44 protein-coding genes, 2 tRNA genes and 2 pseudogenes (2 of these 48 cut by a window edge) are annotated in these 57,671 nt (G+C 41.5%); 27 read left to right on the plus strand and 21 right to left on the minus strand.

The annotated features are described in order from the left end of the window. Positions 1 to 2,295 carry the 5' portion of a GAF domain-containing protein gene (locus tag H6G26_RS15025; protein ID WP_190730018.1) on the minus strand. It extends 627 nt beyond the left edge of the window, so 2,295 of the gene's 2,922 nt are visible here — the first part of the coding sequence; its start codon is at positions 2,293 to 2,295; the stop codon falls past the left edge of the window. A gap of 306 nt (positions 2,296 to 2,601) precedes the next feature. On the opposite strand from H6G26_RS15025, the gene H6G26_RS15030 reads away from it, so the two are divergent. Beyond that, positions 2,602 to 3,735 carry a quinone-dependent dihydroorotate dehydrogenase gene (locus H6G26_RS15030; RefSeq protein WP_190730019.1) on the plus strand — a complete coding sequence of 378 codons (1,134 nt, stop codon included), beginning with the start codon at positions 2,602 to 2,604 and terminating at the stop codon, positions 3,733 to 3,735. An 18-nt stretch (positions 3,736 to 3,753) separates the two neighbouring features. Here the strand turns inward: H6G26_RS15030 and H6G26_RS15035 are convergent, their stop codons facing one another. Then, on the minus strand, positions 3,754 to 4,488 hold the full coding sequence (locus tag H6G26_RS15035) for a hypothetical protein (protein WP_190730020.1): 735 nt from the start codon (positions 4,486 to 4,488) through the stop codon (positions 3,754 to 3,756). Between the two features lie 324 nt (positions 4,489 to 4,812). Between H6G26_RS15035 and H6G26_RS15040 the strand changes: the two genes are divergently transcribed. The 3 genes from H6G26_RS15040 (at position 4,813) to H6G26_RS15050 (ending at position 6,768) form a co-directional block, all read left to right on the plus strand. After that, positions 4,813 to 4,942 (plus strand) — tRNA-OTHER (locus H6G26_RS15040). A gap of 66 nt (positions 4,943 to 5,008) precedes the next feature. Further along, positions 5,009 to 5,130 (plus strand) — tRNA-OTHER (locus tag H6G26_RS15045). 36 nt (positions 5,131 to 5,166) lie between these two features. After that, the gene (locus H6G26_RS15050) at positions 5,167 to 6,768 is read left to right on the plus strand and encodes a TROVE domain-containing protein (RefSeq protein ID WP_190730021.1); all 1,602 of its coding nucleotides are present in this window, start codon (positions 5,167 to 5,169) and stop codon (positions 6,766 to 6,768) included. 202 nt (positions 6,769 to 6,970) lie between these two features. On the opposite strand, the gene H6G26_RS15055 is transcribed toward H6G26_RS15050, so the two are convergent. Then, a complete protein-coding gene (locus H6G26_RS15055; protein WP_190730022.1) occupies positions 6,971 to 7,291 on the minus strand; it encodes a hypothetical protein in 321 nt (106 codons plus the stop codon). 142 nt (positions 7,292 to 7,433) lie between these two features. After that, a complete protein-coding gene (locus H6G26_RS15060) occupies positions 7,434 to 8,624 on the minus strand; it encodes a helix-turn-helix domain-containing protein (protein ID WP_206757540.1) in 1,191 nt (396 codons plus the stop codon). 96 nt (positions 8,625 to 8,720) lie between these two features. Here H6G26_RS15060 and H6G26_RS15065 point away from each other — a divergent pair, with 96 nt between their 5' ends. Next, positions 8,721 to 8,987, plus strand: a complete 267-nt coding sequence (locus H6G26_RS15065) for a hypothetical protein (RefSeq protein WP_190730024.1) — start codon at positions 8,721 to 8,723, stop codon at positions 8,985 to 8,987. 38 nt (positions 8,988 to 9,025) lie between these two features. On the opposite strand, the gene H6G26_RS42570 is transcribed toward H6G26_RS15065, so the two are convergent. Next, a complete protein-coding gene (locus H6G26_RS42570; protein ID WP_242053724.1) occupies positions 9,026 to 9,289 on the minus strand; it encodes a hypothetical protein in 264 nt (87 codons plus the stop codon). A 415-nt stretch (positions 9,290 to 9,704) separates the two neighbouring features. Between H6G26_RS42570 and gorA the strand changes: the two genes are divergently transcribed. Then, on the plus strand, positions 9,705 to 11,051 hold the full coding sequence (gorA, locus tag H6G26_RS15075) for a glutathione-disulfide reductase (protein WP_190730025.1): 1,347 nt from the start codon (positions 9,705 to 9,707) through the stop codon (positions 11,049 to 11,051). A gap of 242 nt (positions 11,052 to 11,293) precedes the next feature. Here gorA and H6G26_RS15080 read toward each other — a convergent pair whose 3' ends face one another. Then, complete coding sequence (locus H6G26_RS15080; protein ID WP_190730026.1) at positions 11,294 to 13,654, minus strand: serine/threonine-protein kinase; 2,361 nt, start codon at positions 13,652 to 13,654, stop codon at positions 11,294 to 11,296. A gap of 740 nt (positions 13,655 to 14,394) precedes the next feature. Between H6G26_RS15080 and H6G26_RS15085 the strand changes: the two genes are divergently transcribed. The 6 genes from H6G26_RS15085 to H6G26_RS15110 all read left to right on the plus strand — a co-directional run bounded on the left by H6G26_RS15085 (position 14,395) and on the right by H6G26_RS15110 (position 20,636). Next, positions 14,395 to 14,916, plus strand: a complete 522-nt coding sequence (locus tag H6G26_RS15085; RefSeq protein WP_041565194.1) for an NYN domain-containing protein — start codon at positions 14,395 to 14,397, stop codon at positions 14,914 to 14,916. 96 nt (positions 14,917 to 15,012) lie between these two features. Continuing rightward, complete coding sequence (locus H6G26_RS15090) at positions 15,013 to 16,617, plus strand: 2-isopropylmalate synthase (RefSeq protein WP_190730027.1); 1,605 nt, start codon at positions 15,013 to 15,015, stop codon at positions 16,615 to 16,617. A 123-nt stretch (positions 16,618 to 16,740) separates the two neighbouring features. Continuing rightward, positions 16,741 to 17,220, plus strand: a complete 480-nt coding sequence (locus tag H6G26_RS15095; RefSeq protein WP_190730028.1) for a GNAT family N-acetyltransferase — start codon at positions 16,741 to 16,743, stop codon at positions 17,218 to 17,220. 47 nt (positions 17,221 to 17,267) lie between these two features. Continuing rightward, on the plus strand, positions 17,268 to 18,107 hold the full coding sequence (dapF, locus tag H6G26_RS15100; RefSeq protein ID WP_190730029.1) for a diaminopimelate epimerase: 840 nt from the start codon (positions 17,268 to 17,270) through the stop codon (positions 18,105 to 18,107). Between the two features lie 318 nt (positions 18,108 to 18,425). Then, on the plus strand, positions 18,426 to 19,067 hold the full coding sequence (locus tag H6G26_RS15105) for an FMN-binding negative transcriptional regulator (protein WP_190730030.1): 642 nt from the start codon (positions 18,426 to 18,428) through the stop codon (positions 19,065 to 19,067). 105 nt (positions 19,068 to 19,172) lie between these two features. Further along, positions 19,173 to 20,636, plus strand: coding sequence for a serine hydrolase (locus H6G26_RS15110; protein WP_190730031.1), 1,464 nt, complete (start codon positions 19,173 to 19,175; stop codon positions 20,634 to 20,636). A gap of 94 nt (positions 20,637 to 20,730) precedes the next feature. On the opposite strand, the gene H6G26_RS15115 is transcribed toward H6G26_RS15110, so the two are convergent. The 4 genes from H6G26_RS15115 to H6G26_RS15130 form a co-directional block, all read right to left on the minus strand. Beyond that, complete coding sequence (locus H6G26_RS15115; RefSeq protein ID WP_190730032.1) at positions 20,731 to 22,452, minus strand: hypothetical protein; 1,722 nt, start codon at positions 22,450 to 22,452, stop codon at positions 20,731 to 20,733. Between the two features lie 356 nt (positions 22,453 to 22,808). Further along, entirely contained in the window at positions 22,809 to 23,867 is a 1,059-nt protein-coding gene (locus H6G26_RS15120; RefSeq protein WP_190730033.1) for a hypothetical protein, read from the minus strand. A 534-nt stretch (positions 23,868 to 24,401) separates the two neighbouring features. Next, positions 24,402 to 26,378, minus strand: coding sequence for a pentapeptide repeat-containing protein (locus H6G26_RS15125; protein WP_242053727.1), 1,977 nt, complete (start codon positions 26,376 to 26,378; stop codon positions 24,402 to 24,404). Positions 26,379 to 26,657: 279 nt separating this feature from the next. Then, a complete protein-coding gene (locus H6G26_RS15130) occupies positions 26,658 to 27,665 on the minus strand; it encodes a zinc-binding dehydrogenase (RefSeq protein WP_190730035.1) in 1,008 nt (335 codons plus the stop codon). A 193-nt stretch (positions 27,666 to 27,858) separates the two neighbouring features. Between H6G26_RS15130 and H6G26_RS15135 the strand changes: the two genes are divergently transcribed. Both H6G26_RS15135 and H6G26_RS15140 read left to right on the plus strand, forming a co-directional pair. Continuing rightward, positions 27,859 to 28,122, plus strand: coding sequence for a type II toxin-antitoxin system Phd/YefM family antitoxin (locus tag H6G26_RS15135; protein ID WP_190730036.1), 264 nt, complete (start codon positions 27,859 to 27,861; stop codon positions 28,120 to 28,122). Beyond that, on the plus strand, positions 28,112 to 28,447 hold the full coding sequence (locus H6G26_RS15140) for a type II toxin-antitoxin system RelE/ParE family toxin (protein ID WP_199326897.1): 336 nt from the start codon (positions 28,112 to 28,114) through the stop codon (positions 28,445 to 28,447). The genes H6G26_RS15135 and H6G26_RS15140 overlap by 11 nt, the downstream gene beginning before the upstream one ends. Positions 28,448 to 29,109: 662 nt before the next feature. On the opposite strand, the gene H6G26_RS15145 is transcribed toward H6G26_RS15140, so the two are convergent. The 4 genes from H6G26_RS15145 to rplU all read right to left on the minus strand — a co-directional run bounded on the left by H6G26_RS15145 (position 29,110) and on the right by rplU (position 32,230). Beyond that, positions 29,110 to 30,303, minus strand: coding sequence for an NADH:flavin oxidoreductase/NADH oxidase (locus H6G26_RS15145; protein ID WP_190730037.1), 1,194 nt, complete (start codon positions 30,301 to 30,303; stop codon positions 29,110 to 29,112). Between the two features lie 246 nt (positions 30,304 to 30,549). Further along, a complete protein-coding gene (locus tag H6G26_RS15150; RefSeq protein ID WP_190730038.1) occupies positions 30,550 to 31,266 on the minus strand; it encodes a molybdopterin-dependent oxidoreductase in 717 nt (238 codons plus the stop codon). A 229-nt stretch (positions 31,267 to 31,495) separates the two neighbouring features. After that, positions 31,496 to 31,792, minus strand: a complete 297-nt coding sequence (rpmA, locus tag H6G26_RS15155) for a 50S ribosomal protein L27 (RefSeq protein WP_190730039.1) — start codon at positions 31,790 to 31,792, stop codon at positions 31,496 to 31,498. Positions 31,793 to 31,822: 30 nt separating this feature from the next. Beyond that, entirely contained in the window at positions 31,823 to 32,230 is a 408-nt protein-coding gene (gene rplU, locus H6G26_RS15160) for a 50S ribosomal protein L21 (RefSeq protein ID WP_190730040.1), read from the minus strand. Between the two features lie 451 nt (positions 32,231 to 32,681). Here rplU and H6G26_RS15165 point away from each other — a divergent pair, with 451 nt between their 5' ends. The 3 genes and pseudogenes from H6G26_RS15165 to H6G26_RS15175 all read left to right on the plus strand — a co-directional run. After that, entirely contained in the window at positions 32,682 to 32,915 is a 234-nt protein-coding gene (locus tag H6G26_RS15165) for a Nif11-like leader peptide family natural product precursor (protein ID WP_190730041.1), read from the plus strand. A gap of 227 nt (positions 32,916 to 33,142) precedes the next feature. Next, positions 33,143 to 33,721: pseudogene (locus H6G26_RS15170) on the plus strand (nucleotidyltransferase domain-containing protein); the annotation flags it as partial. A 133-nt stretch (positions 33,722 to 33,854) separates the two neighbouring features. After that, positions 33,855 to 34,373, plus strand: a pseudogene (locus H6G26_RS15175) (nucleotidyltransferase); the annotation flags it as partial. Positions 34,374 to 34,398: 25 nt separating this feature from the next. On the opposite strand, the gene H6G26_RS15180 reads toward H6G26_RS15175, so the two are convergent. Both H6G26_RS15180 and bchI read right to left on the minus strand, forming a co-directional pair. After that, a complete protein-coding gene (locus H6G26_RS15180) occupies positions 34,399 to 34,698 on the minus strand; it encodes a hypothetical protein (protein WP_190730042.1) in 300 nt (99 codons plus the stop codon). A gap of 149 nt (positions 34,699 to 34,847) precedes the next feature. Further along, the gene (bchI, locus tag H6G26_RS15185) at positions 34,848 to 35,972 is read right to left on the minus strand and encodes a magnesium chelatase ATPase subunit I (RefSeq protein WP_190730043.1); all 1,125 of its coding nucleotides are present in this window, start codon (positions 35,970 to 35,972) and stop codon (positions 34,848 to 34,850) included. Between the two features lie 349 nt (positions 35,973 to 36,321). On the opposite strand from bchI, the gene H6G26_RS15190 reads away from it, so the two are divergent. After that, positions 36,322 to 37,587 (plus strand): glycoside hydrolase family 10 protein, encoded by a 1,266-nt coding sequence (locus tag H6G26_RS15190; RefSeq protein WP_190730044.1) that lies wholly within the window; start codon positions 36,322 to 36,324, stop codon positions 37,585 to 37,587. Between the two features lie 323 nt (positions 37,588 to 37,910). Here H6G26_RS15190 and H6G26_RS43780 read toward each other — a convergent pair whose 3' ends face one another. After that, positions 37,911 to 38,036, minus strand: coding sequence for a hypothetical protein (locus H6G26_RS43780; protein WP_277883874.1), 126 nt, complete (start codon positions 38,034 to 38,036; stop codon positions 37,911 to 37,913). A gap of 217 nt (positions 38,037 to 38,253) precedes the next feature. Between H6G26_RS43780 and H6G26_RS15195 the strand changes: the two genes are divergently transcribed. Beyond that, positions 38,254 to 39,009 (plus strand): TIGR04283 family arsenosugar biosynthesis glycosyltransferase, encoded by a 756-nt coding sequence (locus H6G26_RS15195; protein ID WP_190730045.1) that lies wholly within the window; start codon positions 38,254 to 38,256, stop codon positions 39,007 to 39,009. Here the strand turns inward: H6G26_RS15195 and H6G26_RS15200 are convergent. After that, positions 38,994 to 39,695: a DUF547 domain-containing protein gene (locus H6G26_RS15200; protein WP_190730046.1), complete on the minus strand. Its 702-nt coding sequence runs from the start codon at positions 39,693 to 39,695 to the stop codon at positions 38,994 to 38,996. The genes H6G26_RS15195 and H6G26_RS15200 overlap by 16 nt on opposite strands. A 644-nt stretch (positions 39,696 to 40,339) precedes the next feature. On the opposite strand from H6G26_RS15200, the gene H6G26_RS15205 reads away from it, so the two are divergent. The 5 genes from H6G26_RS15205 (at position 40,340) to H6G26_RS15225 (ending at position 44,174) form a co-directional block, all read left to right on the plus strand. Next, the gene (locus tag H6G26_RS15205) at positions 40,340 to 40,819 is read left to right on the plus strand and encodes a DUF4383 domain-containing protein (RefSeq protein WP_190730047.1); all 480 of its coding nucleotides are present in this window, start codon (positions 40,340 to 40,342) and stop codon (positions 40,817 to 40,819) included. Between the two features lie 222 nt (positions 40,820 to 41,041). Next, positions 41,042 to 41,887 (plus strand): alpha/beta hydrolase-fold protein, encoded by an 846-nt coding sequence (locus H6G26_RS15210; protein ID WP_242053725.1) that lies wholly within the window; start codon positions 41,042 to 41,044, stop codon positions 41,885 to 41,887. A gap of 71 nt (positions 41,888 to 41,958) precedes the next feature. After that, the gene (locus H6G26_RS15215) at positions 41,959 to 42,198 is read left to right on the plus strand and encodes a hypothetical protein (protein WP_190730048.1); all 240 of its coding nucleotides are present in this window, start codon (positions 41,959 to 41,961) and stop codon (positions 42,196 to 42,198) included. Positions 42,199 to 42,334: 136 nt separating this feature from the next. After that, positions 42,335 to 43,198 (plus strand): SDR family oxidoreductase, encoded by an 864-nt coding sequence (locus H6G26_RS15220; protein ID WP_190730049.1) that lies wholly within the window; start codon positions 42,335 to 42,337, stop codon positions 43,196 to 43,198. Between the two features lie 289 nt (positions 43,199 to 43,487). Next, positions 43,488 to 44,174: an HAD family hydrolase gene (locus tag H6G26_RS15225; RefSeq protein ID WP_190730050.1), complete on the plus strand. Its 687-nt coding sequence runs from the start codon at positions 43,488 to 43,490 to the stop codon at positions 44,172 to 44,174. 4 nt (positions 44,175 to 44,178) lie between these two features. Here H6G26_RS15225 and H6G26_RS15230 read toward each other — a convergent pair whose 3' ends face one another. Together H6G26_RS15230 and glgX are read right to left on the minus strand one after the other, a co-directional pair. Then, the gene (locus H6G26_RS15230) at positions 44,179 to 45,138 is read right to left on the minus strand and encodes a M48 family peptidase (RefSeq protein WP_190730051.1); all 960 of its coding nucleotides are present in this window, start codon (positions 45,136 to 45,138) and stop codon (positions 44,179 to 44,181) included. Between the two features lie 575 nt (positions 45,139 to 45,713). Then, positions 45,714 to 47,840 carry a glycogen debranching protein GlgX gene (gene glgX, locus H6G26_RS15235; RefSeq protein WP_190730052.1) on the minus strand — a complete coding sequence of 709 codons (2,127 nt, stop codon included), beginning with the start codon at positions 47,838 to 47,840 and terminating at the stop codon, positions 45,714 to 45,716. A 553-nt stretch (positions 47,841 to 48,393) separates the two neighbouring features. Between glgX and H6G26_RS15240 the strand changes: the two genes are divergently transcribed. Further along, complete coding sequence (locus H6G26_RS15240) at positions 48,394 to 52,560, plus strand: non-ribosomal peptide synthetase (protein ID WP_190730053.1); 4,167 nt, start codon at positions 48,394 to 48,396, stop codon at positions 52,558 to 52,560. A gap of 8 nt (positions 52,561 to 52,568) precedes the next feature. Then, a complete protein-coding gene (locus H6G26_RS15245; RefSeq protein ID WP_190730054.1) occupies positions 52,569 to 55,829 on the plus strand; it encodes a non-ribosomal peptide synthetase in 3,261 nt (1,086 codons plus the stop codon). Between the two features lie 175 nt (positions 55,830 to 56,004). Here the strand turns inward: H6G26_RS15245 and H6G26_RS15250 are convergent, their stop codons facing one another. After that, positions 56,005 to 56,304: a hypothetical protein gene (locus tag H6G26_RS15250; protein WP_190730055.1), complete on the minus strand. Its 300-nt coding sequence runs from the start codon at positions 56,302 to 56,304 to the stop codon at positions 56,005 to 56,007. Between the two features lie 491 nt (positions 56,305 to 56,795). Between H6G26_RS15250 and H6G26_RS15255 the strand changes: the two genes are divergently transcribed. Further along, positions 56,796 to 57,671, plus strand: the 5' portion of a protein-coding gene (locus H6G26_RS15255) for a glycosyltransferase (RefSeq protein ID WP_190730056.1). The gene runs 657 nt beyond the window's last position; only the first 876 of its 1,533 coding nucleotides appear in the window; the start codon lies at positions 56,796 to 56,798; the stop codon falls past the right edge of the window.

A 57,671-nucleotide genomic window follows, 5' to 3' on the forward strand; every position in this document is an offset into this window, starting at 1 on the left:
CATTCCACTCATAGAGGCAGCTGTATGGTCTAGCTGCCGCAGCAATAGTTGGTAGCGCATCTGAGTGAGTTCATTAGCAGGAATATCCAAATCATGGATTTGTTTAAGGGATAGCGCTGTTATTCTTTGAATTTCCTCTAAACGACGATGTTTGTACCAATTGAGTTGTCGTAATTCTTCTGTTGTAGACTCTAAAAGTCGGGTAATTTGCTTTTCACGACGCCACCAAGCTAATTGAGAAATTAGAGTTGTTGTTGCACTGAGGCTTTGTTCTGACCAGCGACGCTCTTGATAGTCTGCTAACAACACTACACCCGTAGTCTCATAATCAGCATTGGTACGTAATGCCATTACCAAAATTCGACCTTTATCTGGAACACTCAACCATTTTCGAGTTTCGGGGGGTAAATTATCGACCTTCAAAGTTAGGTAACTCTCCGTAGCAAGTGCCCACTGAATTAAAGCTTCAGTCTTGATAGGAATAGATGCATCAGAAAAAATCCCAAATTGACTATTTTCGACCACTCCAGGGATAATTTCTGCCCAACTTTCACCAAGCGGCCAAGATAGCATTACTGCTAGGGGACAGCCTAAAATTGATGCTATTTGTTCGAGTGCTGTACGTTCTAAATGCTTTTTTTCAACTTCGATTTTGCTGTTCTGAGATTGTGTCAAAATGCGTAGGCATTGCTCAAATGCTTGGGAAGATTTTTGCTGCTGAGTAGTGCGGTTATGTAATTGCCACTGACGAACAATTACACCAATCTGTTGACTGACGGCCCAGAGCAGTTCCTTTTCCACAGTTGCCCAAGAACGATGGGTTTCGTGAGTGATGACTAAAAGCGCTCCTGGTATATGACCATGAGTGCATTTACAAACAAGTAGCGATCGCACCCCACTTTCTAACAACAAGGAACGCCAATTAAAAAAGCGTAAATCTTCATCTAAGTTCTCAATTTCTACCGCTTGAGCTGAACGTTGCAAAAGCTGTTCATCTAATTCTTTGAGACTATTAAGAGTAAATGCCAATGGTCGGCGATTATGGGGCTGACTTTGGTAAATAATTTGATAATTATTCTGCTCAGAATCATACTGCAAGAGCAGAAAGCGGGTGGCAGCTAGCCGAGCTAAAACTTTTTTAGCACAGCTGTGTAAAGTTTCCTGAAGGTCATGCTCGCTATAGATACCTTGAGCAACTTGGCCAGTCAGTTGGGCATCCTCTTGAATCTGTTTGATAGTGCTTTCCATGCTTTCATTGGGTGCAACTAGCGAGATTAAGCCAGCAGCACCTTGGACAAAATTTTTGTCTGCCTCCGTCCAGATTCGAGGTTCATTGCTTTCCACCGCCAGAAAACCAAGCAAGTTCTTTTGCCAGATTATCGGAGCCGCCAAGAGCGATCGCACCTTCAGCCGTTGCAGTAATTTTGCCGTAAAATGGCTTTTTAAAGAACTGCGTGCATCACCAATTGAGACAATTTGGTTAACTGTCAAAGCATAATAAAAATCGCTCAACTCCTGTACCGTCATTCCCGCCGCTTGCTGATTACTAGAATTACGATCTATTTTCACAAGCTGATTGCTCATCCGACACCAAAAGTAGCGCCCCTCCCGCTCAAACCAGTAAATATTTGTCCGGTTAGGGGAGACAAATTTATGAGTTGCTTGCACGGCCGCTTCTAGTCTTTGATTCAGGTTAGTGAGGGTACGTAAATTTTCTAGCAACTCTAATAATGGTTCGTCGGTTCGCTTGGTTTGCTTATGCTGCAAATCCATCTCATTTTGATAAAGCACTGCCCCCAATTCGCCTAAAACCATCATCAAACGTGCTTTTGCTTCGCCTGGAAGTAGGTAGCCCCAACGTTCTGAACCCAGTAACAACAAACCCAAGCAACGGTCTTTATAACGGATTGGTAAAATAATTGTTCCTTTAATATGGAATTTTTCTGCCATTTTTCGCCATTCGGCGGCGCGGATTTCAGTTTGCAAATCAGCTACGCCCAAGGGATGCTGTTCAATCACCACTTGCTCTAACAAATCCCCAGGACTGAGAACAACCCTTTGGCGTAAAAAGCTCGTGTCATGATCAGGTGTGGTGCCCCCTTTACCGAATAAGATGTGATTCAGGCGATCGTAAAGAGCAATCCAAATCAGTTTGTAGTCAAACTGTTCTTTAAGATAAGAAATAGTGGTTTCAATCAGAACGTCAACATCTTCTTCTTCTCTGAGGCTCTGGAGGACGCGCCCCAATGAGAGGATCTGCTGTTCGGCGGCTATAGGTTTTTGCGGCTGCCCCATCTGATTTATTGGTTTACATAACTTGTAATATATAAGATGCCCAGAAAAGCACCCTAAGTAATAAGCGATCGCGAATTTTGCCCAGACGAGAATATTAAATCAATGAATTGTAACCATTTATAACTTTATAAAAGCTTTGTTTTAAGTAAATACACTGTAATAAAAGCTGTATCCCTGTTATATAGCTTAAATATATTTAATTTCATAAAAAATAAATTATACGTGATGTTGATTTTTTAAAAAGCTCAATTAGTGATTGATACTTTATGCAACTATGCCTAAGTGGGTAATTTTCTTGAAAAGCTAATGGATATTTATAAATTTGCCATTCGTCCGCTTTTGTTCAATGTGGTAAAAGCCGATTCAGAGTGGTTACACCAGCAGACAATTCGCAGTTTTAGCTGGCTATCGCAAACCCCTGATAGTTGGGCAAACCAACGCTTACAAAAATCCTTGTGTTTGTACGATTCACGTCTAGAACAAAATTTGTTTGGGCTAAACTTCCCAAATCCGGTAGGGTTAGCAGCTGGTTTTGATAAGGATGGAGTAGCTGCTAACATTTGGTCTAACCTGGGTTTTGGCTTTGCGGAATTAGGAACTGTAACTTTTCACGCACAGCCAGGAAATCCGCCTCCCCGTTTGTTTCGCTTGCCGTTGGACAAAGCTGCTCTCAATCGGATGGGCTTTAATAATCTCGGTGCAGCAGCAATGGCAGCACGTTTGACACAAGAAAAGCAGAAGTTAACCCAGTCAATCCCCATAGGGATAAATTTGGGTAAATCGAAAGTAACTCCTCTAGAAGCAGCCGCACAAGATTATCTCGATAGTTTTTGCTTACTCAAGGATTTGGGAGACTATTTTGTTGTTAATGTATCCTCGCCAAATACACCGGGATTGCGATCGCTCCAAGATGCTTCTATGCTCAGTGCCATCTTGAATTTATTACAACAAGAAAATAATACACAAAAACCAATTTTTGTCAAGATAGCGCCAGATTTATCATGGGAAGCGATCGCTGACATCATAACTCTTGCTAAAACCTACCAACTGGCGGGAATTATTGCGACTAACACCACCATCAGCCGTGATGGACTGAAAACCCAGGTGGTTGACCAAACTGGCAAATCACCCCAGGAAGAAGCTGGCGGAATTAGTGGTGAACCATTGCGCGATCGCTCCACTGAGGTAATTCGTTTTATTTGGCAGCAAACCCAAGGACAAATCCCGATTATTGGCGTTGGTGGCATCTTTTCTGCTGAGGATGCTTGGGAAAAAATTACTGCTGGTGCTACCTTGATCCAGGTTTATACAGGCTGGATTTATGAAGGCCCACTGATGGTACGCCAGATTCTAGCAGGTTTACTTTCCAAGCTAGAACAAAGCGGATTAAATTCCATCAACGAAGCTGTAGGTTTACAAACAAAAATTCAAAAATTCTAATTTTGAATTTTGAATTGTTTAACCTTCTTCTTCCACTGGAAAAAACTCCTTAGTTTTTTCCGAGTATGACCAGGCAATACCATCAGGGTCTTTGCTGCGACTCCACTCAGGAAACTCTGGATCGTTTCGCCGTTTATAAACCGTGCTGGAATAGACATTTAGCCGTTTGGCAAGTTCAGATTGAATCAGAGAGCCAAAAATTAACTGTTTTTCCAGCGATCGTTTAGCTGACTCATGGGTTGGCTGTGGTGGTGATTCGGTTTCTGGTTCCTCCTGTGGGGTTGGTGCAGGTGGTGCGGGTGGTGCTAGCAGCGATCGCGCAGTTTTAGTAACTGGTTGAGTAGGAAGTTCTTTAACAGGCTCACTACTATCAAGAATATTACCGAGAATGCTGGCAGTTATAAAGTAATAAGACTGCCCCGCATCTTCGGAGTTCACTATACTAGCGCCAAATTCTGAGGCTTTACTATCCAAGTAGCGTTTTGCCGTCGTTCCAGGAAAATTGCCCCTCATTGCCAAGTCCATTGGCGTAAGTCTGCCTTGATTTTCCCGAACCAACTGATGAAAAATTGGGTTAACTCGATGAGTCCACTGTTGCCATTGATATTCCTGCCAAAGCTTGAAGCCAATTACCAGCACAATTAGCGCTAGTAAAAATCTCCAAGTGGTAACTAGGAAAATAATCAAGAACGAGATGGGCAAAAGTAGAACGAGAAAAGCCTTGCCGTTATCTTCTATGGGTTTCTCACTCATGCCGATTTTTGCCAAGTGAATTTTGGGAAATAATACTATCTATATTGGCAAAAATTAGGACACTTTTTTGTATCTTTTGGCAAAGTTGTGGCAAATTTGCTGGCAAAACTTTTACTCAGTAAGTGTTATAGCCTTGTGAATCTGCAAATAATCTAAGATTGGTCTGCGATGCCTACGGCGGTAAACTACGGGCAAAAGTTTTTACTCAGAGAAAATTAAAGGGTTTTTGGCTCAATTAAGAACTCTATAAATTAGCTTACCAGCCCCTTGACAACAAACAATACATATACTACATTTGTAATACAAGCTAAATTTACTTGATATGTGGTGGGTAGCTCAGTGGTTAGAGCACCTAAACATCCTTATTCAGCCCTTGCCTGAAAAGGCCGACGAATTGAGGGTTATCGCCTGCCAAGCGGGAGGTCGCGGGTTCAATTCCCGCTCCACTACACCAATTAATTTTAGATTTTAGATTTCGGATTTTGGATTGGATTTAAAATCTCAAATCCCAAATTTTATGTGGCGGGTAGCTCAGAGGTAGAGCGCTAAACATCCTTGTTCACCCCTTGCCTGAAAAGGCCGACGAATTAGGGTTATCGAATTGGGTTCGAGAGGTCGCGGGTTCAAATCCCGCTCCGCCACCTTTCATTTTGCCTGCAAGGGCTGGGAGATGAAGCCATGAATTACAATTTTTTTACTAAAAAGAAAACAACTACACCACAAAATCAGCCTATCCCCGGACGGGAAGCAGAGATGATTCAGGGACGTTCCGGTGGCTGGATGTTTGATGCTGGTATTTGGAAGATGCTACGTCGCTGTCTTTTGGTTGGCACAGCAAAAAGCACTTACTATGCTGGAAAGCAGGAATTAACTGAAGATTTTGTGGCAGTTGTAAGACTTGCTGTTGCCGAAAATCCCGGTCGTGTAGCAGAAGAAATTTTGTATGCTAGCGATGGACGCGCCATCAATAACAGTGCGCCTATCTTAGCTTTGGTGCTGCTATCTATGGGTGAAACACCAGAAGCAAAACAGGCGTTTGGTGAAATCTTTCCGCAAGTTGTTCGCACTGGTAGCCACTTCTACGAATGGTTGAACTACACCAAATCTCTGCGGGGATTTGGCAAAGTAGTGCGGGAAGCTGGTAAAACTTGGCTCTCAAGGGAAGATGTCAAGGGTTTAGCTTATCAACTGTTGAAATATCAACAGCGTCAAGGCTTTTCCCACCGAGATGCGTTGCGGTTGTTCCATGTCAAACCGCCTACAGAAAATCACCGTCAACTATTTGAGTGGGTAGTTAGAGGCTGGGAAGAATTGCCAGCAGACATTCCCTCAGAGGCATTGGCGCAGATTTGGTGGTATGAGTGGCTCAAGCGGAATCCCACCCAAACCCATGAAGCTATTTCCCAAGGACGCTTAACCCACGAAATGGCTGCACCAGTGGGCAAAATGGACAAGCTTGCTTGGCAGCTGCTATTTCAGGAAATGCCAATAGGTGCAATGTTACGTAACTTGGGTTCTTTAACTGAACTGGGTGTGTTACGAGCTGATGAAAGTGCCAACTTGCTGCAAGTGGAAGCAGTTCTTAATCGCAGAGAACATCTGCGTAAAGGTCGCATCCATCCGATTGATGTTTTGAAAGCACTCAAAACTTATGAATCTGGTGGAAAATTAGGACGCAGTAAGAAGACTTGGAACCCAGTTCCTCGAATTGTGGACATTTTAGAAAAGGCGGTTGAACTATCTTTTGATGTTGTGCAACCTACAGGTAAGGTGTTCATGCACGCCGTAGACGTTTCTGGTTCTATGGGTAACTTGGTTGCAGATATGGGGCTAACTTGTTGTGAAATTGCCACCACAATGGCACTGGTAACAGCAAAAGCAGAAAAAAACTACATGATTCGCGGCTTTGCTACGGAATTCCGTGAATTAGATATTACCGCTAAAGATAGTTTTAGTTCTGCGGTTCGCAAAGCTAGCAACCAAAACTTTGGTGGAACGGATGCATCTGTAGCTTACGACTGGATGATTAAAAATAAGTTTAAAGCAGATGTTGTCTGCTTTTGGACTGACTCGGAAAGCTGGGCTGGATATAAGCATCCAAGTCAAGCGCTGAAGGAGTACCGCAAAAAGGTAAATCCCAACGTCAAGGCGGTGTATGTCACCTTGACACCTTACCAAATTACTTTGGTAGATCCTGAAGATTCGCTGTCTTGGGATTTGGCAGGATTCGATCCGGCTACGCCTCGCATTATCCAGATGCTGGCTACGGATGAATTGTAGATATTGCTGAAGGGTAAAGGATGAAAAACTTTATCCTTCCTACTTCATGGCGGGTTATCCTTGTTCGCAACTTGCCTTTCGGGGCCGGAGAATTTAGGGTTATCGGTTACGTCTCCACCATTGTGGGGATTAGCGGGTTCAATCCCCGCACCCGCCTTTGTTTGATTCAGAAGTTAGGCAAAGACGCAAAGAAACAGGCGATTTAATTTTTGAATGGTCGTTTTTCTATTTCAGCGATGGGTAGAAGTAGGGTGTCTTCGATGTGCGATCGCACTTTTTCTGAAGCACTATTAAGGCAATCAACTAATAACCTATTAGCATCATAATATTGCCTAAGTTGTTGCTTCTCTTGCTCGCTGAATTGCCAATCAGCACTAATATTGATACGTGGAAGATTTGACATTACCTCTGCAATTTTGTCAAGCCATTTTTGGCCATTAATTATAAAACATTCCTCAAATTCTTCTATACTTCCACGCAACTGAGATCCACAAATATCCTTAACTTGTTCCAGGGACACCATTGGAATTTTTCGACTACTTGGGACTAACTCAGGTCTATGTACACGCAAGTAGCTACGGACAAAACCTATTTTTTCAAGATTCTCAGGTAGAAGAGATTGAATATATTGTAACCCTTCATACAACTCTGGATTTATTTCTAGTTTATGAGTTAGAACACGTTTGATTCCAGGTAAAATTTCTTGGAATATAAGGAATTTTTTGATAAGTATATATTCCTAAACGGCAAAGAAGATTATAAGCATCAATATTATTATCTTGTATACGATCAAATTGACTCGCAACCAAATCTTTTATATTGCCCTTTAATAAAAACTCTTTATTGTCTTGCCAATAAGCCTCTAAGTCCCCATTATATTTTGTTTGTATAGGTTCTCGCAGAACTCTCATACATAGTGCATTCCCACCATAAGATTTGTGGATTGCGGTCATAGCTGGACAATTAACATTAATATCAAATCTACTAAAAAATTTTCGCCATGCAATCTCATTTAATTCTGGTAATTGGTAGCCTTCAACAAAGCTTAACTTAGCTTCGTTGAGTCTCTCACGGCTGGTAATTAGTATTATAGATTTGATATTAGGTGCATTTAAAACTCTAATGAATAGTTCTAAATAGTCAATATGCTTTTTTTTAAACTTACCATTTTCATCTAATAAATTTTCAAGATTATCAATCAATATGCCCACTGGTTTGTTCTGAAGATTACGCTTTAGTTGCTCCAGTGTTCCTATAAAATCCTGTTGTTGTGGTTCTTCTTTAAACTGATGACGTAGCTGATCATTGACCCAACTTTTTACAGAAGTGATGTACTGAGCTTGCATTCCTACTTGAAGTTGCAAATACTCTAGCTTTTGAGTCTCGAAGTAATGATTAGCCAGTTTTGTTTTGCCTATACCACCTTTGCCATAAATAACAATGGCTTTTGCATTACAGTCAATCAGCATATTGAGGTGTGCGATCGCTTCCTCACGCCCCACAAAATCAGAATTGTTAGATATTGATGCCTTAGAGACTGACTCTTGAGGCTGAAGATTGATGGCTGAATGCTGAGATTGTACAGTTGATTGAGCAAATATCCTTGTTAATTCACCCAGTTCAACCTCCAATGCATTGGCTATTTTTTGAAGTGTTGCTGGTTTGGGACTAGCAGTATAGCCGTTAGCAATCTTGCTGATCAGACTTTTATCTAGACCAGTCGCTTGTTCTAGCTTGTATTGGCTGAAATCTTTTTTCTTAAATAATTTTTTAAATGCCTCTCCAACTTCCTTATTCTTTTTAGCTCTTGACACTGCGGATAAACCTCTATGAGCAGCCTTGTTCAACCGTTGCACGTTCAACTAGTTGCACAACTACAACTATTCAAATTTTAGAAGACGAACAAAACTAGTGAATAGCAAGTAAATCGATAAGTTCAGGGATAATTTAATATGCGTCACAATAATTTACAGCAAGAAGCAATTCAACTTGAGTTGCTTAAAAAAACTTTGCACGGTTGGCAACCAGCTTTTCCAGTCGTTGAATCCTATGAATGGTCAACTGATCAGCTAGAGCATCACTTCGATATTTCACGCCAAGAATTATACAAAATCAGGAATAAACCCCATCTCTGGCGTTCCTCAATTTTGGTTTTTTTACATTTACAAAAAAATAAATGGCGGGTTTACAGCCTCAACCCTCTACAAATTGGGGGATAAGGTAAAAGCTGCTGTCCAGAAGTGCGATCGCAAACCTCTTAGGGGTGACTCTGTTCAAATATTAAACCAAGTCGGTATCTCACCAGAGGATCATCTTGCAGACAACCAGCCGTCTGTTCAAAAAAACCAGGAGGCCACCCCAATTCTTCAGGTGTTTTTACCTGCACTGGTGCTTCAATGTGACTTTTTGCTGCAAACGCCTTGAGAGCATCAACAATTACTTCCTCTGACGAAGCATACTTACCATTTTCTATCTGAGTTTGGATGAATTGCTCTATCTCTGGATTTAAGAACACATTCATAGATTTATTTACAAGGGTGCTTTACCATCACTATTTTAGTTTGAGGTGAGATTGTAATTGAAGATTAGGCTGTTATTTATATGCTTTGGCTCAAAAGTGCGATCGCATACCCGCCCGAAGCGGTGTCTACGACGGGCTACGCCTACGCAAACATCTACCTCTTGTAGAATAGACAAAATGCTTATTTAGTAACATAATGTAATATAACTTAGCAATAATCGAGCGATGCCTACGGCGGGCTGCGCCTACGCTGTTCTTTTTGGATGTAATTACGATTAATGCTGCTATGTGCTACATATCAGCCTGGTTTAATCTCAAATTGTCCACCCAAAGGCAGTAGATGAAGTTTTGTTTGAATAACTATAAGGGATGAAATAGCTCTGCTTTCCAAAAAGTGAAAAAGGAACAGATTTTTATGACATTTGATTACGATTTGTTTGTCATTGGTGCTGGGCCTGGAGGATTGGCAGCAGCTAAAAAAGCAGCTAGTTACGGTGTACGTGTCGCTATCGCCGAACAAGAATCCGTTGGTGGGACTTGTGTAAATCGCGGTTGCGTTCCTAAAAAACTGATTGTCTACGCTGCTGATTTCGCCCTGCAAAATCAAATAGCGCACAGTTATGGGTGGAGTGACTGTCAAACATACTTTGACTGGACATTATTTATTAAGTCAGTACATCAGCATATTGACACCATTAACCAGTCTTATTTTCAGCAATTGCAAAAAGCTGGAATTGAACTAATTTCTGAATATGCCACTTTCATCGATACCCATACTATCAATATAAATGGACGCAAAGTTACAGCGGACAAAATTTTAATTGCTGTGGGAGGGCAACCCCTCAAGCCCAAAATCCCAGGTATAGAATACGCCATTACATCCCGCGAGATGTTTCATCTACCTTATCTACCGAAACGTTTGGCAATTATTGGCGGTGGCTACATTGGCGTAGAATTTTCCAGCATGATGCACGCTTTTGGTTGTGAGGTGGTGGTGATTGAAAGAGGCGAGATGATTTTATCGGGGTTTGATGATGACATTGGTTCTGCGGTACAACATGGATTGACTAAACGCGGAATTAAGTTTTTCACCAACAGCACCGTTGATAAAATCAAATTCTCAGAAGAAGGTTTTTTGTTAACTATTATTGGTGAGAGCCAAGAAATAATTACAGCAGATACCATCTTAGTTGCCACAGGCTACGCTCCAAATACTAAGAATCTTGGTTTGGAAAATGTCCATGTTGAACTTGGCGAAAATGGTGCAATCAAAGTAGATGAATACAGCCGCACTAGCGAAGAAAACATTTTTGCTGTGGGTGACTGCACCAGCCGCGTGCAATTGACTCCAGTGGCTAAGGCAGAAGGTATTGCCTTTGCCGATACAGTTTTTGGCAACAAGACGCAAAAACTAAATTATGATTATGTGCCCACTGCTGTTTTTTGCCGTCCAGAAGCGGCTAGTGTGGGAATGACGGAGGCGAAAGCACGGGAAAAATTTGGTGAATCTGTACAATGCTACTGCACCCAATTCCAGCCACTGTTGTATCAGTTAATCGAACAGAATCAATCAACCACTATAAAGGTAGTGATAAATGGTGATTCTGGGAAAGTTTTGGGCGCTCATATGGTGGGTGAACATGCAGCAGATATCATTCAAAGTCTGGGTGTGGCAATTCGCAAAGGCATTACTAAGGAAGACTTGGATGAAACAATAGGCATTCATCCCACAGCAGGAGAAGAATTCCTGTCGTTAAATTAACGTGAGTTCGATGAACCTCTCCCTCCCAGCCTCCCTGTGCGAAACGGAAAGGGAGGAGCAACGAAAAATTCAGCTTTTTGCTCCCCTCTCCGTGTCGGAGAAAGGTTGGGGGAGAGGTCAAATAAGACTTGTCGAACTCACGTTAACCAAGCGAGAAAAGAAGCAGGAGTGCTTTAGCCTACAAGCGAGGTTTATACCTTTTTGCCTGCCCCTGCGCCCTTCTCAATGTCCCCGCGTCCTCCTTAAGTAGTTTCTGAGGATGTTTCTGAACAAGATTTTGTGGGAGCGCCTAATTCATCTAAAGTATTCATTAATGAGTCATCCTGTGGCACGGGGTATATGGTTTGGGAACTTACAATATCGTTAAAAGCTTTAAGATCCTCAAGAGCCTCTGATGCAGACTGATATCGCTCCTTAAAATCTTCAAGCACCATTTTGCTGAGAATCTTAGCGAAGGAGTGACTTACCTGAGAGCGTAGTTTACCGCCGTAGGCATCGCTCCATTTTATCTCTCCATCAGCATCTCTATCTAGCTCACGGGGTGTTATACCAGTCAAGGCTTTAATCCCAACCATGCCGACTGCATAGATATCACTACTGTAATGTGGACGTCCAAAACATTGCTCGCTTGGTGCGTAACCCTGAGTACCAATGCCAATGGTGAAGGGAGTTTGCTCTTGATGATCAAGCTGTCTTGTACTGACTTCTTTGACCGCTCCAAAGTCAATCAGTACTAGTTTACCGTCTGAATGTCGGCGGATGATATTGCTGGGCTTAATATCCCGGTGAATCACATTGTTTTTATGGACAAATGTTAATGTTTGCAATAAGTCTCTGACAATTTTGATCACTGCAATTTCCTCAATTGCTCTGCCTGTTGGCAATTCCTGATTTAAAGGATGACCAATGATCTGTTCTTGTACTAAATAAAATTCTTCATCTTCTTCAAAATACGCCAAAAGTTGCGGAATTTGAGGGTGTGTTCCCAATTTTTCGAGTGTTTGCGCTTCTGAGTGAAATAAACGTCTGGCAAGTTGCAAAGCTTCTGGTTTGGTGTTGGCTGGTTTTAGTTGTTTGACAACACATCGTGGATTCCCAGGACGTTGGGTATCTTCGGCAATGTAGGTTTCGCTGAATCCGCCGGAACCGAGAACTTTGACAATTCTGTAGCGTCGAGCCAGGACTTTTCCTGATAAGGCTAAATCTCGTTGCTGGATTAGGTCTTGTAAGTCATCTTGTTGGCTAATAATCTCTTGGACAACGGGGGAAGTTTTATACTTCTGAAAAATGTCTACTATTTGGCGTTTTTTGATGCTTTCTCTCACCAATGAGGTTGTCAGATAGCAAAGTCCGATCATCGCGATCGCAATTATTGGTACAGTAGTGGGGAAAATTAACTGACCATAGACAAATAACCCATAGCTAATTCCTGCCCAAGTGCCAGACATGGCGAGGCTATATAGAAATCTATTGATACTATGCTTGCGTCTGCTAATCATCAAAGCTGTACTGCCAACTATAATTAGCACAAACAAACCCCGCAACAGTGGACTGTTAATTCCTGGGGCGATCGCTTTACCTTTCATCAAAGTTGCGATCGCATGGGCGTGAATTTCCACACCTGACATGCGTTTAGTGCTGTTGCTAACAGCTACTGGATAATAATCATTGTGTAACTTATCTGTTGCACCAATCAGCACTATCTTGTCTTTGAAGACCTTCCCCTGCTGCAAATAGGTGTTCCAGTTCTCCGGGTCGAGTACATGCCAAAAGGGTATTTGCTCAAATGTACCAGCAGGCCCCCAAAAATGAATGCGATTGCCCTTTGGTTCGGGATAATTGACTTGTGCTGCCCTGAGCGTTGCTTCATCAAAAGTGGGTAGATTTTCGATCAAATTATCTTCAGCTAACAACTTAGAAAACTCACTTCCCAATCGATGAACTTTACCATCTACCTCCAGGGGGAAATTAACTGAGCCAATGGACACTGCCCCTATACGAAACATCTGTTGGGGGTCAATTAATTGCATAAAAGACCCTTGACGGATCTGGGAATTTTCGTAGACGGCTGCTAAGGTAACTTTGCTGCCATATTTTTGCAATACTGCCTGGAGTTGGCGATCGTCAGCCACTCCATAACTGCTTGGCGTGTCAAAAACGACATCTACCCCTACAGAACGGACACCTGCTTTCATTAACTTTGTGATTATTTGAGCATATGCAGCCCGTTTATAAGGATAAGATTTCAGTGTTTCTAAGTATGCATACTGTTTCGGATCTGTTCTATAGTACTGTTCGGGAACTGATATTGATTGATCGTCTATTGCTAAAATTACGATGTCTTCTGGAGGCGAAATCGGCCCACGCACTTGAAAAAAGCCAGAAAGCGCCTTATTTTCCATCAATTGAACCAATTCTCCACCAGAAGCACTCAGTACTCCTGCACCTATTGCCCAAGCACCAGCAAGGAGATGGCCTAAGCGAAGCATCCACCTAGACTGGCGAGCCGATGCTGTTGACGTTACTTTTGTCGGTTTACTTGACACTCTATTGGCAGTAGAGACATAGTTTTTAGTTAAGGTAGATGTAGGTTTTTCTGCCATATCGTGTTACTGATTGATTTAAGTCCAACACTTTTATTTATTCAGACCACGTTTTAGTACAAGCACATTGAAATAAGACTTAAATGACAATCTTATACATTTGTAAAGTATCTTCTATTCATCAACAAACTTTTATTGGCAAAGATAGTCTCCAAGAGATTCCTACTCAGGGACTGTCTAACTTATTATTTTTCTGGCGAGTGAGTTACAACTAGTGATCGTCTCACAGATTATAGCTGGATATGTTTCGTCTCTGTACTTGGTTGCGGCGATATTTTAGCTTAATTTAACCAACAAGTACTCTCTTGACTAGGTGTTTTACCACAAGCTGTCCCAAGTCCGTCTTCTGTCTTTGGCGCAATATTGGTACTCTCCATAAAGCATATCCTTATACTGAAAGCTTTACCTATAGATAGGCATCAACCTATATCCTAGCCTAAGCCTATGCCATACCTCTTTAGGAGTAAACTTTAGTGTTATCCAGCTATGAATGCTGTTACTGCTTCGATTTTATTGGTAGATTTTGATCACAGGGTGGCTCTTGCAGTGCCGGAGGTGAATAAGGTTTAGCACCCAGGATCTCAACTCCAATGTTGCAAGCGTTTTTATGCCTTGAAAGAGGTAGGATAAAAGCTACAGATGAAGAGTTAGTTTATAGATATTAGCAAACAAGGCATTTGAAAATTGCTATAATCTATTGTTCCATCTAAATACATATATATTATTAGGTGTAAATTTGTATGGGTTCTCCAATGAATCGTCTGTCTATTTTTGTAGACGGAAACAATATGTTCTATGCTCAACAAAAAAATGGTTGGTTTTTTGACCCACGGCGAGTTTTAGAATACTTCAAACATGAGCAATCAGAAACAACATTAATTAATGCATTCTGGTACACTGGCTTAAAAGACCCACAAGATCAGCGAGGTTTTAGAGATGCTCTAATTAGTCTAGGATATACAGTCAGAACTAAAATTCTTAAAGAATATTATGATGATACTTCTGGTCGTTACTCGCAAAAAGCGAATTTAGATATTGAAATTGTTGTAGATATGTTTAATACAGTAGACCAGTATGACAGAGTAGTATTATTCAGTGGTGATGGGGATTTTGAAAGAGCAATCGAACTATTACGATCAAAAAATACACATATTACAGTAGTATCGACAGAAGGAATGATAGCTAGAGAGCTACGCAATGCTACTGACAGATATATAGATTTAAATGATATCAGAGATCAAATAGAAAAAACAGAAGGTTAGTATTCTTAACAATTATTTACAAAGGCAAGAGTATAAAGAAAAACTAAGTTTGAAGATATTTTGATCCACAAGTAAAAACTAAACAAAAAACCGCAAATGACAAACAAAACAGATCGAATCATCATTTTTGATACTACATTGCGAGATGGAGAGCAGTGTCCAGGAGCAACTCTGAATATAGACGAAAAGCTAGTTATTGCCAAGCAACTGGCGCGTCTGGGTGTGGATATAATTGAGGCAGGCTTTGCCTTTGCGAGTCCCGGAGATTTTGAAGCAGTCAGCAAGATTGCCAAAATTGTGGGGACAGAAAATGGCCCGGTAATTTGCAGTTTGGCAAGAGCCATTAAAGCAGATATTGAAGCAGCCGCAGAAGCATTAAAACCCGCAGTTAACGCCAGAATTCACACATTTATTTCGACTTCTGATATACATTTAGAGTATCAGTTGCGGAAGTCACGGGCAGAAGTGCTAGCGATCGCAGAAGAAATGGTAGCTTATGCCAAGTCCTTCGTGACAGATGTAGAATTTTCGCCGATGGATGCGGCTCGTTCCGATCCAGAATTTCTTTACCAAGTGTTAGAGCGAACGATCGCAGCTGGTGCAACAACAGTTAACATTCCCGATACAGTTGGTTACACCACCCCTAGCGAGTTTGGGGCAATCATTAAGGGGATTATCGAAAATGTCCCCAACATCGACCAAGCGATTATTTCCGTTCACGGTCATAATGATTTAGGCTTGGCAGTTGCTAACTTCTTAGAAGCAGTCAAAAATGGCGCACGGCAACTAGAATGTACCATCAATGGCATTGGTGAACGCGCCGGAAATGCATCATTAGAAGAATTAGTGATGGCATTGCATGTGCGGCGGCAATATTTTAATCCCTTTTTGGGAAGACCAGAAGAATCTCAAGAAGCCCTGACAAATATCGACACCCGGCAAATTTACAAAACCTCACGCTTAGTTTCCAATTTGACGGGAATGTTAGTACAACCAAATAAAGCGATCGTTGGGGCGAATGCCTTTGCTCATGAGTCTGGAATTCACCAAGATGGTGTGCTAAAAAATAAGCTCACCTACGAAATTATGGATGCTCAATTGATTGGCTTAACAGACAATCAAATAGTTTTGGGCAAACATTCAGGCAGAAATGCTTTCCGCACCCGGTTAAAAGAATTGGGCTTTGAACTGTCAGATACTGAGTTAAATAAAGCATTCGTCAGATTCAAAGAAGTAGCAGATAAAAAGAAAGATATTTCTGATTGGGATTTGGAAGCGATCGTTAACGATGAAATCCAACAAGCACCCGATTTGTTCCGGGTAGAGTTGGTGCAAGTTTCCTGTGGTAGCAACGCCCGCCCCACTGCTACAGTCACCCTCCGTACCCCAGAAGGTGAAGAATTAACCGATGCTGCGATCGGCACTGGGCCAGTGGATGCAGTCTACAAAGCCATCAACCGTGTGGTCAATGTGCCCAACGAGTTGATTGAGTTTTCTGTGCAGTCAGTAACTGCTGGTATTGATGCCATTGGAGAAGTGACGATTCGTTTACGTTATGAATCTAAAGTGTTTTCTGGTCATGCAGCAAACACAGATATCATCGTGGCATCCGCGCAAGCTTATGTAAATGCGCTCAATAGGCTGTATTCTGCGTTGCAAAGGCAAGAAAAGCCAGAGGAAGTATCTGCACAGAAAGTCTGAGATTGTATCTGTCAAACTGCCCATAATATAAGCACCGCACCTTGTTTTTAACTGATGCTAAAAAACTCCTTCCCGACTTTGGGGAGGAGTTAGGTGTTAGTTCCAAGAATTTGTTGGAAAAATATGCTGACAGAAAAACATATCGCTACTAGAGAAGCCACCACCATAGAAGACTCAGTGATTGCAAAACACTCTTATCAAATGTGGCTAGATATTGGTGTGCATGAGAGTAATATCGATCTTGATTGGCAGAAGATTACCCTCAAATTCATAGAAGAGGCGCGTCGAAATTTGTTTTACAAGGCTTTTGTTGCAGAGGTTGATAATACAGTTGTGGGTTCTGCAAGCTGTCAACTGTTTGCAGGTTTGTACCCGAATGTTTTCAAAGATGAATATCGCAAATTTGGATATATTTGGGGGGTTTACGTTGAACAGTCTTACCGCAGACAAGGCATTGCTAAATGCCTAACTAATAGAGCAATTGAATATTTAAAAGCGATTGGTTGCACGCGAGTAGTTCTTAACGCCTCGCCATCGGGTAAACCAGTTTACTCCAGCATCGGTTTCTCTGAAGGGAATATAATGCAATTAGATTTAATTTAAGTACAGCATTTTTTTGCCTTGTAGTGGTGTGTGATCAACCTAAATTAATGAAGTTCTACAAATATCATGCTCTTGGCAACGACTATCTAGTTATTAATCCCCAGGATTTATTATTTCCATTTACCTCGGAAAAAATTAAAACAATTTGCCATCGAAATTTTGGGATTGGCTCAGATGGTATATTGTTGGGGCCATTAACATCTGAAACAGCCCAGTTTGCATTACGCATCTTCAATCCAGACGGAAGTGAGGCTGAAAAAAGTGGTAATGGACTGCGGATTTTTTCTCGCTACCTCTGGGATAGAGGTTTTGTAAGCGAAGAGTCATTCTCAATTGAAACTGTAGGCGGATTGGTTCAATCGGTTATCCAAGATGCAGGGAAAACGGTTCGGGTAGAGATGGGAAAAGTTAGTTTTTGGAGTAGTGATATCCCAGTAGTTGGCGATGGCAGAGAAGTAATTGAAGAAAGAATCAATCTTAGCGATGAAACTTTTACCTTTTGTGCCGCGACTATTGGCAATCCTCACTGTGTAATTCCTTTAGCTGAAGTCAAGCCCGCTATTGCCAAACAGTATGGGCCCATATTAGAGGTTCATCCCCTTTTTCCAAATCGTACTAATGTTCAATTCATGAAAGTCTTGAACCGAAATACCATCCAAATTGAAATTTGGGAGAGAGGCGCTGGCTACACTTTAGCTTCAGGTAGTAGCAGCAGTGCAGCCGCAGCTGTTGCACATAAACTTGGTTTGTGCGATTCCTCTATTACTGTGCAAATGCCTGGTGGAGAAATTTTGATCCAAATCAACGATGATTTTACGATTTCTATGACAGGTTCTGTAACAAAGGTTGCTGAAGGTGAATTATCAACAGAATTATTTGTAGATTAGCGATCGCAATCACAGGTAACCCCATAAGTATAAACCAATTATGAGCGAGAAAATTTGGAGTCAGAATTGCTAATGCTTGCTCAATATTCAGATTATCAAAAGCTTTATCAAACTGAAGAACAATAGATTGATTTTGTTCGGTTGACATTGTATGCTTATTTTTTGGATAGAATTATATCTCATCAATAAATGCGATCGCACCATAAGACTATGATTGTCTCTAAGCGCGTTTGAGCGATAAAAGTATACCTATACCTCAAAAAACTACAACATCTCTCGTTATTATGTCCAAAGGAATGAGAGTGAGGTTAAAGCATCATGTACATCCCAAACGCTTTTCGAGAAGATGACATTGAAAAACTTGTCACTTTTATGCGTGCCAATAGTTTTGCCACATTGGTGTCTATTCTAAATGATGTCCCTATTGCCTCACATATCCCGCTAGTTGTCACAGTGCAAAATAATGTGGTTAAGCTATCGGGCCATCTTGCTAAAGCAAATCCTCAATGGCAGGTCTTTGGGGTAGGCGAGACACTGGCTGTCTTCACTGGCCCCCATGCTTATATTTCGCCATCTTTGTATGAGAAACAAGAGAGTGTACCAACGTGGAACTACATCGCTGTACACGCTTATGGTGTGCCCCAAGTTATTACCCTCAGTGATTCGCCAGAATTGATGGATAAGATGATTGAAGAGATGATTGACACCTATGGCTCTGAGTATAAATCTCAATGGCATAGTTTATCCGATAACTTTCGCGAAGGAATGATGAACGGCATCATTGGTTTTGAGATGACCGTGACACGGTTGGAAGGCAAATACAAACTTAGCCAAAATCGCAGTCATTTTGACCAGAATAATGTTGCACATTCGTTGTTACAAAGTACAGAATCAACTGTTCATGCCATAGGTGCTGCAATGAAACAAAATCTTGAAACTGGTGAAAATTTGCCGGGATAATTGTCTAGGCGGTCAATGCATTAACTTAACTTTGTAGTGCGTGCGATCGCAAAGTTAAAATTAGATAGCACTGACAAATTTAGAACGCAAAAGTGGTGTATACCAATGCCGCAATCCATTGAGCAACGCATTGAGGGTGTTATCAATAATCTTCTGCCAGCAACGGCGTTGGAAGGAAAATTTGGTCTACCGAAAACATTGAGTGAGCAATTAGTATATCACCACACCCCAGGTATCAGTATTGCAGTTATTAATGATTTTAAAATCGAATGGGCGCGTGGATTTGGGGTGTGTGAGGCCAAAACAACTCGTGAAGTTACACCAAACACATTGTTTCAAGCAGCCTCAATCAGCAAACCTGTTTTTGCTTTAGCAGTCATGCATCTTGCACAGCAAGGTCGTCTCAATCTGGATGAGGATGTCAATACCTATCTCACCTCATGGCGTGTACCTGCGATCGCAGATTGGCAACCCCGAATAACGTTGCGCCAGTTGTTAAGCCACACTGCTGGCTTTACGGTGCATGGCTTTCCAGGCTATTCCAAATCAGATCCATTGCCAACCACACTTCAAGTTCTCAATGGCGAACCTCCAGCCAATACCGATAAAGTGGAGGTCAATATCATCCCTGGTTTGCATCATCGCTATTCGGGTGGCGGCATAACAGTTGCTCAACAGGTATTGGTTGATTTGCTCAAGCAACCTTTTTCAGAAATTATGCGCGAATTGGTACTCGATCCGTTGGACATGACAAATAGCACTTACCAACAGCCGCTTCCCAATGATTGGTCAGAAAAAGCAGCAACAGCTCATCCGTTTTCAGGTATTCCACTTGAAGGCAAGCACCACGTTTATCCTGAGATGGCAGCAGCCGGTTTGTGGACAACGGCATCAGATTTAGCCAAAGTTGGTGTTGAACTGTTGCGAGTATTGCATGGGTTCTCTCCTATTGTGTGGAGTAAAGAGACGGTAGAAGAAATGTTGCGTCCCCAGCAGATCGAGCAAACCCAAGGAGTAAATGAATCATTTGTGGGTTTAGGGAATGGATTATTTGTGGGATTAGGATTCTTTGCGGGTGGTGGAATTGGTGATGGTTTCTACTTTTTTCATAGTGGTAAAAATAAAGGATTTGTAGCATTGATGCGTGTTTACGCGCATATTGGAAAAGGTGCTGTTGTCATGCTCAACTCGAATGAAGTTGAACTGATACAGGAAGTAATGCGAGCGATCGCGCTTGAGTATGACTGGCCTGACGTGTTTGAGAAAGAAAAACCAATCATCCCCCTGTCGCAAGCTGAGAAGTACTCAGGGTTATACTTAACAAAATCTGGATTGCAGTTCAAAGTAGTGACCCAGAATGAGAATTTGTTTATACAATGTGACCAGCAACCACCGTTACAGTTTTTTCCTACATCAGAGCTAGAATTCTTTGCTAAAACAGTAAATACAAGTATTTGCTTTGAAAGGGATGACACAGGCAATATCACTGCAATGACTTTAAGCCAAGCAGGTGTCACCAGTTTAAGACAACAAGCAGATAAGCAGATTAGGGCAGAGAGACAGGAGTGAAAAAAGCAAGCGCAACCCAACCTACAAATCTTCTGAAGCGAGTAGTATTAGACTGTGTTGCGATCGCAATAAGTTTAGAAAGATTGAATTTACGTTAACAGTGTTGTTGTTTTTTGAACAGTGACAACAGCAAACACACGAGTCCCATTACTGCAAATGATACTGAAGAAGCAGGTTCTGGGACAGGCTGAGGGTTTTGCACAGGCTGATAATTGATTAAATTCTCTTGAATTGGGCTGAGTGCTGCCAAAAGTTGCTCAATATCGCTAGATATATCAGTGTCATTACCAACATTTTTAGAAGAGATGAGGCGGTTAAAGGTTTGGCTACTTGATTCATCAAAATCTTTCGTAAACCCAAGAAAATTTTGACCGATTTTACCTATAAGAGAGTCAATCAGATTGTTAACATCAGTCTTGATACCTTGTGGGGATAACTCTAAACCTCTGATATTGTTGACGTTTCCAATCGTTGTATTATCAGTTTCTACTAACCAGTTGCCATTACCAATAATTTCATTTCCACTAGTAAAAACCCAGTTACCATTACCAATAATTGTGTTATCAGTACCAAAGTCCCAATTGCCGTTTCCAATGGTTGCGTTGTTACTGCCGAAGTGCCAATTACCATTACCTAATGTTGCATTATTACTTCCGTCGTCCCAATACCAGTTGCCGTTACCAAGGGTTGTGTTACCCTTTCCAAATAGCCAGTTGCCATTACCGATGGTTGTGTTGTCATTATTAAAGTTCCAGTTACCATTCCCAATGGTTGCGCTGTTACTGCCATAATCCGAATTAGAATTACCGATAGTTGCGTTATTACTACCAAAGTTCCTGTTACCATTACCAACTGGTGCGTTGCCTTCATTAAAGCGTTGGCTACCAGGATTAGATGTATTCCCACCGTTACTAAAGGGTGTGTTGTTACCAAGGACTTCTTTCAACGGATCGAAAGGGGATTGTTGAAGCAAACTTCCAGCACCTGCGATCGGATTACCACCACTGGCAAAGGGGTTTCCACCACCTGCAACCGGGTTGCTGCCACCTGCAAACGGATTACCACCATTAGCACCGCCTGCAACCGGGTTACTACCTCCTGCAAAGGGGTTTCCACCACCTGCAATCGGATTACCACCACCTGCAAATGGGTTAGCACCGCCTGCAATCGGATTACCACCACCTGCAAATGGGTTTCCACCACCTGCAAACGGGTTGCTGCCACCTGCAAACGGATTACCACCATTAGCACCGCCTGCAACCGGGTTACTACCTCCTGCAAATGGGTTAGCACCGCCTGCAATCGGATTACCACCACCTGCAAATGGGTTTCCACCACCTGCGATCGGATTACCACCGCCTGCAAAAGGGTTAGTAGCGCCACTTGCGATCGGGTTACCACCTCCTGCAAACGGGTTGCTGCCACCTGCAAACGGATTACCACCATTAGCACCGCCTGCAACCGGGTTACTACCTCCTGCAAACGGATTACCACCGCCTGCAAACGGGTTACTACCTCCCGCCAATGTGTTGTCAATATCCTTGAAAAAGTTATCACCCAAAACTGACTTTAATCGATCAAAGATCAACTTCTGAAGTCCACTGCCACCATCGCCTGCAAACGGGTTAATACCGCCACCTGTAATGGGATTGTTACCATTACCTAATAAGAGATTGCTACCACCCGTCAATGGGCTACCTTCAGGAGACAAACTGCCATTGGTAGCAAAAGAACTACCACTATACGGGTTACTAGCGCCACCTGCACTTGAGTGATTAACTCCACCATTAAGGGGATTGACAGCAGACTCTTCCATTGGCATTAATTTTCCTATTTTTAGTTAAAAAATTATGGGGTCTTCAGTACTTCTTATACGAATTGTGAATTTGTTAAACCCAAAATCTCTCTAAAATAAAGGCTTTAATCATTTTAGTGTCAAACTAACAGAAAATATTTATTAAATACTTACTTGTAAAGAGTTCCAGGGCGTAAAATAGCAAACTAGTACAATAAGGCAGAAGGCACATCACCGATAATACACCCTTTTCAGCTTTATCGGATGGTATGTTTATTTGCGCCAAGCTGTACTAGCATACTATGTACTAAAGAACTCGTTATTGTTCTCCTCTTAATCTGCTGATTTTTGCAATAATTCTATTAATCGAACGGAATTTATCGACCACCAAGTCCTTGTCCGCCACCGACACCTCCAGGAAATGGGCTACCGGCAGCGCCAGCTGGGCTACTTTCATCGGCACCGCCACCGGCACTTCCAGGAAATGGGCTACTGGCACCGCCACCGGCACCAACACCAAATTGGCTACTGCCACCGGTACCTCCAGCAAATGGGTTACCGCCACCGACACCGCCACCCAGTTCCTTGTCAAGCCTTGAGTTAATTACCTGGTCAATAGTAACCTTCAAAGTCATCGCATTCGGTATTTCAGTTGTGCTAATACCATAGGTCTGTCTAGCAGCGCCAGTCAAAGGGTCTCTGCCACTACCTTGGTTACCACCGCCTGTGGATGAGTTACCACCACCAAATGGGCTACCGCCTGTGGATGAGTTACCACCACCAAATGGGCTACCGCCTGTGGATGAGTTACCACCACTAAATGGGCTACCGCCTGTGGATGAGTTACCACCACTAAATGGGCTACCGCCTGTGGATGAGTTACCACCACCAAATGGGCTACCGCCTGTGGATGAGTTACCACCACCCAGTTCCTTATCAAGCCTTGAATCAATTACCTGGTCAATAGTACCACTCAAAGTGGACGCGTTCGGTACTTCAGTTGTGCTAATACCATAGGTCTGGCTAGCAGCACCAGTCAAAGAGTCTCTGCCACTACCCTGGTTACCGCCGCCTGCGGATGGGCTACCGCCACCTGTGGATGAGTTACCACCACCAAATGAGCTACCGCCACCTGTGGATGAGTTACCACCACCAAATGAGCTACCACCACCTGCGGATGGCCTACCACCAACTGCGGATGGGTTTACACCGCCTGCAAATATATTCCAGAAGTTGTCACCAGCGAAAGGATTACCACCATAGGGTAAATCACTGCCACCGGCACCACCAGCGCCGCCAACAGCACCACCGGCACCACGAGCACCGCCACCAGCACCACCGGCACCACGAGCACCGCCACCAAATGGGCTACCGCTCTGATTGTTCGCACTAGTAGAGGAGTTATCGCTACCACTATTACTTGAATTTTCTGCCATTAGGATTAATCCTCTATTGTTTTGATAAAATTCTTGCTAGGATCGCAACATAAAAAAGCAAAAATAAAGTCCGTTATGCGACTTTTTTGTTGCCTTTTTATTAGCAAAACTAGTTAGTAGCTATTACATTTTTTGGTTATCTTTATTTAAGTGTAGATAATCAATCTTTAATAAATGCTACTTACACTTAACAATTTATATGATTTAGTTGTGAAGGACAATGAAAAATGTTTTGATATATTTATCGAACTTGTAGATATTTTATAGACAATTTTTTAAAAAACTTAACTAAGAGGTTCGTATAATAAAATTAAATTAAGGTTAAATATTATATTGCAATGAACAATCTTTTGATAAATTTGTCAAATTTTTAGATATTTAATTAATCTGTATTTATTCGTAGTTATATCAGTTTTCTTCGACGTTATACCTTGAGATTGATAATAATAAATAGCACGGTTACTGACACCCTGCAATACGTTGCATCATATTAGCATCACACGAAGTGTAGCGAAAAAAGGTTCCGCGCAGGGATTACTTCAGATAAATCAGCAAATTCAATCCTGGAATTGTGCGGGAAAGTGTCCACAAAACAAGAGTGATGTAAATTAAACCCAAACTCCATTGATACCAAGCAAGTGCAGAGATGATACCAGGTAGGTGTTCGTCTCGCAGACGAATGTCGTTAAATCCCAATTTAACTAGGTTGTTGAGACTAAAATCATAGTAGTTGAGCCAGTTCCAACGGCGATCGCACAAAAGAGGCATATATCGTTCACGAAATGTTTCATTCCTTGGTATCACTGGCAAACGACCAATTAATAATCGTAACTGGCGAAATGTGCCGTCTTCTGTGAAGTAAGAAACGTCCATTAAGTTGTGATAACGGCCTTGTTGGTAAAGTCGAATCAATAAAGCCAGTGGTATGGGGACAATAATTATTAAAAGACACCCCAATGTCAGCCAAGGTTGTTGAGCATTGCGAAAGATGGCTAATAAGCTCAAGAATTCTAAAACGCTAAAACTGACTAATATCGAAATGGTTTCGTAGGATGTGGGAATAATTGGTACAGGATGCAGCCGACGATAGCGATCTACTAGCCAAAATAGTAAGCCGAAATAAGCGATCGCAACTCCTCCTACACCTAACACTAACCAAAAATTCGTACCATAGCCACTCAACAACAGCAGTACACTCAACCCCAACCAACTCCAAGCTTGCAGTAACCACCCAACGATGGAAAGGGCTTCGCCAACAATTAAGCGATTGCTCAGTTGTGTGTATTTTTCTAAATCGATGTCTGCTAAGGTCAATAACTCACTATTATTGCGAAATAATTTTATCAGACGACGCTGGGCGATCGCTTCGGCTTGAGTTGCCGAAAAACCCAGTTTAATCAAATTTGCAACGGAAGCAGTATTTATATTTGTAGCCGTCAAACGACGACTCATTTCTACTAATCGCAGTTGTTGTTTTGTATATTCCAGTTCATTAGCATCGGCAACTTGTTGTTGCTGACGGAAATTTTGCCCTAAATTCCGCAAGATGTTTTGATTACCTTGCAGTGTAGGGATGCAAAACATCTTACCAATCTGGCCAGGATTACCTAAAATTTTTGCTTGGTTAGAGTTAAAAGTTAAACCAGGTACGCTTAGACAGGCATCTGGAGAAAATCTCGCATCGCTAAAATCTGCTTGGTTGAGAATGCTTGCACCTTGCAAATTGACCGATTGATTAAACTCCACCTCTCGAAAGATGACAGCTTGCTCAAAAGTTGATTCTGGCAAAAGGAGGAACTGATTAAAATTTGCTTTACTAAACTGCGCTTGATTCGCAAAGCGGACATCAGAAAAATCAGCGTTCTCTTGCCACTGTACACTATTGAATTTAGCCAACTCTTTAAAACTTGCTTGGTTGAAGTTGGCAGTCTTTTCAAATATACTGCCTTGAAAATCAGCGAGTTCTTGAAATTGGGTTTGTTTAAAATTAGCTTTTTCAAAAAAAATACTGCCTTGGAAATTGCTTGGTTGCTTGAATTTAGCACCGCTAAAGCTGATGGAACGGCCAAATCGGGTTTCAGTCCAATTAGTGGATTGGAGAAAAGTTGCACCTTGAGCATCCACAGACTGAAGAAAGAATGTATTAGAAAACTTCATTTCGCCATTGAAACGAGTTTGCACCAGTGTCAAGACACCACGAAAGACGGCAATTTCACTCGATGGAGTTGACTGTGTTCCCAAAAGCGATCGACAATCTTTCGAGTTGGTAAGTGACTCTAAGCAAACGAAGCGCAAACGCTCTAGTTCTTTTTGTTCGGTAACGGTGAAAATCGGGGCAATGGCTTGGGCATATAGGGGTGTTCTTAAACCCAAATCGCTGCCCACAAAATCCCCTAAAATTAAAGTATAACTAAGGTCTAAACCCAGAGGTTTTGCACCTAAGTCTTTTCGTAACAGTTGGTAAAAAGCATCACGAAAGCTAGTATTTTCTGGGCGCAAATCAATCACCATCTTTTGCAAATCCACCGTCAAATTGCCTTCGCGCAGTGTGGGTGTGCGTAGACGTTCTTGTAATAATTCCAGAGTTAAGAGTGTGCGTTCTGGTTGCGTTTGTGCTGCTGAACTGGGGAGGGGAAGGAAGAGGAGAATTGATAAGATGCAAAGGAACGCAATCGCAAAGCGTCTCGCAGAGAAAGGAAGCGCAGAGGTACGCAAAGAGAGCTTTTTGGGTATCTTTGCGTACCTCTGGGTACATCTATGTTTAAAAAATAAATTATGCAAATTGTTCGATTAATCGTCGCTAATCAGTAGAACAATTTTACCTGTCACAGAACCACTTTCAATTAGTTGGTGCGCTTTAGCGGCTTCTTTTAGAGGAAATTTGTGGCTAACATGGATTTTTAATTTACTTTCATCGATCCAGGTGGCACATTGTTCGAGAATTTCTGCATGGTGCTGGAGGCTTTCTTCTAATCCTAGCAACGCTGGTGTGAGCATTAATTCTAAACCAATGCGGAGATTGCGTTGTCTAGCAGTTTTCCAAACAGTATTAGCATCTGGTTCGAGAATCGTCACAATATCACCATATACTCGCACTGCGGGGAAGGTTTTGTGAAAGGTTTCGCCGCCTACGGTATCAAAAGCCAAGTCTACACCTTCGCCGCCAGTCCAATCTAATGCTGCTTGCACAAAGTTTGTTTGTTTGTAAAAAATTACATCATCAGCACCTAGTTGTTTGACAAAATCAGCTTTTTCTTCAGAACTTACTGTGGTGGAAACAGTAGCACCTTTGAGTTTCGCCAATTGAATTGCTACATGACCGACACCACCAGCACCCGCATGAATCAAAGCCCGTTCCCCAGGTTCCAATCTTCCCCGTTCGTATAAAGCTTCCCAGGCAGTGATTAATACCAAAGGTGCTGCTGCTGCTTCGGCAAAGGAGATAGACGCAGGTTTACGTGCCACAAACCGCTCATCCACAACGGTATATTCAGCATAATTACCTTGGTGTGCGCCTAATCCGCCGTAGCAAAAATATACCTCATTACCTACGCGAAAACGCTGAACACTAGTACCCACCGCTTCGACTACGCCTGCACCATCACATCCTAATATTGTCGGCGTGCGATCGGGGTAGAAACTGCCTCGGCTACGAAGTTTAGTGTCAATGGGGTTAACGCCAGCCGCCACCAAACGCACTAAAATTTCAGTATTTCCTACAGGAACAGCAGGGTTTGGCACTTCCTGTACTTGCAGAACTTCGGGACTGCCAGCTGCTGTCATCAAGACTGCTTTCACTACTCTTTTCTCCTGGCTTTAGATGCACGTTCATTTGCAACTTTAGCGCAAGAGGGTAGACACAAAGTTATGTCTGAGGGAAAACTGCGATCGCCGATAGCGTAGCATTAGCGAGTCCACAAGCGTCATAGCCCGTCGTAGACATTGCACTGAGGTTATAATAAGTGTACATTTAAATGTACACTTAATTTATATGCTAAAGTACTTAACCATTACGCAAGCTCGACGACAACTATTAGAGTTGCCAGATGAGTTGAAAGATGAGCCAGTGATCATCACCAAACATGGTAAGCCAGTAATGGCAGCACTTAGCTTTGAGCAATTTGAATCTTTGTTAGAAACCCTAGCAATCTTATCTGATCGCGAGTTTGCCCATCAGCTACAGGAGAGTATTAGCCAAGGGGAACGGGAAGAAACTATTAGCTGGAAGGAAGCAAAAGCCCAACTTGGACTCTGATATACCACAACCCGTTAAGATAGAGTATGAAATTGAACTGACACCACTAGCTTTAGAAATGTTGATTGGTGTTAAGGATCAGCGTCATCAGAAATCTTTGAGCGACAGAATCGACAAACTCAAGACAGATCCAGAAAAGCAGGGAAAACCTCTAATTGACAACCTTAAGGGATATCGCAGTGTCAGGGCTGTGGGTCAACGGTACAGAATTATTTATAAAGTAGAACTAGAGAAAGTGGTGGTTTTAGTGGTTGGTGTAGGACTACGGAAAGAGGGTGACAAAGGGGACATTTATACACTCTTGCAAAAATTGTTGTCGGAATGAGTAATTTATGACAATAAGCTTCTTTGCATATAAGCACTTGTAGAAAAGTGGTTTCTTCTTTGAACCGCGTCCCTTGCGCGTCTTCAAGAGTTGGGCACGGAGTAAGAAGGAAGAAGCGATCGCACTTTTGATTAGCAAATTAAAAGGAAAAAACCGTGAAACATTATGTTTCACGGCTTTCAGTGTGGTGTGAGGAGTTTAACTATATATCATGATAAAGTAGCTGCTCAACAACAGTGCAATCGTAACAATTTTGGTAACAAACTTTTTTTGCGATGATAGTCTCAAGCGTAAGGTGTGATGAGATTAAGACTTGCTAACCTGAATCTAGATTTTATAAGGCTTTGAAAACGTAAATATTCTAGCTCTCTGCATCATACCCTTGGAATTCAGCCTTATTCTTTCTCTTTAGATTGACTTTATAAACAGCCCCTGAAAAATCTTAAGCAAATTAATGAGCATCAGTTCATCGGACTCTTGCGAGGATACAAAAAACTTTGAAAGGCTTACAATATAAACACTGTAGCCTTTTTTAGTAAAAACAAATAGATCGCTTTTTTTGAAGTGATCGCACTGTGGCAATCTCAAACCCCACGATTGATTCACTCCACTTGATTGCGATCGCGATCGCAATCACATATTATAAATAATTTTTTGAATTGTTATTTCCCTCGTCTCTGTTGCTTAACTGCATAGCCGTAGGGCAAAGGCCAGTTCGGTTCTTCATCCAAATGGCAACGGGCACGAATCGACCAGTATGGATCGCGGAGCATTTCTCGACCGACGAGAACCAAATCTGCACATCCACGAGTAATTACTTGGTTGGCATACTCAGCCTCCTTTATCATCCCCACAGCCCCTGTTTTAATCCCAGCCTCTTCTCGGATTTTGGCAGCAAAAGGCACTTGATAACCTGTCTGCACGGGAATCTTGGCATGAGGGACTAAACCTCCTGTGGAAACATCGATCAAATCAACGCCTAATTCCTTTAGTTCACGGGATAATATAACTGACTGCTTGAGATCCCAACCTCCCTCCATCCAGTCGGTAGCAGAGAGGCGCACAAAAAGCGGCATCCCGCTTGGCAGAATGTCTCGGATTCGTCTTGTAACCTCCAGCAACAAACGCATTCGGTTCTCCAATGAACCTCCGTAACGATCTGTTCGTTGATTACTTAGCGGCGAAAGAAAAGAATGCAGTAGATATCCATGAGCCGAGTGGATTTCGATAATCTGAAATCCAGCTTGAAGGGCACGCCCGGTTGTGGCAACGAAGGCTTCAATCACCTCTTCAATCCCAGCCTCATCGAGGGGGATGGGAACGGGGCCGCCCTCTTGAAACGGAATTGGGCTTGGCCCGACTACCGGCCAACCTCCTTGTTCAGGTGTTAGCGGTGTACCACCCAGCCAGGGAACATTGCAACTCGCCTTTCGGCCAGCATGAGCTAATTGAATTCCTGCGATCGCTCCCTGTTGACGAAGGAAGCGTACAATCCGAGCTAGTGGCTCAATGTGCATATCGTCCCAAAGACCAAGATCGCCAGGGGTGATTCGTCCTTGGGCTGTCACGGCTGTAGCTTCGACTACAATCAGCCCAATGCCTCCAGCAGCCCGACTTCCCAAATGGACAAAGTGCCAATCATTTGCGAATCCATCCTCTGCCGAGTATTGACACATTGGTGACATTGCGATGCGATCAGGCAGGGTAATATCTCGAATTTTTAGTGGACTAAATAAGTCTACTTCCGGTACATCCGAATCGTGCAGACTTGTTGACTGACAGCCAGGGGAATCTGTTAATTCTAATTCAGTCTGGGCTGGAGATGATGGCAAGGTACTTAGATTCTCTGTAGTCATGCTGTTACTTTTCCGTGCTTTGTGGACTAAAACCCGTGTCCGAGTTAGCTCGGCAAAATCAATTCTAGATAAGGAGTTTCAGATATTGGGTGTCTGATTTTTGTCACTTCCCAAACGATTTTTAACTAATTCCCATAATTCCCCATCCCTCTATAGTGTAGAGATGTAAGGAACTTCCAAATAAAAAAACATCCCATTGCAAACAGACAAGGTAAAATTTTCCCCTGTTCCCTGCTCCCTGCCCCCTCATAGCCCTGCAAACCATTCATAGCCCTGATCCTCCCAATAGCCTTTACGAGGCAATAAATTGCTAACGAATGTAATTTGAGTCACCCACTTGCTTTGCTTGTACCCCAGTTTAATTGGGGATGCTAGACGCATAGGCGCACCATTATCAACTGATAATGGTTGTCCATTCTTTTGATAAGCCATAAGAGTTTGCGGATGTACAGCAGAGGCAATATCCCAGCTTTCATAGTAGCCATCAGCAGATTTGAAGTAAACATAGCGGACGTTTGATTTAGGCTGTACTAGCGCTACCAAGTCTCGCAATCGCACACCTCCCCATTGAGCGATCGCAGCCCAGCCTTCAACACACACATGACGAATTACCATTGAAGTCAAGGGAAGTTTTTGAATATCTGCCATACTCAATTGCATCGCGTTACTAACCTCGCCATCAATCGTCAGGCGAAACTGCGCTGGATCAATTTGCGGGGTGAAGTCAAAGGTATTAATCAGCAATTTGTCTGGTTCTATCGCACTAACAGGAAATTCAGGTACAGGTTTCTGACTTAGTAGGAGTGCTTCAAGACTTTGGTTCAGTGGCTCAGATATTTGCCGCAGATTATCTGAGAACAAATTTGTCCCACAGCCACCTAAAAGAAAGCCTATCCCTGAGAGTCCAGATACTTGCAGTAATTGGCGACGGGATAGGGTGCGTTTGGGAAGAATCAGACTCATATCACCTCTACAGGAACATAGACTTAACTAGACGGATACTTCCTATCTTCAGGGCAAATAATATTTTGTTAGTGAAGAATATCTGCGCTTTGATGCTTTTGATACTAATCTATGAGCAACGGAGGAACAAAGCGACTTTTAAGCAACTGTTGAGAATATTTAAGGAAATCTGATTATTATGCCAGGACTAACTAGCAATTAGGGTGGGTAACATGCCCACCCTAACACTCTAACTTGCTACTGCCTCAGCAGGGGCTTCCTGAACAGCAGTTATAGGTAAATAAACACTAACTTTTTTACGGGTTTTGCCCTTTCTCTCAAACATTACAACACCGTCGATTAAGGCAAACAGAGTGTCATCGCTACCAATACCGACGTTGTTACCAGGGTGGAATTTGGTACCACGCTGACGGACGAGAATGTTTCCTGCACGCACAACTTGACCGCCATAACGCTTGACACCCAGACGTTGGGCATTAGAATCACGACCGTTGCGTGTACTACCTGTTCCTTTCTTATGAGCCATGATTTCCTCTTGTGTATCTTCTTCTTATTATTATTCAGCAGCGGTTTCAACTTCTTCGGCAGGAGTCTCGTCTAAAACGGGAGTTTCCTTCTCTGGTGCTTCTTGGGTAACAAACACTGCACCGTTAAGGGTGATGGAGTCAATCATAAGTCTGGTAATTTCTTGACGATGCCCCCGCTTTTTGCGGGTTTTCTTTTTTGGCTTCATCTTGTATACCAAGACTTTACGACCTCTGTAATGTCGCATTACAGTCCCTTCTACAGTTGCACCTGTTACTAGTGGCTGTCCAATGCTGACTTCGCCATCGTGCTGCACTAGTAATACAGAGTCTATTGTAACTTTTTCATCTGGTTCAGTCGGAAGCAGTTCAATATCGTAAAACCGCCCTGGCTCTACTCGTATTTGTTTGCCGCCAGTTTCAATAATCGCGTAAGTCATGGAATTGTCCTTGAGGTTGCCGTACAGGTAGCTGGTTTGATCTCGTATAGAGACGCTTTTGCCAGCTTTTGTAATATGTCTACCTGATCCGAGCAGGAATTAGACAGACAATCTAATATACTATTTTATTAACAGGTGCTAAGTCAAGCTTTCATTTTGCCAAAAGTCCTCATAGCGATCGCCCGCGCAAAGAATGTAAAGTGTATTTGCAATTCAGAATAAATACTTTTTAGTTAAATACTGACTTCCATCTTAGGGCTGAATTTTGCAAAATACTAGAAACATTTCAACTAAAACTTATATTTTCTTATCAGAATTCACACAATTTTTTTCTTTGTTTTAAAATTAAATTTACCCGCTTAATCTAAAGGTTCTTCACAGAATTTAGTAAATCCACAGAAGTCAAATTACTACATTCAAACCTGATATTTAAAATAGGAGACAGACTATCATGACACAGCAAAATGCTACCCGACTTTTTGAAGCCGTAAAACAAGATCAAGCATTACAGCAAAGGCTCAAAGCAACAGCTGATCCAGAAGCTTTCATCAAGATTGCTCAAGAGCGTGGCTATGATTTCAGCGTCGAAGAACTGGATAGTGAAATCAGCAAATTGTCTGAAGAAGATTTAGCCGCCATTGTCAATCCAGGATGGGGAACCAGACGTCACATTAATCCTAGATAATTCCTATTTTAGGAAACTGAAAATATAGAAACAACTGAATTGACAAGTTTTGCTCCTCAAGGAGATAGTGTTTCATTATCTCTTTTAGGGGCATTTCTGTTAAATGAAGCAACTCTTGGTATTAGTCATTGTCATTGGGTATGGGGATTGTTATCCTGCACCTCTGCTTCCCTACTTCCCACCTGATTAAGTCATGAGTTAGGATGACAATATTTTAATCAGGTGATATGAAAAGAATAGAAGTTGAGCAAAGAACTATCTTAATTGGTTTGGCAGGTAGCCACGGCTATGGTTTAAATCGTCCTGATTCAGATTTTGATTATCGTGGAGTATTTATCGCACCCAAAAAGTACTATTTAGGATTTGATCACATAGAACAAAAAGATACTGGTTGGGATGAACCAGGAATATTTCCATTCGTGGATGGTAACAAAGATACAGTTATATATGAATTAAGAAAAATTCTCCAGTTATTAGCAGGCGCAAATCTCAATGTTTTAGAATTGTTGTGGTTAAATAACTATCCTTTTTTAAGCGCAGTTGGACAGCATTTAATTAATCATAAGCAGTTATTTTTGAGTAAGAAGGTAAAACATACTTACACTGGTTATGCCTTTGCCCAAATCAAAAAAATGGAAACTCATCGGAAATGGTTGTTAAAACCACCACAAAAAAAACCAATACCATCTGACTTCGCCATAGAAGACGAAGTACCCCTGAGCAAAGATGAACTAAACGCTTTTCTGGAATATCTTTATAACTTAATCAGAGGGCGGATTGAGTTTTTAGAAGAAGCGGAACAATTATAGCGCTTCTCGTTTGGATGCAATACATTTTGACCTCTCTCCTAAAAGGAGAGAGGCTTTGAGGCTTACTCCCCAACGCTCGCTCTTAAGGGGCTGGGGGTTAGGTCTGTATTTCACGCAATTGAGAACCGCTATATACCAATTGTTGACGGCAGATATTGATTTTAAAGGAGTGTTAAAACAATACACTTTACCCGATGAAACTTTGGAATATACTCAACAGTTAACCAATAGCCGTAAAGATTTCATCCGCCTGCTTCAGAAAAGCCAAAGTTATCAAATAGCTTTGAGAGAATGGAAAGCTTCTTTATCTTGGCAAGAAAATAGAAATCCGGCTAGGGCAGAAATGGAAAGAAAGTCGGGTTTTGACCTTAAACATGGGATGCACTGCATTAGATTATTACGCAGTGGAGTAGAAATACTGCGGCAGGGTAAAGTGATTGTAGATAGGAGAATAGCTGGTGATGTTGAGGATTTAAAAGCTATTTTAAAGGGTGAGTATTCTTATGAGCAGGTGATGAAAATAGCAGAAGATTTGGTTGCCGAAATGGAAATTGTTTACGAACAATCTGCCCTACGTAACAAACCTGATTTGGAGCAAATTAATGAGTTGTGTATGGAATTGGTAGAAATGCAAAAATGGAGTCATTAGTCATTGGCTGTGAACAAATGACTAACTAGAGAGTGTACATTAAGTCAGCAAAGCCATAGAGGCTGATGATAAGCAATAGCGATGCTGTTAATTGGGTAATTCGTGTTTCGGGTGAAGGAGCGATCGCTTCCCGCACTAAGATGGAAATAGATGCCCCAACTACTAAGCTCAAGCCTAAGATTAAATAGGGCGGTTTGTCCGGTAAAATACTGGCTATTCCCAGCATAGCGATCGCTAATAAGAGCATCAATAATTCTACAAACCTGGGCGGGTTGTATTGGCTAGATAGAATAAAGCTGTTGAACCAAAAAGACCAAATTCTCATATTTCAGTGCTGAGTTAGGAGTTGTGAGTTATATAGTCAGTGCTAAGTGAAGAATTAAAAGTGTGAGATATGAAGCAGCTTTCCATTCAAAACTCTTAACTCTTAATTCTTCACCGGAGGCGGAGCATTTCCGGCTTTGCTCCTAACTTTTAACCTCTAGCCCCTAACTTTTGACCTGTGCCGTTTTTTTGTGCAGTATCACTTTCTGGAAGTTCAACGCCAAAGATGCGGCTAAAAACTTTGGCTACTTTGTAGCCAGAATCAATCGATTCTAAGGGGTCTTTCCGCAGCCTGTGACGCAAGCATAGTGTAATTACACGGTTAATATCATCAACTGTAACTTCAGTGCGTCCTTCATATGCCGTTAAGGCTTTGGCGGCGCGGTTACTAACAATGTCACCCCGCAAACCATCTACATCCAGTTCTGAGCAGACTTCAGAAATTTTTACCCGTAATTCATAGTCAATTTTTACTTCTGGCAAAAGCTGTTGAGCATTGACAATTTGCTCTTGGAGTGCTTCTTGCTGGGATTTGTAGTTTTCGAGAAATGCTGGAGGATTTTGGTCAAAATCTGCTCGTTGTTCTACGATTTGCACCCGCAAGGCTGGTTCTTTTACGGTGTGAATTTCTGCGTGCATCCCAAAGCGATCAAGCAATTGGGGGCGTAATTCACCTTCTTCTGGATTTCCAGAACCTACAAGAACAAAACGCGCTGGGTGACGGATAGAAATACCTTCTCGTTCTACAGTGTTCCATCCACTCGCGGCAGAATCGAGTAGTACGTCTACGAGGTGGTCGTCTAATAAGTTGACTTCATCCACATAGAGAATGCCTCGGTTAGCCTTTGCCAGCAGTCCTGGTTCAAAGGCTTTGACACCTTCAGATAAAGCTTTCTCAATGTCGATTGTGCCACAAACTCGGTCTTCTGTAGCTCCTAGCGGCAGGTCTACCATTTGGACTTTTTTGTGAGCTACGGGAATTTCCGCCCCTTGTTCTAACAGTTGGCGGACTTCATCGCTCATCAAGTCGGGGTCGCTAGGATCGCTACTGAAAGGGTCATTGGCAACCACAGAAATTTCTGGCAGCAGATCCGCCAGCGCCCGGATAGTTGTGGATTTGCCGGTGCCGCGATCGCCCATGATCATTACACCACCAATTTTGGGGTCAATCACGTTCAATAGGAGCGCCAGTTTCATTTCTTCCTGGCCCACAATTGCCGTAAAAGGAAATACCACGCGACGCGCACTTGCCGTGGATTGAGCAGTTGGACTCACTAAATTACCTTAACAATATTTTTCTTATTACAGTTCTCTATTGTGACACAGGTCGGGTCTGGGGGAGTGAGAAGATCGGGGGCAGGGGGAGCAGGGGAGCAGGGGGACAAGGGGACAAGAGGTGAGAACTTGAAACAAGTCTTTCCCCTTGTCCCCATTTCTCCTTGTCCCCAATGCCCAATGCCCATTCCCCTACCAACCAATATCTATTGGGCACAAATGCCTACTAGCTGCGTCAACTATCTTAATTTGTCTACTTTAGTTTTTTTGGTGCAAAAGTTCCATCAGTAGAGAACAAACAACTACCAACTCATCAATCCTGTACTAAGCATAAATACTTGTAGACTATATGGTTAGTAGATTCAATCGTAAAAGCGAACAATGGCGTGTGTGGGTAGCTAATGCATCATTCAAATCTATGAAATCATCTTTTATTGTTCAGAATTGGCGACGACTACTCAAGTCTCTTTTTCCGATTCTCGTTTTAATATCCTTTATTACCGTATTGTTGGTGGACAGTTTCACCCCTGCTGTCGCACAGTTACCCCGTCAGGAAATTCGCGGGGTTTGGATGACTAACAATGATTTTGACACCCTCAAAAATCGGGAAAAAGTGCAGGATGCGGTGAGTCAATTACGACGGCTTAACTTTAACACAATCTATCCAGTGGTGTGGAATTCTGGCTATGTAATGTATCCCAGTGCGATCGCACAACGTGCAGGTATTCAACCTTTTGTCTACAAAGGTTCAGATGGACATGATATTCTTGCAGACCTGATTAACCAAGCTCATCGCAAAGGACTGCTGGTGATTCCCTGGTTTGAGTTTGGGTTCATGGCTCCCCCAACTTCAGAATTGGCACTGAATTATCCTGATTGGTTCACACAAAAGCGGGATGGTAGCCAAACTTCCATTAGTGCGGCTGGTGAGGTTATGTGGCTTAATCCGTTCCATCCGCAAGTGCAACAGTTCATCACCAATTTAGTGCTGGAAACTGTCACCCAATATGATGCCGATGGCATTCAGTTTGACGATCACATGAGTTTGCCCCACGAATTTGGCTACGACCAATATACAGTTTCTTTGTACACCAAAGAAACCAAGAATCCTCCCCCAACTAATTCCCAAGATGCGGCATGGGTAAAGTGGCGGGCAGATAAAATTACGGCGTTCATGGTACAACTTAACCAAGCTGTGAAACAGAGAAAACCCCAGGCGATTTTCTCTGTTTCTCCTAATTACTATGATTTTGCTTACAAGTTTCACCTGCAAGATTGGCTGAGTTGGATGCGGCAAAATATTGTTGACGAGTTAATTGTGCAAGTTTATCGTCCTGATCTACAAAGTTTTGTGGCAAATATTTCCCGCCAAGAAATTCAAGAAGCACAACAAATAATTCCAACTGGAATTGGCATTATGACAGGGTTACGAAATAATCCAGTTCCCATGCAGAAAATTAAGTCTCAGGTGCGGGCTGCTCAAGAACGTGGTCTAGGCGTAACCTTCTTTTATTATGAAAGTCTTTGGAATGATGCTCTAGAACCCTTAAATGAGCGACAAGCTGGATTTCAAAGTCTCTTTCCATCTTCAGCACTCCGTGCCAAAGTTGAATAGCTTTTTTGTTGAATTTAAGTTCGGCGAAGTTAATAAAATTTACTTTCAGGACTGATATAGGAATCCGCTTTTATTTTTGAACTTATTTGCGTAGATAGGGAGTAGGGAGTCAGCTTTTGAAGAAAGGGTTCCCTTCGACTTGGCTCAGAGAACACTCCCTCTGAATTTTCAGCATCCTTGTAAAACTTGAACAGCAGTCAACTTTAGATCAGCAAAGACCAGTGAAACGATGGCTGCGGCGGGCTGCGCCTACGCCTATTTTAAGAAGTGCATTGTTTGACCTTTGTAAGTGATCGCCCCGGAGTTTCTTGAAAGTACGATGGCTACGCCCGCCGCAAGCATCGCAGTAGCAGTAATTGATTTTTGGCTGCAAAGCTAATTGCTCTTACTAGTAATGCCATCGCAGAGAGTGCGATCGCTGACATTGGGATTTGATTGTAAATAACCACGTAGCCTAGCGCAACTGTAGACTATTAAATCATCTAGGTTATTTAGGTGCGTCCAGAGCTTGACGGTTTTGTCATAGCTGCAAGCAACGGTTTTAGTAACAAATGCTTTGTATGAGATATTAATAAAACATCTCAAAATTACCCGATTTATCTTTGAGCTAAAGACTATTAATACTAACAAGTAAAATAAAGATAACGATAAAACTACTAAATCTGTATGTCTCAAGTTTCTATTATCATTCCTACTTTAAATGAAGCAACTAACTTAGGAAGTACATTGCGCCAACTGACTTTACTTAATCCTCCTCCTTCTGAGGTGATAGTGGTAGATGGTGGCAGCCAAGATCAGACGGTGACAGTTGCAAAGCAAATTTTTGAGTCATTTAATCAAACTTTGAATGTACAATTTCTTTTATCTCAACAACCAGGGCGTTCTCTTCAGATGAACTATGGAGCATCAGCAGCAACTGGAGATATTCTTTGCTTTCTTCATGCAGATACTTGGGTTCCAGATGATTTAATTACCGTCATCAATAAGACGCTGGCAGAACCTACCGTTGCCTGTGGCGGGTTCATTTCTCTGATGTCAGGATCTCAAACAACTCGTTGGGGTATCTCTCTACATAATTATCTAAAAACCTACTACGCACCACTATTATTTAAGCCTCACCTATTTTTTCGAGGATTGCGTCTGTTGTTTGGAGATCAAGTAATGTTCTGTCGTCGGATTGATTTTTGGGATTGTGGCGGATTTGATGAGGCATTGCCGATTATGGAGGATGGAGATTTATGTTTAAAATTAGTTAAAAAAGGACGTATTTATCTGGTAAATCGTATTGTTCATTCCTCAGATCGTCGCGTAGCCAAATGGGGTAGCTTCAAAGCAACCGTAATTTATCTTTATATTGGGTTTTTGTGGGGAATTGGTGTTAATGCAAATTATCTTAAACAGTTTTATCAAGATATTCGCTGATTTAAGCTCCAATCATAGTGAAGATAGGATATCCGCGTTGAGGCATTAAGGGGATAGTCTGTTTTCAAGTAAGAGCGAATGTATTCCGGAACGGAGGGTGCAACTTTTAAAAAATCCTGACGATACCACTTCAAGATTTTATTACAGTAAAGTGTTTTGCTCTCTATGTCATAACGGACTTTTTCAGGGTTATTTATGAAACGACGCGCATCTTCATCTAATTGCTGACTGACTTGCTCAGGAAAGTAAGCTCCCGAACGTAGTAAAGGACAACCAACCGAAGCACAAACGATTGCAAAATGAATTCGTGGCTCCTGCAATTTGTCCCGTAGAATAGAGTTCTCAATTTCAGCTAAACTATAACTTTCCCCAAAAATATAATAAGCGCGACGTTGGAAGAACCACAAAAAAGCTAGCCAGTTGGGAATCCCTAAAATTCGCGGACGAATCGATTCTATCGGGTATCTCTCTAAAATTGTCGAAATGGTGAACGCATTGTAAAGATTAATCCACAATGCCAATTGTTCCAGATTGTTGCTATTAGATTTAAAAACCAGATTTCTTTCGCTTGATAACCAATCTGCAATTGCTTGGGGTTGCTCTTTTTTCCAAGCTACATAGTCTACACGACCCTCTTGATCAACATACTGACGCAACAACCTGTCCCAAAGTTCAAAATCAATCATTATCGCTGTGTTGATATATTAGCTGTTTTTTTTACTTATAACAATCAAAACCGAGAAAATAGGGGGATTAAAAGTAGGTTTTTTAAGCTTCTCAGTAACTTTCTCTTTCACGAATGATTTAAGATTGCTATACATTACAAAGTTAATAGCAAATTAAGTCTAGATAAATTTTTTGGCTTGCCTTAGTAAAAGTTTGTTTGTGCGTAACGTTATTTTATTCTGTTACTAGTATTTTTATCAATCCAGCAAGAGGAAAATTCGTAATTTATTCATCTTCATTTCAAATACCTCTTCAATTATAAGAAAGCCTCTCAGCTAGAGGGTGTTAGAGGCTAGGAACTTTGTTATCTGCTTTTATAAAAGCTACCTCTATTACCAAACCTTTGCCTCTAACTATGGAGTATTTGATGGCATATATGAATAATAGTCTAAGTTAAGTTTATATGTAACTACTGATACAAAGCAAAAATACTACGATTATGCAATCTAAAATTCCAGCAGGGCTAATATCTTAATTTCTCACTCTAGGTGTACAAAGCTTAATTTAACGCTGAAACTTCTGATAGATTATAAAAACTTTTTTTTGGGTTACAACCTTAGATATCTCAGTATTAACTAATGGAATTACAAAAGGATTGACTACAATGGAAAATATCAACGCAGCAAAAATGACAGAGCGTTATATTGCTTTGGTTATCGGAATCGCTTATTTGCTTTTAGGTTTAGCTGGCTTTATACCAGCTTTAGTTTCATTGCCAGGAACGAACGAATCTTTTATTCCACTTGATGAATCTACCGGCGCTTATTCTGCTGGCTTTGGTTATATCTTTGGTCTAATTCCTACCAACTTTTTGCATAACCTTGTACGCTGCGCTGTAGGCTTGCTTGGAATTACTTCTTACAGTAATGCTAGCAGTGCACGCTTGTTCAACCGTGCTTTTGCAATTTCTTATGCTTTGCTGGCTGTCATGGGATTGTTGCCTTTCGCTAAGACATCTTTTGGTTTAATGCCACTGTTTGGTTACAATGTTTTGCTCAATGCATTAGCAGCGATCGCAACTGCTTATTACAGCATTGTCATACCAGCTAAAGTCAAGGGCGTTAATGTAGCGGAAAATATTTAACTCTTCTTGTATCCAATCAGCTTTGATGGCAGAAAAATAAGTAAGGCAGGGGGAGCAGGGCAACCAGAGGAAGCACGAAAAGAAAAAAACTTGATTTTCTTAGCATAAACCCAGCAAAGTTTTAGAATTTTTCTCTCTTTCTCTCTGTGTTCTCTGTGCCTCTGCGGTTCGTTGTAAATCCTTCAGTGTAGTGTCAGTTAATTGCTGATTGAGGTGATCGCAATGACACAAAACAACAATCCTCCTGACTGGACACGACGACAACTACTCCAGTTCGGGCTAGCAGGAATGACTTTACCACTCGCTGCCTCTCAACTACCCAATTGCCAAAAGCGGAACTTATTAGTTATGGAAAGCTCAAAGCAAGTTGATTCTAGAGCTACTGAAGGACAGTTGTTGTCTCGGCCAACTCGCCCCACAACAACCGCTTTGACCGGGTTACACCCACTAGGGCTGGATGGGCAGCGAGATGGTTTTGTCTATGTACCTGAAACCTATCGAGCAGATCAGTCTGCTCCACTCATATTGATATTGCATGGAGCCGGAGGCGATGCAGAGGGTGCGCTAAAAATCTTGTATCATCTGGCAATTCGTTTTGGGACAATTCTGTTGGCAGTAGACTCACGCCAACAAACTTGGGACATTATTCGGGGTGGCTATGGCCCTGATATTGCCTTTATCGAGCGGGCACTAGCACAAACTTTCAGTCATTATGTTATCAATCCGAACCAGGTAGCGATCGCTGGTTTCTCTGATGGTGCTTCCTACGCCCTTTCGGTTGGCATTACCAATGGCGACCTGTTTAACCACATTATTGCTTTTTCACCCGGATTCATGGTTCTTGCTAGACAATCCGGGAAACCGCATATATTCATCTCTCATGGAAAGTCGGATCAAGTTTTACCAATTGAACGGTGCAGTCGCCGGATTGTGCCGCAGTTAAAACAAGCAGGCTATGACCTAGAATACCGTGAGTTCAACGGGTTACATACAGTTCCTACTGCGATCGCCGAAAGAGCTATGGAGTGGTTTACTCAATCAGCACCGGATAAAACGTTTCATCTGTGACATCAAAATAATCAACATTGCTTTACATATATTGTTTTTTCCACGTCCACCTACTTATCTAAAGAATAGATATGGAAAGAGAAATTAAAGATTCAGATGGAATTACATGGACTTGTATTCAAGCATTTTCGGGTCTTTCTAATACCTCAAAAGCTCAAGATGCAGCTGAGGTCGAAGGAGAACCAGATACTTACTGGGTTGTCTGTACTCCTAGTGGCGGCGCACAGTCTGTACGGCTGAAGTTACAGGGTAAATGGGAAGAAGAATACTCTGATGAGGCGTTACTTAAGGAAATTAGAACGCAGCAATAATTGACGTTGTTGATTAATCGGAATGAATATAAGTTTATCAAAGTCCTCCTTTTTAAGGAGGATTTAAACTTATGGATACCTCAAGTACTATTTTTAAAATAACCTCTAAGACGCACAAAAAAAGCAACTAAATATTATGAAAAATACAGTAATTATTACAGGCGCATCGCAAGGAATTGGCAAAGCTACAGCATTATTGTTTGCCCGTCACAACTATAATGTTGTGTTGGCAGCTCGTCAACTTGACCGTTTAGAAGCTACTGCTGCACAGATACGGGAACTTGGACAAGAAGCGATCGCTATTTCTTGCGATGTGAAAGATCCTTTACAAGTAAACAATCTGATCCAGAAGGGAATAGATCATTTTGGTCACATAGACGTATTAATTAATAATGCCGGTATCTTTTGCTTAGGGCCCGTCGAGGATTTTAGCTTAGATGATTGGCATCAGATAATTGATACCAATTTGTGGGGCTACATCCATACTATTAATGCCATCCTGCCCCATTTCTTAGAACGTCGCAAAGGAACCATTGTTAATGTCAGTTCTATTGGTGGTATAGAACCGATTCCTTATCACATTCCTTACACAACCACTAAGTACGCCATAACTGGGTTGACAAAATCGTTACACGCAGAGTTATCACCTAAAGGCATTCACGTTAGCGGAATTTATCCCAGTTTTATCAGTACTCAACTGATGGAACGAGCAATATTTCGCGGTAAGGACGAAGAAGCGGCTCAAGCGCGTTCTGAGTTGGTAGGTAAAGCAATTCAAGCTCCTGTACTAGAAAAGCCTGAAGATGTAGCAAAATCAATTTGGGAAGCAGTAAAGGATCAGCGTTCTGATGTCATAGTAGGCACAGCAAATTTTTGGAAAGCTGTTTATCACTTGTCTCCTAATTTGATGCAGTCAGCTGTTCGCCGCCTCTTCGGTATGGAAGAACGAACAGGCAGGGGAGCAGGGGGCAGGGAGCAAGCGGGAGAACCCCATACATAAATTTAGGGGGGAGCAATGCTCCAAAGTGAGATGGGGTAAGCAGGGGAGGCAGGGGGAGAGAAATAAGTAAGTGTATTTACGGCTATTTAAGTAGTAAAAATTACTAAAACTTTCTCTTTGCTCCCCCTGCTCCCTCTGCTGATTTCACTTTTTCGCGTTGCTCTTCTCCCCTGCCCCCTGCCCCTTTTCCTCTTCTTTGACTCTGCCATTGGAAGTAACAACCAAGGTAGAGGTTATGGCAACAACTTTTCAGTAGTGTAGAGGCTTAAAGTAACCTGGAAATTTCTCAATGGCATATCAGGGCGTAATTTTGGATGTCGATGGGACGCTTGTTATCAGTAATGATGCCCATGCTCAAGCCTGGGTAGAAGCATTTGCAGCATTTGGCTATGAGGTAGAGTTCGAGCAAGTTCGACCATTGATTGGCATGGGAGGCGACCAGGTTATTCCTAAGTTTGCGCCAGGACTTTCTGATAAAGAAGGAAAAGGTAAGGAAATCGCCGACAAACGCAAAGAACTGATCATCAACAAGTTTAGCGCAAATCTGACTCCTGCTAATGGTACGCGGCAACTAATATTGAAGATGCTCTCTGTTGGGTTGCGTTTAATCATCGCTACTTCAGCAACGAGTGAAGAACTGTCAGTGTTGCTCAAAGCTGCACAAGTTGATGATTTACTCAGTCAGGATGAGGCGGCAACATCTAGCGATGCCGAAGCTTCCAAACCTGCTCCAGATATTGTGGAAGCGGCTTTGAGTCAGTTGAAGATGCAGCCATCCGAGGTAGTAATGCTGGGCGATACTCCCTACGATATTGAGTCTGCAAATAAAGCTGGTGTTGACGTGATTGCGCTTCGTTGCGGTGGTTTTGATGATAGTCAGTTAAAAAATGCGATCGCAATTTACAACGATCCTGCTGACTTGTTAGCACATTATGACACCTTACCTCTAGCAACCAAAGCAATGACGAGCAAATAATCATTTAAAAATGCCGCCGTTTACTGCTTTGGCCAGTTGCCAACTTTTCCAGCCATGTTGATGCTTCTTTGTACAGTTTGAACTGGCTTTCACTGGCACGAAACTCTCTTGTGTGAACCATTCTTCTGCCCTCAATCCAATTTGTGCCGTGGTACTTGTGCAGCAATTCGTGATACAAAACAAACTCACTCACAAATTCAGGTACACTATCATTGTCAAGGGTTAAGCTGATCACAACCCTATCTCTAGCTGGCTCATAGTGCCCAAACTTCCGGTAAGTGTGAATTTGGCTCCATGCAAGACGCGGTTTGGCAAGAGTTGCAGCAAAATATTCACAGTTTAGTTTGTCAAATAACTCATTTAGGTTATAAAACTTACCTTGTGGGTTTTCTGCAATTACTTCCGCAATTAAATCAAGCTCTAGCAGTACATTACTGTATTCTTCAGAACTGGCAAACGACCTAATTAGTCGCGTATTATCTTGATTTCTCCCAAAAAGAGCAGATTCCACTAATGCTCTCATTACTTCTTCTGACGCATTAATGAACCCCTCATTAACAATAATATGAACAGCATAACCAGACCTTTTGACCTTATATAAAAGTGCAAAACTAGTGGATTCAATCATTAGTTTTACCGACTCTTGACCATGTTTTATTAACATTTTTTTAGCAATCTGCTGCATACGAAAAGTACCTTCCAGGTGAAGGTGCAGGTTAACTTCGTCCGTTAAGAACTTCATCCAAGAGTAAATTTGCCGCGATGAACGACTTAGGTTTGCTGGTGTTGCTTGCTTGTTAAAACATATTTCTTCAATGGCTGTTACTGTTTTTACTAAACTTTGTGTTATTTGTTGAGTTTGTGCAGATTTTAGACTAGAATTAGATACTAAGTTATAAATCGATTGCAAAATAACATTCTGTTGTGTTTTAATATTTTTTAATCGGATATTATCAACGTTCATTTATTATGTTATTGTTTCTGATTTTCGGATAAAAATTTACTACAAAAACCAATCATTAGAAACTTTCTTTCAATAGGTCAAATATAGCTCTATTGAAGTAAACTCCCTCCAGTATTAGAGGTTGTTTGGAAAGTGGTTGGGTGTGATTTTAGGCACTTATTGATCCCCCCTAACCCCCCTTAAAAAGGGGGGAACCGGAATCAGAGTCCCCCTTTTTAAGGGGGATTTAGGGGGATCTAAAACGTTTTGCTACCAAGATAAGGACTTTTCAAACATCCTCTTAGAAGCGATCGCTTCATAGTCGGCTTAAACTCCAGCACAAGCATGGCGAAGCTAAAGCAGGGCGCTATATTACACAAAACCCACCATTCCTAAACATACTGATATAGCAGTCCTAAATCCAGGGCTATTTCATTCTCATTTAGTCCGCCTCAGAATGAATTCTGAGTCTAAAGACGACTGAGAAAAGGTTATAGTCCGTTAAAACGGACTTTAGCTATTAGCCCGGAACTTCAGTTCCGGGCGGTTTCTGTGTAGAACGAAGAACCGTTATAACACTTGATATTTTTGTGCTACTAAGCAAGACGACGTAACACCATGATAGAACGGTCTGTAACTGGCACAGTTTGCTCACCTATAATCAATTTTCCTGGGCTAAGAAAGCGAGATTCGTTGGTGTCAATAACTATTTCCCATTCTCTATCTTGGAAAACATTGGGTAAAGCAAACTCAATCGTTTCGTAGTGAGCATTAAAAAATACCAGAAAGCTCTCATCAATAATCCGTTCACCACGGCGGCCAGGAGTAACAATGCCCTCGCCATTCAAGAAAATTTCCATAGCTTTGGCATAACTAACTAGCCACTGCTTTTCAGTCATTTCACTACCATCGGCATTAAACCAACCAATATCATTGATCCCAAAACCGTGAATAGGACGGCCTTGAAACCACTTACGCCGTCTAAATACTGGATGCTTATGACGAAAATCAATCAGTTCGCGGCTAAAATCTAGTAGTTCGGAATTAGACTTTTGTAAACTCCAATCACGCCAGGAAATTTCATTATCTTGGCAGTAGGCATTGTTGTTACCCTTCTGAGTGCAACTAATTTCATCTCCTGCTAGTAGCATGGGTACGCCTTGCGAGAGCATTAGAGTTGCTAAAAAGTTGCGTCGCTGACGTTCCCGTAAGCGGATTACGTCTGGGTCATCGGTTTCTCCTTCTACACCGCAATTCCAAGAGCGGTTATGGCTTTCCCCATCCCGGCTATCTTCGCCGTTGGCCTGATTATGCTTTTCGTTGTAGCTGACCAAATCATTGAGCGTGAAGCCATCATGAGCAGTGATGAAATTAATACTGGCACTGGGATTACGCCCGTTTGCTTGGTAAAGGTCAGGGCTGCCAGTAAAACAGTAAGCAAATTGTCCGAGGCTATCATCCTCACCACGCCAAAAATCCCGGACAGTATCACGATATCTGCCATTCCATTCAGACCAACGTAAAGGAAAATTGCCAACTTGATAACCGCCTTCTCCCAAATCCCAAGGTTCAGCAATCAGCTTCACATCTGCCAGAACTGGATCTTGATGAATAATATCAAAAAAAGCTGCGAGATTATCTACTTCATATAGTTCTCGCGCTAATGCTGAAGCTAAGTCAAAGCGAAAGCCATCAACATGCATTTCTGTTACCCAATAGCGCAGGCTATCCATGATTAACTTCAAAACTTGGGCATGACGCACATTCAGAGAGTTGCCGCAGCCTGTGAAGTCCATGTTGTAACGGGAATTATCTTTAACCAAGCGATAGTACACGGCATTATCGATGCCTCGCAGTGACAATGTTGGTCCTAAATGATTGCCTTCACCAGTGTGGTTATAAACTACATCTAAAATCACTTCAATGCCAGCAGAGTGTAAGTCCTTGACCATCTGCTTAAACTCGGTCACTTGTTGTCCGAGTGAGCCACTAGCACTGTAACCGGAGTAGGGTGTCAAAAAATTAATGGAATCGTAGCCCCAATAATTTTTGAGTCCTTTATCCGCCAGAAATCCTGGAGAGGATAAAAAGTGATGCACAGGCATCAATTCCACAGATGTGATTCCTAGTTGTTGAAGATATTGAATTGCGGCTGGATGTGCTAGCCCTGCATAAGTACCACGTAATTCTTCTGGAATTTCTGGGTGTAGCTTAGTAAAGCCTTTAACATGAGTTTCATAAATAATGGTTTCGTGCCACGGTATAGAAAGTAGTTTGTCGTCTCCCCAATCAAAAGACTGATCGACAACAATACACTTCGGCATAATTTCGGCATTATCTAAATCAGAAAAAGCTAGGTCTTGTTCTGGTGCATCTAAAGAGTAGCCAAAATTAGCTGGATTATCGCTAAATTCCCCATCAATTGCTTTAGCATAGGGATCAATTAGTAGTTTATTAGGGTTAAATCGATGACCAAGTTCTGGGGCCCAAGGACCATGTACTCTAAACCCATAGCGTTGTCCAGGGCCTACTCCTGGTAGATAAGCGTGCCAAACAAAATTATTTTTTTCTGTTAAAGGTAAGCGAATTTCACGATTATCAGTATCAAATAAACAAAGTTCTACACCTGTTGCATTTTCGGAAAATAAAGCAAAGTTGGTGCCTTTCCCATCCCAAGTAGCACCCAAGGGATATACATTTCCAGGCCATACAGCTATATACATAAGTGAAATACCAAAAGTTAATTTTAGTGTTAGTAAAAAACTTGAAAATATGTTTAATACTAATTTGTATAAGTTAATTTAAAGTTTCAAGGTAATGAATTTCAATTAACTAAATATTACTATTTTAATTTTTAAGAATCTAGAAAAACAACTTATTTCAGTTTGAGGCAATAACAAAATTTTTATATTGTTAACTGAAAATATTGGGATTGTCCTCTGTTACTACTAAACTCATAAATTTATTAACAAGTTTATTTGCAAGTTTTTTTAGTTTCATTAATTTACAATAAACAACAAATATCTATATCTATCAAAGTGAATAAATATATTTATACCAACGTGTATATTTACTTAAAACATCTTTTATGAAACTATCATATAAATTTTTTATTGACTTATTGTTGTAGCATTTATATGTAGTAGCAGGCATCATCTAGAGTGATAGGATGTCAAACATGGGTTGCTTTTAGCGAATGCACGATCGTTGTAGAAGAAATAAGTTTACTACATCAGCCCTCTGTCTTCGTACTCTTTTTTTTAAAAAGATATTGTTATGAGCCAGTATATTTTCAGTAGCCTCACGGCTGATGAAGAACTTAATTTTTCTGATGAAACAGAGGTTTTTGTCTTCCCCACTTCTTTCGCCCAGCAGCGATTGTGGTTTCTCGACCAATTAGCATCGGGCAATCCATTTTACAATGTGTCAACAGCACTTCGCCTGAAAGGTTCCCTCAACTTTACCGCCTTAAAGCAGACATTCAACGAAATTGTCCGTCGCCACGAAACCTTACGCACTAGGTTTGTGATCGTAGAACAGCAACCAGTGCAAGCGATTCCTGCGGAAAGCTGCGCTAACGCACCCAGCTTAACCATACCTCTTCCCCTAATAGATATACGCAATTTCGATCAAGAACGTGAGACACAAGTACGGCGAATCGCAACCGCAGAGGCTCAACATCCTTTTAATCTCACCACTGGGCCATTGCTGCGAGTGAAGCTATTACAACTAGATGAAGCCGAATATGTACTGCTGCTAAATCTACATCACATTGTTGCCGATGGCTGGTCAATTGGGGTGCTGATTAGAGAACTGGGGGTATTATATAAAGCTTTTGTAGAAGATAACCGATGTCTGATGTCTACGCTTCTGCCAGAACTACCCATTCAGTATGCAGATTTCGCCCAATGGCAACGGGAGTGGCTGCAAGCAGTGGGGGAAAACGGCTGTTCACCTTTACAAACGCAGTTAGCTTATTGGCGAAAGCAATTAGATGGGATTTCGGTGCTGAATCTCCCCACCGACCGAGTAAGACCAGTAGTTCCAACCTATAGGGGTGCAAAACAATTTTTAGAACTACCACAATCCTTAACTCAAGCGCTAGAGACACTTAGCTACCAAGAAGATGTAACCTTGTTCATGACAATGCTTACTGCGTTTCAGACTTTGCTCTATCGCTATACGCAGCAAGAGGATATTGTAGTAGGTTCAGCGATCGCTAATCGCAACCGTAGCGAACTAGAAGGATTAATTGGTTTTTTTGTCAATAGTTTGGTGCTACGTAGCGATTTATCAGGGAACCCGACGTTTCGAGAATTATTAAATCGAGTGCGAGAGGTAACTTTGGGAGCTTATGCTCATCAGGATTTGCCCTTTGAAAAGCTGGTGGAGGAACTTCACCCAGAGCGAGATTTGAGCCGTCATCCGTTATTTCAAGTCGTATTTAGTCTGCAAAATACTCCCATTGAAGCACTAGAGTTACCTGGGTTAAAGCTTTCGTTATTCGACTTCGACAGTAAAATTGCAAAGCTTGATTTAGAGTTCCATCTGTGGCGAGATTTGGAAACTCTGAAAGGAGAAGTGGTGTATAGCACTGATTTATTTGATCAAACCACCATTACGCGAATGCTGGGGCATTTCCAAATACTGTTAGAAAGCATTGTCGCTAATCCAAAAGAGCGTATTTCAGATTTAGCTTTGCTTACTGAAGGAGAACGACAGCAGTTATTAATTGATTTGAATGACACTAAGAAAAGTTACCCAGATAACAAGTGTTTCCATCAGTTATTTGAGGCACAGGTGAAGCAAACGCCCGATGCCACTGCACTAGTATTTGGTAATCAACAAATCACATACAAAGAGTTAAATATACGCAGCAATCAACTTGCACATTATCTCAAAAAAAGAGGTGTAGAAACTGAAACTTTAGTTGGTATTTGTGTGGAGCGATCGCTAGAGATGATCATCGGACTATTAGGTGTACTCAAAGCTGGCGGCGCATACTTACCTTTAGATCCCAGCTATCCTCAAGAGCGTCTTAACTTCATGTTGCAAGATGCACAAGTTTCAGTATTACTGACACAAGAAAAATTACTTCAGCATTTTACAGAGTTCTCAAATCAAATTATTAGTATAGATAAAGATTGGGCAGCTATTACACAACATAGTCGAGAAAACCCAAACAGTTGCGTAAGACTTGAAAACTTAGCTTATGTCATCTATACCTCTGGCTCAACAGGGCAGCCAAAAGGCGTTTTAATCGAACACCGAGGGCTGTCTAATTTAGCAGCAAATCAGATTGAGGTTTTTAATTTACAACCGAGTAACCGCATTCTGCAATTCGCATCATTGAGTTTTGATGCCTCAATTTTTGAGATTGTAATGGCATTGGGAATAGGAGCAACCCTTTATTTAACAAATAAAGAATGCCTTCTCTCTGGAAAAGCTTTGCTCCAACTATTACGCGAAAAATTTATTACCCACGTTACCCTTCCACCTGCGCTTTTGGCAGTTTTACCTACAGAATCATTACCTGCATTGCAAATTATTATTAGTGCAGGTGAATCATGTTCTGAGGATATAGTAAAACGTTGGTGGAGTCCTAGCCGTAGGTTTTTTAACGCTTACGGGCCTAGTGAAGCAACTGTTTGGTCAACTGTTGCAGAAATTAAGTCTGTGAATGAAAAACCGCCTATTGGCCGCCCAATTGCTAACAATGAAATTTATATATTAGATAAGCATTTACAACCTGTACCAATTGGGATTTTAGGTGAATTATACATCGCTGGTGACGGACTAGCACGAGGTTATCTTAACTGCCCCGAATTAACTGCTAAAAAGTTTATTTCCAATCCTTTTAATGGTAAAAAAAGAGCAAGGCTTTACAAGACGGGTGATTTAGCCAAATATCGAGCAGACGGTAATATTGAATTTTTAGGGCGCATTGATAATCAAGTAAAAATTCGCGGCTTCCGCATTGAATTGTCAGAGATTGAAACAGTTATAAATCAGCACAATAATGTAAAAAAAGCGATTGTAATTGTTCAAGGCAATTTATATGATAATAAGCATTTAATAGCTTACATTGTTTCTAACTCACCGCAGGAGCAAACAATTATTGAACTACGTCAATTCTTAAAAGAAAAATTGCCAGAGTACATGAGACCAAAAGCTTTTGTAATTCTGGATTCTCTGCCGTTAACGGCTAATGGCAAAGTGGATCGTTATGCGCTAAAAGCATTTAATAGTCAGAGTCACTCAATCGATAAAGTTTTTACTGCTCCTCGTACTGCAACTGAATCAACCTTGGCAAAAATCTGGGCTGAAGTCCTGAATGTTGAGAATGTAGGTATTCAGGATAACTTCTTTGATTTGGGAGGAAATTCGCTGTTGGCTATACGTTTATTAGACCAGATAAATAAACAGTTTGAGCGGGATTTACCTTTATCTAACCTGTTTTTAAATCAAACAATTGAAACTTTAGCAATTGCACTATATACAAAAACAGATTCTCTGGCGTGTTCTCCTTTGGTTCCGATTCAAGCGAATGGTTCAAATCCGCCTTTCTTCTGCGTACATCCAATCTTTGGTGTTGTTTTTCCTTATTATGAATTAGCTCATCAATTGGGGATAAATCAGCCATTTTATGGACTACAGCCTATTGGAATTCATGGGGAAACTCCACTAAACTGCATTGAGGATATGGCTACCCAATACATTGAAGCATTGCGCTCAGTACAACCAAAAGGGCCTTATTTTATAGGAGGTTGGTCTTTCGGAGGTTGGGTTGCTTTTGAGATGGCTCAACAACTTCAAAATTCTGGGGAAGAAGTAGCTCTACTTGTCGTGCTTGACACCGTAGCACCAATTAAGAGCAATTTACCTTCTTTAAGTAATGCTTTAAAGTTTATTTTTACTACAGTAGTGCCATATATGTGGCCCTTTATCCTCGATTATTTGTATCTAATTAGTGCTCCTAGTAAAAACTGGATTAATAGTTTAACTTCTCGATTTCCTACTTTTGAGAACTTGACGCGATACTCCTTTTGGGAGTCGCTGATGCGATCGCTCATAACAAATCTGTTCTCGCATTTCACCCAAAAGGGGGATGCCACAGTCAACCTTATATCTAATGAATCTAAGCGAAGGCTTTTAAGTGAGCCAGCAATTGTCCCTATACTTCGTGTTTTTTACGCTAATAGCCAAGCAGTTCTCAAGTACGTTCCCCAAGTTTACCCTAAGCGAATTAATCTTTTTAGAACAAAAGTTCAGTTAAACATTGCCGAGGAGGAGCCGAGTATGGGTTGGGATCACTTAGCTGTGGGAGGAACAGAAATTCATCATATTCCTGGCAATCACCTAACCATGCTCAGAAAACCCCATATTCAGGTTCTCGCAGCACAGTTAAGAGCCTGTATTGAGAAAGCACAAACTTTAAAGTAAGGATCAATATGTCTTCTGAAGAGGTCTTTGTTTTTCCAGTATCTTTTGCCCAACAACGGTTATGGTTCCTTGACCAGTTGATCCCTGACAATACTATTTATAATGTGCCGACAGTAATTCGCTTAACAGGTTCACTTAACTTAAAGGTACTAGAGCAGACTTTTAACGAAATTGTACATCGGCATGAAAGCTTACGTACTACATTTATAGTGTTAGATGGGCAACCTCTACAGGCGATTGCGCCCAGCTTAACAATACCTATTTCTGTATTAAACCTCCAGCTACTGCCAGATGATGAAAGGGAGGTTGAAGTAAACAACATTATTAACGCAGAGATAGAACATCCCTTCGATTTATCCTGCGGGCCATTGCTGCGAGTGAAGTTGCTTGTAGTTTCCAACACAGAACATATTCTATTACTGAATATACACCACATTATCTGCGACGATTGGTCTATTGGGGTGCTGATTCGGGAACTGGGAATGCTGTATACAGCTTTTGCACAAAACCAGCCTTACCCTTTATTAGAACTGCCTCTTCAGTACGCCGACTTTGCCCACTGGCAACGCGAGTGGCTACAAGGAGAAGTACTGCAAACGCAGTTAACTTATTGGCAGCAGCAATTAAATGGTGTTTCTATGCTGCATTTGCCTACCGACAAACCAAGACCAGCTATACAAAGTTATGAAGGAACAACACAATTTTTTGAGTTACCAAAAAAACTAACTGATGCATTAGAAAAGCTTTCGCAGCAAGAAGGTGTAACCTTTTTTATGATGCTGTTGGCCGCATTTAAAACTTTGCTTTACCGCTACACAGATCAACAAGATATTGCGGTAGGTTCGCCAATTGCTAACCGTAATCGTAGCGAAATAGAAGGTCTAATTGGTTTTTTTGTAAATAGCTTAGTACTACGCAGTAATTTAGCTGGAAACCCAAGCTTTCGAGAACTTTTAGGCAGAGTCCGAGAGGTAACACTAGGAGCTTATAGCCAGCAAGATTTGCCATTTGACAAGCTAGTTGAAGAACTGCATCCAGAGCGAAACTTGAGTTATCATCCGTTATTTCAAGTAGTGTTTAGTTTGCAGAATGCGCCAATGTCGGCACTAGAACTGCCTGGATTAGTACCTAGCTTTCTGAATATTGATTTAAAAAAAACGCGCTTTGATTTAGAATTACATTTATGGAAGTGTTCTGATGATTTTAGGAGCTTATGGGGTGCAAACTGGGAGTACTCCGAAGGGCTTCGTGGTGTAATAGTTTACAACAAAGATGTATTTCAAAAAGCTACTATTAACCAGATGCTAGAACATTTTAAAACTCTGTTGTCAAGCATTGTTGCCAATCCAGAACAACGAATTGCAAATTTACCACTATTAAGTGACGCAGAGCTAAATCAGGTATTAATGCAGTGGAATAAAACTAAAACAGATTATCCTGACGATAAGTGTATCCATCAATTGTTTGAAGAACAGGTACAGCATCATCCTAATTCTATAGCAGTAATCTTTGGTAACGAGCAACTCACTTATCAAGAGTTGAATATACGCAGCAATAAACTGGCACAATACTTAAAAAAAATCGGGATAGGTTCAGAAAAGCTAGTAGGTATTTGCATTTCACAGTCTATAGAAATGATAGTTGGCTTATTAGGCATTCTGAAAGCAGGAGGAGCATATCTTCCTTTAGATTCCAGCTATCCTCAAGAACGCCTAAAGTTTATGCTGGAAGATGCACAGGTTTCAGTATTGCTAACACAAGAAAACTTGCTTAAGTCTTTTGAATGGTTCTTTAATCCAATTGTTTGCATAGATAAAGACTGGGAAATTATTACTCAAGAAAACAAAAATAACGTTGAAAGTAGCGTTACATCTAGCAATTTAGCTTATGTTATTTACACTTCTGGCTCTACAGGTAAACCCAAGGGAGTAGCTATAACTCATAAAGCTGTAAATCGGCTAGTGTGCAATACAAACTATATCAAGTTGTCACCATCAGATAAAATTGCCCAAGCCTCAAACATTTCTTTTGATGCAGCAACATTCGAGATTTGGGGAGCGCTACTTAACGGCGCTCAACTTGTAGGTCTTAGTAAAGATGTAATCCTTTCGCCTCACGAGTTTGCATTACAGCTAAAACAAAAAGAGATTAGTGTCTTGTTTTTGACAACAGCTTTATTTCAACAGATTGCCAGAGATGCTCCGCAAGCTTTTGCTTCATTGCGATATTTATTATTTGGTGGCGAGGCTGTTAATATAAGATGGGTGAAAAAGATTTTCCAACATGGTGCGCCAAAACATTTGATTCATGTTTACGGCCCTACAGAAAATACAACATTTTCATCTTATTATCATATCCAAGGATTACCAGAATCAGCCACATTTATTCCCATTGGTTGCCCAATTAATAATACACAAATTTATATATTAGATTTCCATTTACAACCTTTGCCCATTGGCGTTACTGGGGAATTATATATTGGCGGTGATGGTCTGGCACGAGAATATCTCAATCACACGGAATTAACTGCTGAATGCTTTATTACAAATCCCTTTAGTAATAATTCAAAAACACGTCTTTATAAAACTGGTGATTTAGCCCGCTATTTACCAGATGGCAATATTGAATTTTTAGGTCGGATTGACAATCAAGTAAAGATTCGTGGCTTTCGCATTGAATTATCAGAGATTGAAGCGGTTTTGAATGAACATCCAGCAGTGAGAGAAACAGTGGTTATCGCTGATGACGATATACCTGATAATAAGTATTTGGTGGCTTATATTATTATTAATGTAGTAGAAGTACCAGATTTGGCATCTGTATTACGTAAATACTTGAAAGAAAAGTTACCAGAATACATGGTGCCAACAGCTTATGTGGTACTGGAATCAATACCGTTAACAGCTAATGGCAAAGTAGACCGTCGTGCTTTACCTAGAACAGATATAGTAACTTTCGATAGATATGATTATGTAGCACCGCGATCGCAAGTTGAAGAGTTACTTGGAGGAATTTGGGCCAAAGTCCTGGGAAAAGAGCAGATAAGCGTTCATGATAATTTCTTTGAATTGGGCGGACATTCTCTACTAGCGACTCAGTTAATTTCCCGAATCCGAGATACCTTTCAAATAGATGTAACTGTACGCAATTTGTTTGAAGCACCAACTATTGAACAACTTGCTAAGTGCGTTGATACAATGTGTTGGGCAGCAAAAGGTGTTGATAAGGCTAGAACTACAGGAAAAGAGCGAGAAGAAGTGGAATTTTAAGGAAAAACCCTTCAGTTATATCATGTCCGCTTGATTGCTTATTAAACTCGAAGAACCCCAGCCCACCAAAGCTATGCTTTGTCTTCCCTCCCGAAGAGCGGGGAGGGGTTGGGGGTGGGGTTCTTTTATTACGGGTAATTTAGCGGACATGATATTAGAAGACAATGGTGACAGATTAGAAAGATGGTGCTGTACCGCGTGAAATGATCAGACTATGACCTATGACAAGGGAGCTTTTTTGCAACCGTCCATTAATTCGCCTTTCCACAACGTAGTCAGACGGCATATCTGTATAAATATGAATTGCATCTGGAAAGACAATCTCTTCTGGCAATGCACTTGCGCTGATGCTATGAGTGAACTGGAAGCGGATACCGCTCCAACCCGAATTGTCGTTAGAGAGTAGAGATTGACGATTAAAGCTTTTTAAGATTGCCTTTTCTACAGCGCAAGATTCATGGTCTGTCTTTGACATGACTCAAGATTCTTTGTTATCGATTGATGATAAAAATTAAAAGACAGCAATAAAAAATCCGATTAGATACACTACACTGAATTTCCATTTTTGGAAATTGCAAACAATAGTTAATTTACCTTAAACCGTAGTGTTGTTAGGTAGATTAAGTAATTTTCATTTGTATTTTTTAAGAGCAGCGCAACCGACGACGCACCACTTACTACTCACCTTCTGCCTTGTTTCTTGAAAGTTACCATGCTATTTATGTCATCCGGTATATATGCGCCAGCCGCAGTAGCGATTAACTTAAACATTAGGAAAATACGCGAACTGGCTGGGTTTAAGCTAAAGGGAATCAATAAAAGCCCTTTGGCTTACTTTTTGATGGCATTTATATACAGCCTCACTGCCTGCGTTTTTCAGCCTTGGGAGTTTTTAACAAGCTCACTAAGCTGTTATGCTACCAGGAAAATCTCTAGTAGAAATCAACCTGTATTAGGAAGTGGGCGATGCACATTGGATTTCTCAACCCTCAAGGCAATTTTGATTCAGCCAATAGTCACATAACGAAACACCCAGATTTTGGGGGTCAGCTGATCTATGTTAAGCAAGTCGCCCTAGCCATAGCTCAAATGGGTCATAAAGTTGATATTATTACCCGTCAAATTATTGACCCGGAGTGGCCAGAGTTTGCTGAAACATTTGAGACATATCCAGGGGTCGATAACGTTCGCATTATCCGCTTACCTGCTGGGCCAAAAGAATTTCTCCCTAAAGAGTTTTTATGGCCTCATCTGGTCGCTGATTGGGTACCCAACATCTTGAAATTTTATCAACAAGAAGGTGGCTTACCTGATGCTATGACTGCTCACTACGGCGATGGCGGACTGTGTGGCGTTCTAATTGAAGAGGAAACAGGCATACCTTTCACATTTACTGCTCATTCTCTCGGCGCTCAAAAGATGGACAAACTAGAAGTCACCCTAGAGAATCTGCCAGAAATAGACGAGCAATTCCATTTTAAATATCGCATTATAGCGGAACGCCTGAGCATGAATCGCTCGGCTGTTAATATTACCAGTACACGACAAGAACGTTTTGAACAATACTCTCATAGAGCATATCATGGTGCCGCAGATGTAAACAACGACCAATGTTTCGCCGTAATTCCACCGGGAGCAGACTCGTCAGTTTTCGGTGTCCAAGTGCGATCGCAAAATGAGGAAGCTACTTACGAGTTTATTCAGAAGCGATTGGTACGAGACATTGCTGATTTGCGTCGAGATTTACCTGCTATTCTCACAGCTAGTCGATTAGCTCCCAAGAAGAACTTATTGGGACTAGTGCAAGCTTTTGCAATGAGTCAAACGCTTCAGGAACGGGCT

Source organism: Nostoc sp. FACHB-888, from assembly GCF_014696655.1.
In the GTDB taxonomy this organism is placed as follows: Bacteria; Cyanobacteriota; Cyanobacteriia; order Cyanobacteriales; family Nostocaceae; genus Nostoc.

Bases quoted from the DNA above. Each gene is read 5' to 3' on its own strand.
- H6G26_RS15030 (WP_190730019.1), top strand. From the start codon at position 2,602: ATGGATATTTATAAATTTGCCATTCGTCCGCTTTTGTTCAATGTGGTA.
- H6G26_RS15035 (WP_190730020.1), bottom strand. From the start codon at position 4,488: ATGAGTGAGAAACCCATAGAAGATAACGGCAAGGCTTTTCTCGTTCTA.
- H6G26_RS15050 (WP_190730021.1), top strand. From the start codon at position 5,167: ATGAATTACAATTTTTTTACTAAAAAGAAAACAACTACACCACAAAAT.
- H6G26_RS15055 (WP_190730022.1), bottom strand. From the start codon at position 7,291: ATGGTGTCCCTGGAACAAGTTAAGGATATTTGTGGATCTCAGTTGCGT.
- H6G26_RS15065 (WP_190730024.1), top strand. From the start codon at position 8,721: ATGCGTCACAATAATTTACAGCAAGAAGCAATTCAACTTGAGTTGCTT.
- H6G26_RS42570 (WP_242053724.1), bottom strand. From the start codon at position 9,289: ATGAATGTGTTCTTAAATCCAGAGATAGAGCAATTCATCCAAACTCAG.
- gorA (WP_190730025.1), top strand. From the start codon at position 9,705: ATGACATTTGATTACGATTTGTTTGTCATTGGTGCTGGGCCTGGAGGA.
- H6G26_RS15080 (WP_190730026.1), bottom strand. From the start codon at position 13,654: ATGGCAGAAAAACCTACATCTACCTTAACTAAAAACTATGTCTCTACT.
- H6G26_RS15085 (WP_041565194.1), top strand. From the start codon at position 14,395: ATGGGTTCTCCAATGAATCGTCTGTCTATTTTTGTAGACGGAAACAAT.
- H6G26_RS15090 (WP_190730027.1), top strand. From the start codon at position 15,013: ATGACAAACAAAACAGATCGAATCATCATTTTTGATACTACATTGCGA.
- H6G26_RS15095 (WP_190730028.1), top strand. From the start codon at position 16,741: ATGCTGACAGAAAAACATATCGCTACTAGAGAAGCCACCACCATAGAA.
- dapF (WP_190730029.1), top strand. From the start codon at position 17,268: ATGAAGTTCTACAAATATCATGCTCTTGGCAACGACTATCTAGTTATT.
- H6G26_RS15105 (WP_190730030.1), top strand. From the start codon at position 18,426: ATGTACATCCCAAACGCTTTTCGAGAAGATGACATTGAAAAACTTGTC.
- H6G26_RS15110 (WP_190730031.1), top strand. From the start codon at position 19,173: ATGCCGCAATCCATTGAGCAACGCATTGAGGGTGTTATCAATAATCTT.
- H6G26_RS15115 (WP_190730032.1), bottom strand. From the start codon at position 22,452: ATGGAAGAGTCTGCTGTCAATCCCCTTAATGGTGGAGTTAATCACTCA.
- H6G26_RS15120 (WP_190730033.1), bottom strand. From the start codon at position 23,867: ATGGCAGAAAATTCAAGTAATAGTGGTAGCGATAACTCCTCTACTAGT.
- H6G26_RS15125 (WP_242053727.1), bottom strand. From the start codon at position 26,378: ATGGTGATTGATTTGCGCCCAGAAAATACTAGCTTTCGTGATGCTTTT.
- H6G26_RS15135 (WP_190730036.1), top strand. From the start codon at position 27,859: ATGCTAAAGTACTTAACCATTACGCAAGCTCGACGACAACTATTAGAG.
- H6G26_RS15145 (WP_190730037.1), bottom strand. From the start codon at position 30,303: ATGACTACAGAGAATCTAAGTACCTTGCCATCATCTCCAGCCCAGACT.
- H6G26_RS15150 (WP_190730038.1), bottom strand. From the start codon at position 31,266: ATGAGTCTGATTCTTCCCAAACGCACCCTATCCCGTCGCCAATTACTG.
- rpmA (WP_190730039.1), bottom strand. From the start codon at position 31,792: ATGGCTCATAAGAAAGGAACAGGTAGTACACGCAACGGTCGTGATTCT.
- rplU (WP_190730040.1), bottom strand. From the start codon at position 32,230: ATGACTTACGCGATTATTGAAACTGGCGGCAAACAAATACGAGTAGAG.
- H6G26_RS15165 (WP_190730041.1), top strand. From the start codon at position 32,682: ATGACACAGCAAAATGCTACCCGACTTTTTGAAGCCGTAAAACAAGAT.
- H6G26_RS15180 (WP_190730042.1), bottom strand. From the start codon at position 34,698: ATGAGAATTTGGTCTTTTTGGTTCAACAGCTTTATTCTATCTAGCCAA.
- H6G26_RS15190 (WP_190730044.1), top strand. From the start codon at position 36,322: ATGGTTAGTAGATTCAATCGTAAAAGCGAACAATGGCGTGTGTGGGTA.
- H6G26_RS15195 (WP_190730045.1), top strand. From the start codon at position 38,254: ATGTCTCAAGTTTCTATTATCATTCCTACTTTAAATGAAGCAACTAAC.
- H6G26_RS15200 (WP_190730046.1), bottom strand. From the start codon at position 39,695: ATGATTGATTTTGAACTTTGGGACAGGTTGTTGCGTCAGTATGTTGAT.
- H6G26_RS15205 (WP_190730047.1), top strand. From the start codon at position 40,340: ATGGAAAATATCAACGCAGCAAAAATGACAGAGCGTTATATTGCTTTG.
- H6G26_RS15210 (WP_242053725.1), top strand. From the start codon at position 41,042: ATGACACAAAACAACAATCCTCCTGACTGGACACGACGACAACTACTC.
- H6G26_RS15215 (WP_190730048.1), top strand. From the start codon at position 41,959: ATGGAAAGAGAAATTAAAGATTCAGATGGAATTACATGGACTTGTATT.
- H6G26_RS15220 (WP_190730049.1), top strand. From the start codon at position 42,335: ATGAAAAATACAGTAATTATTACAGGCGCATCGCAAGGAATTGGCAAA.
- H6G26_RS15225 (WP_190730050.1), top strand. From the start codon at position 43,488: ATGGCATATCAGGGCGTAATTTTGGATGTCGATGGGACGCTTGTTATC.
- H6G26_RS15230 (WP_190730051.1), bottom strand. From the start codon at position 45,138: ATGAACGTTGATAATATCCGATTAAAAAATATTAAAACACAACAGAAT.
- glgX (WP_190730052.1), bottom strand. From the start codon at position 47,840: ATGTATATAGCTGTATGGCCTGGAAATGTATATCCCTTGGGTGCTACT.
- H6G26_RS15240 (WP_190730053.1), top strand. From the start codon at position 48,394: ATGAGCCAGTATATTTTCAGTAGCCTCACGGCTGATGAAGAACTTAAT.
- H6G26_RS15245 (WP_190730054.1), top strand. From the start codon at position 52,569: ATGTCTTCTGAAGAGGTCTTTGTTTTTCCAGTATCTTTTGCCCAACAA.
- H6G26_RS15250 (WP_190730055.1), bottom strand. From the start codon at position 56,304: ATGTCAAAGACAGACCATGAATCTTGCGCTGTAGAAAAGGCAATCTTA.